The 40,921-nt window shown below is 64.1% G+C and carries 43 protein-coding genes, 3 tRNA genes and 1 pseudogene; 36 read left to right on the plus strand and 11 right to left on the minus strand.

Annotation, left to right across the window (positions count from 1 at the left end):
• The 8 genes and pseudogenes from FJZ36_03920 to FJZ36_03955 all read left to right on the plus strand — a co-directional run.
• Window positions 1–308: SDR family oxidoreductase (locus tag FJZ36_03920; GenBank protein ID MBM3214045.1), on the plus strand; the 308-nt coding region annotated here is incomplete at its 5' end.
• 29 nt (window positions 309–337) lie between these two features.
• On the plus strand, window positions 338–1,072 hold the full coding sequence (locus tag FJZ36_03925; GenBank protein MBM3214046.1) for a ribonuclease PH: 735 nt from the start codon (window positions 338–340) through the stop codon (window positions 1,070–1,072).
• Window positions 1,069–1,686: an RdgB/HAM1 family non-canonical purine NTP pyrophosphatase gene (gene rdgB / locus FJZ36_03930; protein MBM3214047.1), complete on the plus strand. Its 618-nt coding sequence runs from the start codon at window positions 1,069–1,071 to the stop codon at window positions 1,684–1,686. Before FJZ36_03925 ends, rdgB begins: the two co-directional genes overlap by 4 nt.
• Before the next feature lie 34 nt (window positions 1,687–1,720).
• Window positions 1,721–1,797 (plus strand) — tRNA-Pro (locus FJZ36_03935).
• A gap of 77 nt (window positions 1,798–1,874) precedes the next feature.
• A pseudogene (locus FJZ36_03940) lies at window positions 1,875–2,072 on the plus strand (hypothetical protein).
• A gap of 952 nt (window positions 2,073–3,024) precedes the next feature.
• A tRNA-Pro gene (locus FJZ36_03945) sits at window positions 3,025–3,098 on the plus strand.
• 78 nt (window positions 3,099–3,176) lie between these two features.
• Window positions 3,177–3,380, plus strand: coding sequence for a nucleotidyltransferase domain-containing protein (locus tag FJZ36_03950; GenBank protein ID MBM3214048.1), 204 nt, complete (start codon window positions 3,177–3,179; stop codon window positions 3,378–3,380).
• 132 nt (window positions 3,381–3,512) lie between these two features.
• The gene (locus tag FJZ36_03955) at window positions 3,513–3,851 is read left to right on the plus strand and encodes a hypothetical protein (protein ID MBM3214049.1); all 339 of its coding nucleotides are present in this window, start codon (window positions 3,513–3,515) and stop codon (window positions 3,849–3,851) included.
• A 71-nt stretch (window positions 3,852–3,922) separates the two neighbouring features.
• On the opposite strand, the gene FJZ36_03960 is transcribed toward FJZ36_03955, so the two are convergent.
• Window positions 3,923–4,234, minus strand: a complete 312-nt coding sequence (locus FJZ36_03960; GenBank protein MBM3214050.1) for a hypothetical protein — start codon at window positions 4,232–4,234, stop codon at window positions 3,923–3,925.
• A 98-nt stretch (window positions 4,235–4,332) separates the two neighbouring features.
• Here FJZ36_03960 and FJZ36_03965 point away from each other — a divergent pair, with 98 nt between their 5' ends.
• From FJZ36_03965 to FJZ36_03990, 6 genes are all read left to right on the plus strand, one after another.
• The gene (locus FJZ36_03965) at window positions 4,333–4,554 is read left to right on the plus strand and encodes a hypothetical protein (protein ID MBM3214051.1); all 222 of its coding nucleotides are present in this window, start codon (window positions 4,333–4,335) and stop codon (window positions 4,552–4,554) included.
• A gap of 23 nt (window positions 4,555–4,577) precedes the next feature.
• On the plus strand, window positions 4,578–5,087 hold the full coding sequence (locus FJZ36_03970; GenBank protein MBM3214052.1) for a DNA repair protein RadC: 510 nt from the start codon (window positions 4,578–4,580) through the stop codon (window positions 5,085–5,087).
• Window positions 5,088–5,096: 9 nt separating this feature from the next.
• A complete protein-coding gene (locus FJZ36_03975; protein MBM3214053.1) occupies window positions 5,097–5,657 on the plus strand; it encodes a sigma-70 family RNA polymerase sigma factor in 561 nt (186 codons plus the stop codon).
• Window positions 5,516–6,358: a hypothetical protein gene (locus FJZ36_03980; GenBank protein ID MBM3214054.1), complete on the plus strand. Its 843-nt coding sequence runs from the start codon at window positions 5,516–5,518 to the stop codon at window positions 6,356–6,358. The genes FJZ36_03975 and FJZ36_03980 overlap by 142 nt, the downstream gene beginning before the upstream one ends.
• Window positions 6,359–6,435: 77 nt before the next feature.
• The gene (locus tag FJZ36_03985; GenBank protein MBM3214055.1) at window positions 6,436–7,011 is read left to right on the plus strand and encodes a PD-(D/E)XK nuclease family protein; all 576 of its coding nucleotides are present in this window, start codon (window positions 6,436–6,438) and stop codon (window positions 7,009–7,011) included.
• Complete coding sequence (locus tag FJZ36_03990) at window positions 7,008–7,208, plus strand: hypothetical protein (GenBank protein ID MBM3214056.1); 201 nt, start codon at window positions 7,008–7,010, stop codon at window positions 7,206–7,208. The genes FJZ36_03985 and FJZ36_03990 overlap by 4 nt, the downstream gene beginning before the upstream one ends.
• A gap of 46 nt (window positions 7,209–7,254) precedes the next feature.
• Here the strand turns inward: FJZ36_03990 and FJZ36_03995 are convergent, their stop codons facing one another.
• Both FJZ36_03995 and FJZ36_04000 read right to left on the minus strand, forming a co-directional pair.
• Window positions 7,255–7,638 carry a hypothetical protein gene (locus FJZ36_03995; GenBank protein MBM3214057.1) on the minus strand — a complete coding sequence of 128 codons (384 nt, stop codon included), beginning with the start codon at window positions 7,636–7,638 and terminating at the stop codon, window positions 7,255–7,257.
• On the minus strand, window positions 7,613–7,954 hold the full coding sequence (locus FJZ36_04000; GenBank protein MBM3214058.1) for a DUF433 domain-containing protein: 342 nt from the start codon (window positions 7,952–7,954) through the stop codon (window positions 7,613–7,615). The genes FJZ36_03995 and FJZ36_04000 overlap by 26 nt, the downstream gene beginning before the upstream one ends.
• A gap of 249 nt (window positions 7,955–8,203) precedes the next feature.
• Between FJZ36_04000 and FJZ36_04005 the strand changes: the two genes are divergently transcribed.
• From FJZ36_04005 to rsgA, 21 genes are all read left to right on the plus strand, one after another.
• Window positions 8,204–8,277 (plus strand) — tRNA-Pro (locus FJZ36_04005).
• Between the two features lie 137 nt (window positions 8,278–8,414).
• The gene (locus tag FJZ36_04010) at window positions 8,415–8,711 is read left to right on the plus strand and encodes a nucleotidyltransferase domain-containing protein (GenBank protein ID MBM3214059.1); all 297 of its coding nucleotides are present in this window, start codon (window positions 8,415–8,417) and stop codon (window positions 8,709–8,711) included.
• A complete protein-coding gene (locus FJZ36_04015) occupies window positions 8,692–9,111 on the plus strand; it encodes a HEPN domain-containing protein (GenBank protein MBM3214060.1) in 420 nt (139 codons plus the stop codon). The genes FJZ36_04010 and FJZ36_04015 overlap by 20 nt, the downstream gene beginning before the upstream one ends.
• Window positions 9,112–9,589: 478 nt before the next feature.
• Window positions 9,590–9,994 (plus strand): hypothetical protein, encoded by a 405-nt coding sequence (locus tag FJZ36_04020; protein ID MBM3214061.1) that lies wholly within the window; start codon window positions 9,590–9,592, stop codon window positions 9,992–9,994.
• Window positions 9,995–10,213: 219 nt separating this feature from the next.
• Window positions 10,214–12,853, plus strand: a complete 2,640-nt coding sequence (locus tag FJZ36_04025; protein ID MBM3214062.1) for a hypothetical protein — start codon at window positions 10,214–10,216, stop codon at window positions 12,851–12,853.
• A 239-nt stretch (window positions 12,854–13,092) separates the two neighbouring features.
• Window positions 13,093–13,725, plus strand: a complete 633-nt coding sequence (locus FJZ36_04030) for a cobalamin-binding protein (protein MBM3214063.1) — start codon at window positions 13,093–13,095, stop codon at window positions 13,723–13,725.
• Window positions 13,726–13,779: 54 nt separating this feature from the next.
• A complete protein-coding gene (locus tag FJZ36_04035; GenBank protein ID MBM3214064.1) occupies window positions 13,780–15,612 on the plus strand; it encodes a DUF4445 domain-containing protein in 1,833 nt (610 codons plus the stop codon).
• A 64-nt stretch (window positions 15,613–15,676) separates the two neighbouring features.
• A complete protein-coding gene (locus tag FJZ36_04040) occupies window positions 15,677–16,462 on the plus strand; it encodes a DUF1638 domain-containing protein (protein MBM3214065.1) in 786 nt (261 codons plus the stop codon).
• Window positions 16,459–17,538, plus strand: a complete 1,080-nt coding sequence (locus tag FJZ36_04045; GenBank protein MBM3214066.1) for a hypothetical protein — start codon at window positions 16,459–16,461, stop codon at window positions 17,536–17,538. Before FJZ36_04040 ends, FJZ36_04045 begins: the two co-directional genes overlap by 4 nt.
• A gap of 49 nt (window positions 17,539–17,587) precedes the next feature.
• Window positions 17,588–18,541, plus strand: a complete 954-nt coding sequence (locus FJZ36_04050) for a hypothetical protein (GenBank protein MBM3214067.1) — start codon at window positions 17,588–17,590, stop codon at window positions 18,539–18,541.
• Window positions 18,542–18,594: 53 nt separating this feature from the next.
• The gene (locus tag FJZ36_04055; protein ID MBM3214068.1) at window positions 18,595–19,770 is read left to right on the plus strand and encodes a hypothetical protein; all 1,176 of its coding nucleotides are present in this window, start codon (window positions 18,595–18,597) and stop codon (window positions 19,768–19,770) included.
• 14 nt (window positions 19,771–19,784) lie between these two features.
• Window positions 19,785–22,283: a hypothetical protein gene (locus FJZ36_04060; GenBank protein MBM3214069.1), complete on the plus strand. Its 2,499-nt coding sequence runs from the start codon at window positions 19,785–19,787 to the stop codon at window positions 22,281–22,283.
• Window positions 22,284–22,307: 24 nt separating this feature from the next.
• Entirely contained in the window at window positions 22,308–23,159 is an 852-nt protein-coding gene (locus FJZ36_04065; protein MBM3214070.1) for a hypothetical protein, read from the plus strand.
• Window positions 23,160–23,208: 49 nt separating this feature from the next.
• Window positions 23,209–23,949, plus strand: coding sequence for a redoxin domain-containing protein (locus FJZ36_04070; GenBank protein ID MBM3214071.1), 741 nt, complete (start codon window positions 23,209–23,211; stop codon window positions 23,947–23,949).
• Window positions 23,831–24,484, plus strand: coding sequence for a TlpA family protein disulfide reductase (locus tag FJZ36_04075; protein MBM3214072.1), 654 nt, complete (start codon window positions 23,831–23,833; stop codon window positions 24,482–24,484). Before FJZ36_04070 ends, FJZ36_04075 begins: the two co-directional genes overlap by 119 nt.
• Window positions 24,481–25,440, plus strand: coding sequence for a 4-hydroxy-3-methylbut-2-enyl diphosphate reductase (gene ispH / locus FJZ36_04080; GenBank protein MBM3214073.1), 960 nt, complete (start codon window positions 24,481–24,483; stop codon window positions 25,438–25,440). The genes FJZ36_04075 and ispH overlap by 4 nt, the downstream gene beginning before the upstream one ends.
• Before the next feature lie 93 nt (window positions 25,441–25,533).
• Entirely contained in the window at window positions 25,534–26,886 is a 1,353-nt protein-coding gene (locus FJZ36_04085) for a glutamine synthetase (protein ID MBM3214074.1), read from the plus strand.
• A 17-nt stretch (window positions 26,887–26,903) separates the two neighbouring features.
• Window positions 26,904–27,671, plus strand: a complete 768-nt coding sequence (locus FJZ36_04090; protein ID MBM3214075.1) for an MBL fold metallo-hydrolase — start codon at window positions 26,904–26,906, stop codon at window positions 27,669–27,671.
• Window positions 27,668–28,405, plus strand: coding sequence for a gamma-glutamyl-gamma-aminobutyrate hydrolase family protein (locus FJZ36_04095; GenBank protein ID MBM3214076.1), 738 nt, complete (start codon window positions 27,668–27,670; stop codon window positions 28,403–28,405). The genes FJZ36_04090 and FJZ36_04095 overlap by 4 nt, the downstream gene beginning before the upstream one ends.
• A 54-nt stretch (window positions 28,406–28,459) precedes the next feature.
• Window positions 28,460–29,032, plus strand: a complete 573-nt coding sequence (locus tag FJZ36_04100; protein ID MBM3214077.1) for a methyltransferase — start codon at window positions 28,460–28,462, stop codon at window positions 29,030–29,032.
• Window positions 29,033–29,062: 30 nt separating this feature from the next.
• A complete protein-coding gene (rsgA, locus tag FJZ36_04105) occupies window positions 29,063–30,094 on the plus strand; it encodes a ribosome small subunit-dependent GTPase A (GenBank protein ID MBM3214078.1) in 1,032 nt (343 codons plus the stop codon).
• Between the two features lie 19 nt (window positions 30,095–30,113).
• Here the strand turns inward: rsgA and FJZ36_04110 are convergent, their stop codons facing one another.
• The 5 genes from FJZ36_04110 to FJZ36_04130 form a co-directional block, all read right to left on the minus strand.
• Window positions 30,114–31,079, minus strand: coding sequence for a hypothetical protein (locus FJZ36_04110; protein ID MBM3214079.1), 966 nt, complete (start codon window positions 31,077–31,079; stop codon window positions 30,114–30,116).
• Window positions 31,080–31,091: 12 nt separating this feature from the next.
• Window positions 31,092–32,405, minus strand: coding sequence for a DUF1501 domain-containing protein (locus FJZ36_04115; protein ID MBM3214080.1), 1,314 nt, complete (start codon window positions 32,403–32,405; stop codon window positions 31,092–31,094).
• A 42-nt stretch (window positions 32,406–32,447) separates the two neighbouring features.
• Window positions 32,448–33,653, minus strand: coding sequence for a hypothetical protein (locus FJZ36_04120; GenBank protein ID MBM3214081.1), 1,206 nt, complete (start codon window positions 33,651–33,653; stop codon window positions 32,448–32,450).
• Between the two features lie 897 nt (window positions 33,654–34,550).
• Window positions 34,551–35,534, minus strand: a complete 984-nt coding sequence (locus FJZ36_04125; protein MBM3214082.1) for a Gfo/Idh/MocA family oxidoreductase — start codon at window positions 35,532–35,534, stop codon at window positions 34,551–34,553.
• Window positions 35,535–35,624: 90 nt separating this feature from the next.
• A complete protein-coding gene (locus FJZ36_04130) occupies window positions 35,625–36,983 on the minus strand; it encodes a B12-binding domain-containing radical SAM protein (protein MBM3214083.1) in 1,359 nt (452 codons plus the stop codon).
• 508 nt (window positions 36,984–37,491) lie between these two features.
• On the opposite strand from FJZ36_04130, the gene FJZ36_04135 reads away from it, so the two are divergent.
• Window positions 37,492–38,373, plus strand: a complete 882-nt coding sequence (locus FJZ36_04135) for a DUF5050 domain-containing protein (GenBank protein MBM3214084.1) — start codon at window positions 37,492–37,494, stop codon at window positions 38,371–38,373.
• Between the two features lie 140 nt (window positions 38,374–38,513).
• On the opposite strand, the gene FJZ36_04140 is transcribed toward FJZ36_04135, so the two are convergent.
• From FJZ36_04140 to FJZ36_04150, 3 genes are all read right to left on the minus strand, one after another.
• Complete coding sequence (locus FJZ36_04140; protein ID MBM3214085.1) at window positions 38,514–38,933, minus strand: arsenate reductase ArsC; 420 nt, start codon at window positions 38,931–38,933, stop codon at window positions 38,514–38,516.
• A complete protein-coding gene (locus FJZ36_04145) occupies window positions 38,930–39,559 on the minus strand; it encodes a dephospho-CoA kinase (protein ID MBM3214086.1) in 630 nt (209 codons plus the stop codon). The genes FJZ36_04140 and FJZ36_04145 overlap by 4 nt, the downstream gene beginning before the upstream one ends.
• 103 nt (window positions 39,560–39,662) lie before the next feature.
• Window positions 39,663–40,277 (minus strand): hypothetical protein, encoded by a 615-nt coding sequence (locus FJZ36_04150; GenBank protein ID MBM3214087.1) that lies wholly within the window; start codon window positions 40,275–40,277, stop codon window positions 39,663–39,665.
• Between the last annotated feature and the right edge of the window lie 644 nt (window positions 40,278–40,921).

The following is a 40,921-nucleotide window of genomic DNA, read 5'->3' on the forward strand; positions in this document are numbered from 1 at the left end:
CGGCAACCAAGACCGGCGTCGTCGGCATCACGAAGAGCCTCGCCATCGAATGGGGCGCGCACGGCATCACCGTCAACTGCATCGCGCCGGGATGGTTCGAGACCGACCTGAATCGGGCCCTCTTCCGGCAGCCAGCCTGGCATTCCGAGCTGATCGACCGGCTCCCGCTCGGTCGCTCCGGCGAGGGTGAGGACCTGGCGGAGGTCGCCGCGTTCCTGGCGTCGGATGCCGCCTCCTACATCACTGGGCAGGTTCTCACCGTGGACGGCGGATTCCTCGCCGGCTGGAAAGCCCGATTGGTTCCCTAACGAGCGACCGGAGACGAAAGGAACGTCGCATGGCACGCGTGGACGGTCGGCAACCCAACGAGCTCCGACCCGTCAGCATCGTCCGTCGGTTCACGAAGTTCGCGCCGGGCTCCGTCTTGATCAGCGTCGGCGACACGCAGGTTCTCTGCACGGCGTCCATCGACGACCGCCCGCCGAGGTTCATGGAGGAGCAGAACGTCCGGGGCCGTGGGTGGGTCACCGCCGAGTACTCGATGCTGCCGGGGTCGACGCCGGAGCGTTCGTCGCGCGAGTCGTCGAGGGGACGTGTCGGCGGACGGACGCATGAGATTCAGCGGCTCATCGGACGCGCTTTGCGGAGCGTCACCGACCTGGACGCCCTCGGCGAACGCACGATTTGGCTCGACTGCGACGTGCTCCAGGCGGACGGCGGCACGCGCACGGCGTCGATCACGGGCGCGTTCGTCGCGCTGATGGACGCCTGCGCCTATCTCGTCGATCAGGAGAAGATCGACGCGGTCCCGATCAACGCATTCGTCGCGGCGACGAGTGTCGGGATCGTTAACGGCACGCCCGTCCTCGACCTCTGCTACCGCGAGGACTCCGCCGCCGACGTGGATATGAACGTCGTCATGACGCAGAAGGGCGCGTTCGTCGAGCTCCAGGGTACGGCGGAGCAGGACCCCTTCACGCGCGCCCAGATGGACGAGATGCTCGCTCTCGCCCAGCACGGCATCACACAGTTGATCGACGTGCAGCAGCGCGCCCTCGGACCGTCCAAGTGAGACTCGTTCTCGCCACGGGCAACCCTCACAAGCTCGGTGAAGTGCGAGCGATCCTGGCTCTCCTGGGGCTCAGCCGGATCGACCTGCGCGCGGCGTCGGACTATCAGCAAGTCGTCATGCCCGAAGAGACCGGCGCGACGTTCGCCGAAAACGCGCGCCTCAAGGCGGAAGCCGTCGCCGCCGTCGTCGACGAGTGGGTCATCGCCGACGATTCGGGGCTCGTCGTCGATGCGCTGGGCGGCAAGCCGGGGGTTCGCTCGGCGCGATACGCGGGAGAGGGAGCTCCCGATACCGCGCACGTCAGGAAGCTGCTCGACGCGATGTCGGACGTCCCGAGGGGCGAACGGAGCGCGCGCTTTGTGTGCGTCGTCGCGTTGGCTCGCCAGGGTGAGGAGACACGGATCGTCGAGGGCTACTGCGAGGGAAGGATCGCGCCCTATCCGCGAGGAGCCAGCGGGTTCGGGTACGATCCCGTGTTCGAAATCCCGGGAATCGGTCTGACGATGTCGGAGCTGGGAGCCGTGACCAAGAACCAGATCAGCCACCGCTCGCAGGCGTTGGCTCGCCTCGCGCCGCTGCTGTCCGAGCTTGCGCCGAATGCCGCACCAGCTTGAATGCCGTGGAGCGTGTCGCTACCATGTGTGGTGTCGGGGCGTAGCGCAGCCCGGTAGCGCATCTGCTTTGGGAGCAGAGGGTCGCTGGTTCAAATCCAGTCGCCCCGACCATCCCGGGCCCTGGCGGCCGCACGTTGGGTCTTGTGCCGCGCTGGCCGTCCGCTGTCTGTGACCGTCACTGAACGCTCCACATCGGCGGCTATCAGGTCTGCGCGAAATGGCTCAAAGACCGCAAAGGTCGCTTCCTCTCACCTGAGGATATCGAACACTATCACCGCATCGTCGTCGCTCTCCACGAGACGATTCGCATCATGAGGGAGATTGATGAGGTGATTGAGGAGCATGGCGGCTGGCCCGGAGCTTTTTCGGGCGGTCACTCAGGATGACGTATGCGATGAAATCCCAAGTGATTCATCAACAACTCAATCTTCTTGCATCGCACCTCGATAGCGTTAACGAGATCTTTCGCCTGAAGCTGATCTGGCTATTCGTTATTTCGCCCCAATGCGACAGAACATTCTTCTTTGACCCAAACTTCACTGATCCAAACTACAATCCGCCAAAACGCGTGATCGAGATACGAACGACGAACACAGCGTTACGTCCACTTTATGACCCCTTTTTGACGGAGATACGCCGTTCATATCTAAACGACCTATATCTAGTTACATCGCGTCAGCTGATCATAGTACGGAATATCCTCGACAATAAAATCCCGCCGGAACCGGAATTCAACAATAACACTTACGATGGTGCGATCTGTCTCTTGAATCGATACGTGTCAAAACAAGACGCCGCGTTCTTGAAGTTCTTCCGTCAGATCCGAAATTCGGTAGTCCACTACGACGGCAATCACAACGCAAGGAACAAACTAGATTTTGTCTATCGCGGGAGGTCATTTGAGACGAGCACCAACGACATTGGGTCGCAGATACAGTTCTCGATTTCCGACCTTATCGGGTTCTATGAGGAACTACGCCGAATATTCGATTTCTCGAATCTTTCTCAGAATCCGGCGTTTCTTCGTTAAGTACCGGATGCCATCCGGGCTCCATACCCGATGTGAAACCGCCTGAAACAGACGGAAACGGATAGAAGGCAGAGCGTCCGAAAACCCCGATGGCCGTTGAACGGAATGAGCTATCCTGAACCGTCCTGAATCGGTCACTCCTGCTTCGGAGCAGGGGCGGCGAGAGCTGGTGATTCGAACGAGGACTGTCAAATGTCTGGTGTCCGTCCGGTGTCCAAACCGCGTGTGAAGCGGGCTGAAATCGGCTGCAACGGACTGGAACCGAACCCGCTGAAAACCCGCATTGGCACTGGATTTCGTGAACTATACGGAACTGTTGAGAAGTCGCCACATCTGCTTTGGGAGCAGAGGGTCGCTGGTTCAAATCCAGTCGCCCCGACCATCCGTAGTCTCCTGCGGATCGTGCCTTAGCAGGACTTTCCGTTCCCGCGAGACTCACACCCAGAGATGCCGTGAGACGATGAGCGACCGAGCCGCCCCCACCCACGAACAGCAGGCGCGCGAGAAGATCACCGAGATGGTGCGGCGCATCCGCGACGAAATCCGTCCCGACCGCATCATCCTGTTCGGCTCCTACGCCCGGGGAACCGCCGGACCGGACAGCGACGTCGATCTGCTCGACGATCTCCGGCAGGCGGTCGTCCATGTGCAGGATTCGGCGTAGCGCGTCGAGCATCCGGCTTCGGAACAGCTTGGACGCTAGAAACTGCTTCACGTCGATCAACGACGGCATGCCATTGCCGATCAGCGGCGCGCCGCGAAGGACGGCGTAGAGCACCTGTCGGAGATAGCGGACTTGTCGGGGCGTCTGCTTGGTCGCGCGCTCTTCGGAGGTGTCGTCTACGATCTGCGAGAGGTCGGCGCACAGACGGTACTCGTCGCGGTAGATCGAGCCGCTCGTATCGAGCAGATTCAGAGTTTCGGGGGTATCCTTGACACGGATAACACTCAGGCGATGACGTTCATCGTAGGGAATCCTCCGGATCAGTTCGGCGGATTCGTCGCCTTTCGTGTCGAAGAAAGCGACACCGCCGTATCGTTGGAAGCCGAGAGCGAGGTTCAGAACGCTCGTGCTCTTGCCGCTGCCGCTCGCGCCGCCAACCAAGAGATGCTGGTTCAGGATGGAGAGCGGTAGTCCGACGGGATCGGGAACGGAGCGAGAGAAGGTGTAGCCGATCGGGAAGAAGGGGGTTCCCCTCTCGTTTATCATGGGTGATGCCTCCTCGTGAAGTCGCGTTGGGCGATGAGGTGCGGCAACCGCGCCCGCTCCAAGAGCGAACTGCGAACTACAGGAGACGGGAAGGAAGCCAAAGCCGCCATTTCATCGGCGTTCAAGAGCAGTCCTTCGCCGCGCGAGCGTCGCCCAAGCCACTCGTCGCGCCCGACGGGACGGTGGTTCCACACGAGCCGTTGTTCCCACGTCGGGAACGCTCCGATGAAGGCGTTGTAGAGTCCGCGCACGGTCGCTTCGCCCGAACCGAAGACGCGGGCGGACACGACGAACATCTCCGGCGTCATCTTCGCCTCGATTTCTGCGGGCGTCGGGAGAAGGGGCGCGATGATGTCCGTTCCGGGTTCCCGCCGCCAGAGCGCGAGATGCCGTCGGATATGCCGAAGTGGACGACGAGAAGATCGGCGTCTGCTTCACGGCGAACCTGCTCGCCGAATACCCCGACATTGAAAAGCGGGGAGCGTTCATCCGCCAGGGCTTCGCCCTCCTGAACACACCCGACTCGGAAGGCGAAGGCTACCGGAAACTCCGCGTCGTCGAGAAGGACAAGGTCTGGGTGATCTGGGATGGAGACGGCATCACCTTCCTCCGACCTGATAATTACTGACGACTCCGCGAAAGGAGCCGCCGATGGAGCAGGACGTTCTCGCGGCGCTGCGCGAACTGACTGCCAAAGTGGACCGTCTCCTCGCCGAATCCAGACCCGCCTACACCGCGCAGCCGACTCTCTTGAACCTTCCCTTCCCGAAGAAATCCCGGCAACTGGACTCTCCAAGAGCCATCTATGAATACGTGCGAAAGGCAATGGAGGATCTGCCGCAGGAACACGGCGTCGTGCTCTGCCTCAACGCCAAACTCTACGCGGCGCACGTCGAGGTCGTCTCGAAGGGCACGGCGAACGCCACCTTGCTTTATCCTCGCGACGTGTTCCGCGTGGCGGTGCAACAGAACGCCTCGGCGATCGTGCTCGTCCACTGCCATCCTTCGGGCGACCCGACTCCTTCCGAAGAAGACCTGAAAGCCACCCAGAACCTCTACAAAGCGTCGAGACTCCTCGACATCCCCATCGTCGACCATCTCGTGGTCGGAAGGGAAGGTTACGTCTCGCTCAAAGAGCAGTGCCCCTATCTGTTTCGTTAGGAGACCCCCATGACACAGGCGGAACTGATCGCCAGAGCCAGAGAAAGCGATGAAGCCGCTTTTGTCTGTCTTTTCCGCTCCGTCGAGGGGCTCGCCGCCGCGATGGCATGGCGCTACGGCAACGCGGATGAAGGCGACCTTGAAGACACTCTTCAAGAGATGCGCCTGCGGCTGTGGCAGAAACTCCACCTGTGCGACGCGGAAGGTGACGACTGGCGGTTCGCCGCCTGGGCCGGAACGGTCTTTCACAACGTCGCCGTGGACGTACGGCGCAGAAAAGCCCGCCGAAATCATCCCGTTCCGTTCGCCGACACGATAGATCCGAAGCCGCTTCCCGATGCGGCAGCCATAGCGAACGAGGAGCGCGCGCTTCTTCTCGGACTCATCGGAGCGATTCCTTCGGAGAGGAACCGTCTCGCCGTGCGGCTTTGCCATCTCGGCGACCTGTCCATCCGCGAACTTGCCCACGCGATGGACTGCAACCCCATCACCGCCAAAGTGCGCGCATTCCGGGGCGTCGCCGCCATGAAGCGAATGGCGAAGGCGCTCCGCCCGCCCGACGCCCGTTGAATCCGCCCTTCGCAGAATCGTCCGAAACCCTCAAAGCAAAACCGTTCTCACCGAAAGGAGTCCGTACGGTGAACATCGAGCTCATCGAAAAACCCTTCGACCGGGATGACCTCCAGCAGAAGCCCGGTTCCTACGGCAAGCTGCTCACCTACGTGGCGACGCCCGCCTATGTCCGTCGGATGAACGAAGTCTTCGACTACCGCTGGTCGTGTCAGGTCGTGAAACTCGACTTCCATGACGATGAGGTGATCGCCGTCGTCTCCGTAGCGGCAGATGGCGTCACGAAGACGCAGGCCGGCGGGAAGCGCCTCACCCGCGATAAGGATGGAAACCTCATCCCCCTCGGAGATGACGCGAAGTCCGCCATCTCGACGGCGTTCAAGAAGGCGTGTCAATTGTTCGGCATCGGCCTCTACCTGTCCGAGATGGACGACGAAGAGAAGCCGAGCACCGGTAACGATGCACCTGAGCGCGCGACCTCGAAGACGAGCGGCGGCATCTCCGACGCCCAACTGGGTTTCATCCGCAAGCTGCGGACGGAGCTCGGATGGTCGGCGGATGAGGTGAACGCCCTCTCCCGGAAACTCTTCAAGACGGACGTTCCGAGCCCCAACAAGACGCAGGCGTCCGGGCTCATCGCCGCCCTGAAGAAGAATGCCGCCTCTGCGGATTCCCCTGAGGAGGACGAAGTCCCGTTCTGACGGCTCGCACGCGGTCAACCACAGACACCACAGGGACGGACGCTTGTTCGTCCCTTCTTTCGTAAAGGAGTAGACGGATGGAGATCTCCATCAGCCGCCTGCGGACGTATCTCGCATGTCCGCAGTTGTATCGCTACCGCTACGTGCTTCTGGAGAAGCCGGAGTTCACGTCGGCGGACATGGCGTTCGGGGAGGCGATGCACTTCGCCATCGCCGAATACCACTGCTCAAAGAACAACCTGACCGCAGACCGGATGTTCGCGGAGTGGCAGAGATACTGGGACGCCCTTGTCAAAGACGCCGAGGAGCATCAGCGGGAAGTCCGCTTCAGGTCGCTTGAAGGGGCGAAACTCGTCGAGAAGGCAAAGGCGCTGTGTGAGGAATACGTCTCGCAGTTCGCAGCAGCCAAGGCCGACGACGTGGAACTCCTGTTTCAGGTGCCGCTTCTCGACCCGACGACCGGCGCAGGCTCCCTCGACCACACGCTCACCGGTCGGATAGACCTCGTGTCGAACCGATGTCTCTACGAGTTCAAGACCGCCGGGCGTTCCTACTCGCAAGGCGAAGCCGACATCTCCGTGCAACTCACCGCCTACGCTCTCGCCTACGAGAGTATCTCTACGGCGGGCCTGCGGAGCATCTGTATCTGGTGACCCTCGTGAAGACGAAGGTTCCGAAGATACAGGTGTTGGAGACGACCCGCTCACTCGCGGACTTCCAGTTCCTGATGGAGATGGCGGAGGGCATCGTCCGCTCCATCGAGACGGGACTGTTCTTCCGGAACCTGGAATACGTTTACGGCTGCCACAACTGCGAACACTCCCGGAAGTGTCTGGGAGCGCGGTTCTGACTCACCGCACGAAAATACAACGCCCTATGGATCTTCATAGGGCTTTTCACTTGGGGTGGAAATAAGAAACCCCGTCGTTTCCGACGGGTCCGAGGAACTCCACACAATTGCGCATATCCTCGGCATCGAGGAGCAACGCGTACTCCACGAGACGACGAATGGATTCACCGATGCTGTAGCGACGCGCTGGGGCGAACAGGATCCCCCAGTGCTCTTTGCCCGATTGCTTCCATTCGCTTGCGAGCCGGAGAAAGTCGGTGTCGTGGGTGAACAGCACCGCCTGTCGGTGCGTGGCATATGCCAGTTGATCTTCGTCGAGAAGTCCGAGATTACCGGCATCCCTTGCCGACTCCGCATCGATGCCTCGGCGTCTGAGTTGTTCGGCGATCACGGTTGGAACGTGTTCATCGGTGTAGAGTCGAAGCGGCACGTCGCTTCTCCTCCAGTATCGAGCGCGGATGTTGCTTCTCCATTTCGCGCACGAACACCTCGTCCTCGCGGATTTCGGCGTTTATCTCCTCCGCGTGGTCGTAGTAATAGGAGAGGGCGTCGTGAACCTGCGCGAGCGTCAGGTGCGAATGCGCAGCGACGATCTCGTCCGGCGTCCAGCCCATCAACTCGTATTCGGTAACGATGTGCGACACCTTGATGCGGGTTCCCCGAATGATCGGTTTCCCGCGGCAAACCCCTTTCTTTCGTGTGATATAGGGATATTTCGTCTTGGATTCGGCGACGGATGTGGACATGGCTTGTCCCTTCTACGCAGTGATATCGTGGGCGGTCAATGTTCTGACAGAAGCATACCACGCGAACGGAGGCAGTCAATGTCGCGAATTCGCCCTTGCGTCATCCAAGTCGATTGATCGCATCCGTTTGCCACGCGATTGTCACAACAGCCCGCACGAAACGGGTCGAAATGGCGGGAACGGAATCGAAGTCGCAGTGCCGCGAAACGTAGTCAAGGAGCGGTCTTTGGTCGAATACCCCGAACTACGTCGAACGGAATCGAAACGCCGAAATCTGCTTTGGGAGCAGAGGGTCGCTGGTTCAAATCCAGTCGCCCCGACCATCCGTAGTCTCCTGCGGATCGTGCCTTAGCAGGACTTTCCGTTCCCGCGCGAGGCTCACACCCAGAGACGCCGTGAGACGATGCGCGACCGAGCCGCCCCCACCCACGAACAGCAGGCGCGCGAGAAGATCACCGAGATGGTGCGGCGCATCCGCGACGAAGTCCGTCCCGACCGCATCATCCTGTTCGGCTCCTACGCCCGGGGAACCGCCGGACCCGACAGTGACGTCGATCTGCTCGTCATTCTGAGGGATGCGACGCCCAAGCGCCGCAAGACCGCCGAGATCTACCGCCTGCTCGCAGGCAGCGGACTGCCGAAGGACATCATCGTCGCAACCCACGACGAGACGCTGCGCGAGCAGTACATCCCGGGGAGCGTCATCGGCGAGGCGGTCCGAGAAGGCGTGGTGGTCTATGACGCGGCGGCCTCCTGAGATCCTCGATGCCGTCCACCGATGGGCCCGGAAGGCAGAACACGATCTCATCACGGCGCAGCATACCTTCTCGTTGGACGACGATGTGTGCCCGTTCGACACCATCTGCTTCCACGCCCACCAATGCATCGCGAAATACCTGAAGGCTCTGCTGACGTTTGAGGGCACGCGGTTCTACCGATCCCACGATCTGACGGAGCTTGCGCCGTTGCTCTCGGACCCGTCCTCCGAAGCCCTTCCTGCCGCCGACTGTGCTGAACTCAACAGCTATGCCGTGGAAGTCCGGTATCCCGACGAGCGCCCTGAGCCCACGCGTGACGAGGCGGCGATAGCCCTTGGAGTGGCACAGGAGACACGGGATGCCATCCGGCGATTCCTTCCCGAACGCGTCCTGGTGTGAACCTGGCACTCGTCTGCCAGGCGCCCCATGCAAGCCATGACGGCGACGCGTCCGAAGAATGAGGTCGAACTGCAGGATGCCGTCTGAAAGGACCTTGCCCTCGTAGAGGTTCCGGTACTTCGCGTCGGGCACGCCGTACTGGACGGCGTGAGCCCCGGGATCGAACGGTTCAACGGCGATCAGTCGGATTCGGACGTTCGTGTCTGAGGCAGGCATCGTCTTCCCTTGTCGATCTAGCGAGACTCCGCACATCCACTGTATACGCCAGGTAGCCATTCACGTGACAAGCCCCTGTGCAGGCGGGCCGAGATTGCGGTCGCGGAAGACTTTGCCAACCAGGGGTTGTGCGCTGCGTTGGCGACTGGTACGATCTCACCTGTAACGTTAAATCAGCGAGCCGGTGGCGACTCGTCTGTCGCCAGGTGAACGCGGTGAGGCGGTGATACCCGTCCTCACGCTTGAGGAGGTACTTACCGTGATTGGCAACCAGTCCGCCAAGTTCAGCGCAACCATCACAGGTCGTCGCGTCTTGCCGTCCGATCCCGCTGGACCGAAGATCGAGACGTCCGTGGCTGGGGAGGGCATCGTCGGAGGCGCACCGGCAACCACGATGGGCACTTACTGGAGCATCGTGCGAGCCGACGGAACGATGTACGGCGAGGGCCAAGGCGTCGTCATGACATCGGACGGCAGTATGGCGACATGGCGAGGCAATGGCGTCGGCAAGTTCACCGACACACGCGGCGCGGTGAGCTTCCGGGGAGCCGTCTACTTCGAGTCGTCTCAGGCGCCACTGTCGAACCTGAACGGCGTCGCTTGCGTCTACGAATGGGATGTGGACGCCGCCGGCAACGGCACGTGGAACATCTGGGAGTGGAAGTGACAGAGGCTCTCTGGCGGCGGTCCTTCTGGGACCGCTGCCAGCTCGATCTGGCTCTTCGGAGCTAGTTGCCCTCCCGACGGTCGGCGCACTGGGACGGCGCACCCTCGGCAACGCGTGCGCCCGACGACAGAGCGCTTGATCCCTGTCTCCCTCGCGGCGACAATGGCGCAACGATCCCTCTCAAGCCGCTGCCACGCCACCGCCGGTAGAGGAGAGACGATGCTTGCTCGACGCCTGTTCCCCGTCTTGCTCGCTGCCTGCGCCGTCCTGATCGGCTGCGCGGCAAAGTCGCTTCCGACGCCGTCCGAATCAGCCGCCATCGCCGCGATCCGCTCCCTTCAGCCGTCCGACTTCCTCGAGAGCGCTGTCGTCGGGCCCCAGGGCGACGGGACCTATGTCGTCGCGACGACGCAGATCGTCGCGCCCGCCGGAACGACCGTCGAGTTCCCCGGCAGACCGACCGACCTCGCGCTCCATCCGTCGGAGCCGATCCTCGCCGTCAAGAACCGGTCGGACGTCGTCTTCTTCGACACGATGACCCACGCGATCGTCCAGACGCTCGCCATCCCCGGCGCGGGAGGCAGCTTCACGGGCATCGAGTGGGACCGCGACGGCAAGCGCGTCTGGACGACGGACACGCGCGGCTTCCTCCGCGCCGCCGAGCGGGACGCGTCCGGCGCGTTCGCCTGGACCGTGGATATCCGTCTGCCGGGACCGTCTGAGACGGACAACCCGGCCGCTGGCGGGTTCGCGTTCGATGGCGGCTACGCCTACGTCGCTCTGAGCCGGAACAACGCCGTCGCGGTCGTGAACCTGGCGTCGGGCACCGTCGAGGCGCAGATTCCCGTCGGCATCGCGCCCTACGACGTGCTGCGGCTGGGAGACAAGGCGTACGTCACCAACTGGGGCGGCAGGCGTCCGCAGGAGGGCGACGTCACGGGTCCCACATCCGGGAGCCGCGCCGTCGTCGATCCAGAGACCGGCATCGCCTCGACCGGAACCGTGACCGTGCTCGACCTGACGGCTCGCACGGCAACCTCCGAGATCGCCGTCGGGCTCCATCCATGCGGGATGGCGCTGAGCCCCGACGGATCGCGCCTCTACGTCGCCAACGCGAACAGCCACACGGTCTCCGTCATCGACACCGGCTCCGACGCCGTGCTCGACACGCTGAGCGCCAAGCCGATGGACGTTTTGCCCTTCGGCAGCGCGCCCAACGCACTCGCCATCTCGCCGGACGGTTCCCGACTCTACGTCGCCATCGGCGGGAACAACGCGCTCGCCGTCATCGACTTGGGTTCCCGCAAGGTCGTGGGGCTGATCCCGACCGGCTGGTACCCGGGCTCCGTCCTGCTCACGAACGACGCAACCTCCCTCTGCGTCGCCAACACGAAGGGCGTCGGCGGCAGGAACGCGTCGCGGGAGCACGGGTTGAACTCCCACGACCACATGGGCTCCGTCTCATTCATCCCCGTGCCGACCCGTGAGAAGCTGACCGCGCTGACGATCTCGGCGGCGACGAGCATGCGGCTGCCCACGATACTCGTCAACCTCGGCGGCGACCCCGGACCCCAGACCGTTGTGCCGCTGCCAACGAAGCCCGGCGAGAAGTCCGTCTTCAAGCACGTCCTCTACATCATCAAGGAGAACCGCACCTACGATCAGGTGTTCGGCGACATGCCTCAGGGCAACGGCGATCCGTCGTTGACTCACTTCGGACGCGAGGTGACTCCGAACCATCACGCGCTCGCGGAGCAGTTCGTCCTACTGGACAACTTCTACTGCAACGGCGTCCTCAGCGCAGACGGACACCAATGGACCGACGAGGGCTACGTCACCGACTACATCGAGAAGAGCTTCGGCGGGTTCAACCGGAGCTACCCGTACGACGGCGATGACGCGCTCGCCTACGCCTCATCCGGGTTCCTGTGGGACAATGTCCTCCGAGCCGGACTTACATTCCGCGACTACGGCGAGTTCGTCAAAGCGCGGATCGAACCGTCGTCGGCTACGTGGCAGGATATCTACCGCGACTACCTCGACGGCACGAGCAACATCAGCATCCGCGCAACGACGGAGCTCCATACGTTGGAGCCCTACCTCTGTCCCACCTTCGTCGGGTTCCCCGGCAAGGTCCCCGACGTCTACCGCGCCCGGCAGTTCCTGAACGAGCTTGCGGAGTTCGAGGCAAAGGGCGAGCTCCCCAACTTCATGATTATGCTCCTGCCGAACGACCACACCGTCGGAACGCGCGAAGGCTACCCGACGCCGCGCGCCGCCGTCGCCGACAACGACCTCGCCCTGGGCATGGTCGTCGAGGCGGTCAGCAAGAGCCGGTTCTGGAAGGACACGTGCATCTTCGTCGTCGAGGACGATCCGCAGGCGGGACTCGACCATGTCGACGGTCGGCGGACCGTCGCGCTGTGCGTCAGTCCCTACACAAAGCGCGGCGAGGTCATCAGCACGCATTACAACCAGAACTCAATGGTCCGATCCATCGAGCTCATCTTCGGACTGCCCCCGATGTCCCAACTCGACATGGCGGCGAACCCGATGACGGACTGCTTCCAGGCGGAACCGGACCTGACCCCCTACACGGCAGCGCCGAATATCATCCCTCTCGATGAACTGAACCCACCGGCGGCGTCGCTTCAAGGGCAAGCGCGGCGCGATGCGGAGATGTCGATGGCGCTGCCGCTGGACGACATCGATCAAGCAGATGAGCAGACGTTCAACGCGATTCTGTGGCGGTCGGTCAAGGGCGTCCATGCGCCGTATCCGATTCTGGCACGCCGACGCGAGGTTGGACCCGAGACTTGGGGAACTCCAGCCTCGCGACGACCCATCGACCTGGACTGATCGCAGCGAATAGACTCTTGCGCTGACCGCGACGATGGGTAGAGTACTGTGACCCGTGAGCTTGGAGGCTGCATACCGCTGCGCGGACGCGCACAACAAAATGGCGTGTAGTCCCTAGCCGACGGCTGGAATGACGGCTACGTTTCGTGTGAGTCGATCGCTGGGTTGGATGCTGCGTCGGTAATACCGCCGACCGTTCACGGAACCGCAACCGTACGACGATCCCAGGGAGGAATGTCATGAGCCAGCTTGCGACGCTCGCCGAGCACATCATCAACGGGAAGGCGCCTCTCGCCCTCAAGGCGACCGAGGAGGCTATCGCTGCTGGGACGCCGGCGGCGGACATCCTCCAGAAGGGCCTGATCGCTGGGATGCAGGTCGTCGGCGAACGGTTCCGCAACAACGAGTTCTATGTTCCTGAGGTGCTGATCGCGGCCCGCGCGATGAAGATGTCCCTTGAGAAACTCCGTCCGCACCTGATCGATCAGCACGTCGAGCCGGTTGGCAAGGTCGCCATCGGAACCTGTCGCGGCGACCTCCACGACATCGGCAAGAACCTCGTCGCCATGATGCTCGAAGGCGCCGGCTTCGAGGTCATGGACCTCGGCATCGACGTCGGGCCCGAGAAGTTCGTGGACGCCGTCAAGGACGGCGCGCAGATCGTCGCCCTGTCGGCGCTGCTCACGACGACGATGCCCGCGATGCGCGATACCATTCAGGCGCTCAAGGACGCCGGACTCCGCGACAAAGTCAAGGTCATCATCGGTGGCGCGCCCGTGACGCAGGACTTCGCCGACGACATCGGCGCCGACGCCTACGGGCGTGATGCGGCGACCGGCGCAGACAAGGCGCGCGAGCTCCTCTCCGCGTAGGCAGAGGGCTCAGTACCGGCTCGGTGGCGGACCGGAGGTGAAGAAGGGACGTCGATGTATCGTGTGCGCGTGGCGTCGGACGACAAGGAAATCCCGGCGCCCGACGACGTGAGCCTGCTCGATACGCTCGCCAAGCACGGAGTCGCCCTCACCTCGCCCTGTGGAGGTGAGGGCACCTGTGGGAAGTGCCGCATTCAAGCGACGGGAGACCTGAACCCACCCACGATTGCGGAGAGGACGCTCCTCGGCGACCTGGTGAGACACGGGTTCCGCCTCTCCTGTCAGTGCATCCCCCAAGGCGATATCGCCGTCACGATCCCGGACAGTTCGCGCGTGCCGAGCATCCGTATCCTTGCGGGCGGCGCGCGCCGCGATGTCCCCTTCTTCCCCAACGTCCGCCGACGATCCTTCACCTGGAAGAAGCTGGAGCTCGACGACACGGGCTCTCAGTTCGACGTTGTCGCGCGCCTGCTGAATGCCCGAGCCGATCTGGTCATCGACCTGCCCGAAGTGCGTGAGCTTTCGCGGACACTCAAAGAAGGGCAGACCTACGACGGCACGATCATCGGGAACCGCCTCGTCGAGGTGGAACCGACCGATCCCGACGCTTCCGTCTTCGGTGTCGCCCTCGACATCGGTACGACGACCGTCGTCGCCCACGTCATCGACTTGAGAACCGGCGAGAGCGTCGGAACCGCCAGCGCGCTGAACGACCAGACGCACTACGGCGGCGACGTCATCTCCCGCATCAACCACGCGACGTCGATGGACAACGGGCTCCAAGAACTCCAGGACGCTGTGCTGACCACCGTCAATCGATGCTTCGATATGGCGCTGGAGCGCAGCGACAAGTCGCTTTCGGACATCTACGAGATCTCGGTCGTCGGCAACACGACGATGCTCCACCTGTTCGCGGGGGTCTACCCTCGGTCGCTGGGGCAACTGCCGTACTCGCCGGTCTTCAGCCACGGGCTCGACGTGCCGCCGAATCTGCTCGGATTGGACACGAACCCGCGAGGCAACGTGCATCTGCTGCCCAGCATCGCCGGCTACGTGGGAGCCGATACCGTCGGGGCGATGATTGCCGCCAGCTTCGATGAGGACACGGGCAAGACGCGACTGCTCGCCGACATCGGAACCAACTGCGAGCTCGTCCTGCAGCGCGGCGGCGAGCTGATCGCCTGCTCCACGCCCGCCGGGCCCGCGTTCGAGGGCGCGCGGATGGACTATGGCATGATGGCGGGTCCTGGAGCCATCGAACGCGTCGAGTTCGGCGAGGACGTTGTCCTCCGCGTCATCGGCGACGCCACGCCCATTGGCATCTGCGGCTCGGGCGTCGTCGATATCGCGGCGGAGCTGTACCGCGCCGGCATCCTCGACGAGACCGGGCGCATCCAGTCTGCCGACGATCTGGTCGGGATCGTCTCGCCGCTGCTCTGCGGCAGGCTCCATGAGCAGGAGAAGGGAACCGCGTTCGAGCTGGCGACCAACGACGACGGCGAGCCCATCCTCTTCACACAGAAGGACGTGCGCGAGATTCAGCTCGCGAAGGCGGCGATCCGCAGCGGCATCGAGACGCTCCTTGACGTCGCAGGCGTCAAGGCGGACGACCTCAACGAGGTCCTCATCGCGGGCGGCTTCGGTAACTACCTGAACAAGGAGAACGCCAGGTTGCTCGGCATGATTCCCGACATCCCGCTCGAACGCGTCCGGTTCGTCGGGAACGCCGCGCTCGTCGGGGCCCGTCTGGCGCTGGTCTCGTACGACATGCGGACGCGCGCTGCCAAGCTGGCGCACACGATCCGCCACATTCAGATCGCCGGAACCCCGAACTTCAGGATGCGGTTCACGGAAGCCATGCTGTTCGGCGACGGCTTCCTCATGTAGTGTGCGGACGGGCCCGATCGTGAGGTGACTGAGACGCCCCGCGATCCGGGGCGCGGAGAGGTGTATGCCGACGCTCAACCTGACCGTCGTCGCGTGCGAGGTGTTCCGCCGCGAGTTCGAGGGAATCGCCGCACAACTTCCGCACCACTACACGTTCGACTTCCAGCCGTTCGGGTTGCACGACACGCCGGAGAAGCTCGCCGCCCATCTCCAGACCGTCGTTGACGAATGCACGGACACCGAGGCGATCCTGATCGGCTATGGATTGTGCAGTCGCGGCATCGTCGGTCTTCGCGCCGTCCACGCGCCGCTGGTCGTGCCCAAGGCGCACGACTGCATGACGTTCTTCCTCGGCTCGCGCGAACGCTACATGACCGAGTTCGCCGCCAATCCGGGGACCTACTACTACTCGGCGGGATGGATCGAGCGGTACAACCCCGACACGACGCAGAGCCAGTACGTCCCGAATACGGCGCTTCAGGAGTCGGCGCGAGCCCGGAAGTACGCGCAATACGTCGAGCAGTACGGCGAAGACAACGCCCAGTACCTCATGGAGCTCGAAACGCAGTGGCAGGGGCACTACTCTCGCACGGCGTTCATCGACACCGGCTTCGGAAACAAGAGCTACTACCAGTCCTTCGTGCAGAACCTCGCCCGGTCGAACGGCTGGACCTACGCGGAACTCGAGGGCGACCATGCTCTGATGCGTCGCCTACTCAACGGTGAGTGGAATGAGGACTTCCTGATCGTACCGCCCGGAGACGCGATCCGGGATACTGCCGATGACGAGATCATCGCCCTCTCGTCCCTCGGCGACATGACGCGACAGAATGGAGACCACGACCGATGAGTGCCAAGCGAGAGTGGACCACACGCGAACGCATCACCGCTGCGCTGAACCACCAGGAGTCTGACCGCATCGCCCTGACCGACGGGCCCTGGGGTACCACCATCGCCCGGTGGCGCAAGGAAGGCTTGCCGGAAGGCGAGTCCGCACACTCCTACTTCAAGTTCGACCCGATGCCCGGCTACGGCGCGGATTCCAGCTTCCAGTTCAAGCACGAGGTCGTCGAGGAGACCGACACCTACCGCATCGACCGGAACGCTAACGGCACGCTCCATCGCAACTGGAAGAACCAGACGTCCACGCCGGAGATGATCGACCATCTCATCAAGACGCCGAACGACTGGGAGCAGCACAAACATCGGCTCGAGTGGAACCGCAATCGCGTCAACTGGGACGCCGCCAAGAACTCCAGAGCCGCGCAGGAAGCGGGTCAGTGGACCTGCTACTCCGGCGTCTGCGGCTACGACAAGACCCAGGGCGTCATCGGTTCCGAGAACCTATTGATCGCCATGCTCGAAGAGCCCGACTGGATCGCCGAAGTGTTCATGAAGTGGGCGGACATGGTCGTCGAGTCCGCCAGCGCGATGATCGCAGAGGGCTTCGTCTTCGACGGCGCGTTCCTCTACGACGATATGGGCTACCGGAACGCATCGCTCTTCTCGCCAGCGCTCTACCGCAAGCTCGCCAAGCCAGCGCATGCGAAGGCGTTCGGGTTCTTCCGGGAGCGCGGGCTGCCCGTCATCCTCCATTCCTGCGGCTGCGTCAAGGAGCTGATCCCCGACCTGCTCGACGCAGGTTTGTCCTGCCTTCAGCCGCTTGAAGTGAAAGCCGGCATGGACCTCATCGAGCTCAAGGGGCTGTACGGCGACCGCCTGTCATTCATGGGCGGCATCGACGTCCGCAAGATGGCAGACCCCAACCCCGCCGCGATCGAGGAAGAAGTTCGGACGAAGGTCACCTGCGCCAAGAAGGGCGGCGGGTATATCTACCACTCCGACCACTCGGTGCCCGACAACGTGAGTTGGCAGCAATACTGCCGCACCATTGAGCTCGTCAAGCAGTACGGCAGCTACGAATAGTCCGTGTGTTCCGTGGGATGACCCGGCGGGATGACCCGAAGGACGCACCATCATGGCTGAGATGACCCCCAAGCAGAAGGCGATCGATGCCCTCGAACTGCGCCAGCCGCCCGGGCTGGTCCCGACGTTCGAGCTCGAGTTCCAACTGACCGAGGAGGCGTTCGGCAGGAGCTTCCACTCGCACAAGTCGTTTCAGGAAGCGACCGAGAAGGAACGCGACCGCCTCTTCCACGACACCGCCGACCTCTTCATCACCATCGCCGAGACCTACCGCTGGAACATCGTCATGGACACCCGGTCACCCGGCGATGACGGGTACATCCGCACGGTGAAGACGATGCGCGAGATGGTCGGCGACCAGTACCTCTACATCGTCCACGGCGACGGAACCTACGGCATCCCCAACGGCACGAACATGGTTCAGCACGCGCTGGACTTCTTCGAGCGCCCCGACGATATGAAGCGCAACGCCGACCGGATGGTCGATGGCGCACTAGCTCGCGGGAAGCGGCTCGTCGACAACGGCGTCGACGGCTTCGCGCTCTGCGCCGACTACTGCTTCAACGACGGGCCCTTCCTATCGCCGTCGATGTTCCGCGAGTTCGTGACGCCGTACCTGACCCGCCTCTGCCACGGGTACAGGGAGATGGGTGCGTACGTCATCAAGCACTCTGACGGTGACATCATGCCCATCCTCGACCAGCTCGCTGAAAGTGGGGCGCACGGGCTCCACTCGCTCGACCCGCAGGGCGGCGTCGATATGGCAGAGGTGAAGCGTCTCGTCGGTGACCAGATCGCTCTCTGCGGCAACGTCAACTGCGGCTTGATGCAGACAGGCACCGACGAGGAAGTCATCGAGAGCGCGCGCTACGCCCTGGAAGAAGGGATGCCGGGTGGCGGGTTCGTCTTCGCCATGAGCAATGTCGCCTTCAAGGGCATGCCGCTGGAGCGCTACGAGTTGATCCAGAAGGTGCGCGAGCAGTACGGATACTACCCGGAGTAGACCGCCAACAGCGTTCGATCACTCGACCGTCGCCCGGTAGTGAGGAAACCGTCATGACCCATCGCGAGCGGTTCGTACGATGCATGCACTTCCAGCCTGTTGACCACATTCCCGACGAGGAGTTCGGGTTCTGGGACAACACCTTCAGGGTGTGGCACCCGCAAGGGCTCCCGAAGGAGATCAACAGCAACGGTAACTGCGACGCCTTCTTCGGATTCGCTCCGCGTAGTGGCGTGCCGGCGCATGTCGGGCTGAGCCACGGCTTCGAGCCGCAGCTTATCGAGGAGACGGAGAATTACCGGATCGAGCGCGGCGGCGACGGCGTCACCCGCAAGGTTCACAAGAGCGGGCAGGACTCCATCCCGCAGTACCTCGACTTTCCGCTCAAGGGACGCAAGGAGTGGGAGGAGCTCTTCAAACCGCGACTCGACATGGATCAGGCGTCGCGCTATCCGGAGAATCGTGAGGACTGGGAGAAGATCAAGGAGCGGTTCAACTCGCCGGAGTGGGACAAGCCCGTCGGCATCGGCATCGGTTCTATATACGGCTGGATCCGCGACTGGATGGGGTTCGAGCACATCACCGTCATGATGTACGACGACCCCGAGCTGATACACGAGATCGTCCATCACCTGGCGACGCTGACGACGAAGGTCATCACGAAGGCTTGCCAGGAGATCAAGATCGACTACGCGGCTGGCTGGGAGGACATGGCGTTCCGCAGCGGACCTATGATCTCGCCGAAGATGTTCCGCGAGTTCCTGGTTCCCAACTACAAGATGATCTGCGATGTCTGCCACGAGAACGGCATCGACATCATCTACACGGACTGCGACGGACGCGTCATCGAAGCCATCGACCCGTGGCTCGAAGCCGGTCTCACGGGCATCTTCCCGTGCGAAGTCGGCGCCGAACGCGACATGACCGACCCCGTCGAAGTGCGCAAGAAGTGGGGCGACCGCGTTAAGATTCTCGGCGGCGTCAACAAGCACGCGATGGGCGCCGGGAAGGAAGCGATCAAGGCGGAGATCAAGCGGATCGAGCCGTACGTCAAAGAAGGCGGCTGGATCCCTCACTGCGACCACCGTTGCCCGCCGACGGTTGCATTCGAGGACTATCTGTACTACCTGGACCTCAAACGCGACACGTTCGGCATGCCGCGGCCCGAGCACCTCGAAGAGCGACCGGAAATCAAGGCGATCAAGTCGCGGCCCGGCTACTGGGTGTAGGCAGGAGATACGGCATGCGCGCCAGCTTGTTCCAGCGGGCTCTGGAGTCCGACGATTTCCTCGTGACCGTCGAGCTCCTTACCAGCCCGTCGGACGGGGTAGACAGCTATTTCTCGTTCTTCGACTCGTTTCGCACGCGGTACGAGCATCGCGAGGGATTTCCTCGCATCGTCGGCGTGACATCCCCGCACTCGCCTGGCGGCGTGCCGACGATCGACCCCTTCTCCGTGTGGAGCCAGGTCAAGGGAACCATCCCCGACGGTATCGACGCCATCGCGCATGTCACCTGCAAGGACATGAGCCGCAACGGGCTCGAGACACATTTGCGGAACCTCCGAAGCGTTGGCGTGCAGAGCATCCTCGCGCTGACCGGTGACTTCCCGCAGGGCTCCGCGCCCGTATTCGAGCTCGACTCGCTAGGACTGCTGCGGCTCATCGTGGAATTGAACGGGCAGATCGTCGACAAGACGAACCCCGAAGAGCTGGACGACGTGTTCCAGTTCACGGTCGGGGCTGGGATGAACCCGTACAAGTACACGCTGCCTTCGGCATGGCAGCAGTACGCGAAGCTGGCGAAGAAGGTGCTCTCCGGGGCGTCGTTCGTCATCACGCAGGTCGGGTACGACGTCGACAAGAGCGCGGACCTGATCCACTACGCCAACGTCCATGAGCTCGACGCGCCGATCTTCGGCAACGTCTACCTGCTGACCAAGCGGGCAGCGGAGCGCATGAACGCCGGCGAGCTCCCCGGATGCTACGCCTCCGATGGGTTAGTGGAAGCCGTCTCGAAAGAGTGGCGGACGACCGCCAAGGGGCAGGCAGCAGCGATCGAGCGGATGGCGTACCAAACCGCGCTGTTCCGCCAGCAGGGCTACAGGGGCGTCCATATCGGCGGATGGGGACTCACCTACAACGACGTGATTGCGATCATCGACCGCTCGCAGGAGCTCACGCAGGAGGGCTTCGACCCCGACCAGGCGAGGGAGCTCCTCCACTTCCCGGCTCCCAGCGCGGAGCGGTACATCGGCGACGACGGCGAGTTCATCCTGCCGTCAACACCCCCGAAGCCGACGCTCACGCAGCGGCGGCTCGAGTTCGTCCACGACCACGTCACGTCGCCGGACTCCTTCCTCGGCAAGCGGCTCGCCAAGCGGGACGAGGGCGATCCCGACCGCAAGTCGCTCGGATCGCGGATGCTCTACGGCGCGGAACGGCTCTCCAAGTCGTTCCTGGTTCACTGTCAGGACTGCGGCGACTGCCGACTGCCTGACAACTACTACGCCCTCTGCAACGAAGCCGCGTGCGCGAAGGGGCTCCCAAACCTCCCGTGCGGCGACAGCGACGCGGTCACTGGCAAGTGCGGCAACGATGACGATCTGATCTGCGCGGGCGAACTCGTCTTCTACGCCGCGTTCGCCCGAGGAAAGCTGGGTGAGCTCAGCCAGACGGTTCAGCCTAGCAAGATCCCCGATCTGCGCGGTTCGTCCGCTGTGCTCAACTACCTGGCGGGCTTGGACCACCAGGGCAGAATCGCCGGGCAGATGCGCAAGGAGAAGACGCTCCCGCTCGTGATCGTCGGCGAGTACGTCCACGCGCAGATCCCACGCGTCTACTGGGCGATCAACGAAGGGCTCAAATCGGGCAAGCAGAAGGCAGACGGTCCCTTCGCGTACCTGGCGTACGTCATCACGTCGCAGGTGATCGCTGGCGCGGACTTCATCGCCGTGAATGTCGATAACTTCCCGCGCGAAGTCCGACCCGAGCTGATGCGGAAGTACGTCGACATGGTGAACTCCCTGGGACAGGGAATCCCCGTCTGTATCGACAGCTCGGACAACGTCACGAAGGCGGCTGGCATCGAGCAATACTACAAGTCGGCGCGGAACCCCAACGCCATGCCGATGCTCAACTCGATCAACCCGATCTCGCCGGAGCCCATCCTTGAGCTGCGGCAGAGGCATCCGTTCAAGGTCGTGGCGATGCTCCACGAGCGGCGCGGCGCGGACGGAAAGCCGGAGACCATCGAGTCCGTCGAAGAGGTCCGCGAACTGGCGCACCATATGCTCGACATGCTCACGAAGGTTGGGTGCAAACGCGAGGACGTGTTCTTCGACACCGCCGTGGCTCCCATTGCCGCCGACTTCGAGGCGAAGCACACGCACCAAACGATGGCAGGCATCCGCGCGATCATGGACGATCCCGGGCTCAAGGGCGCGCACACGCTCATCGGGCTGACCAACTGCTCGCACATGATGCCCAACCGCATGGCGATCAATCGCGCCTACCTGCACTGCGCCATGGAACACGGGCTGAGCGCCGCCGTTCTCGATCCGCGTGTCAACTACGGCGAGAAGGAGCCGGGCAAGCAGATACTGTCGATCATCCGCGACCTGGCGGCGAACGACGGCTCCGATCTCATGGCGAGCATGGAGATCTTCGAGCGCGTCGCGGAGTACAGTCGGCGGTACGGCAACAGGAAGAAGGCTGCGGCGGCTTCGACCGACGACGAGTAGTCAGCTCTGGAGAGGACACCAGCCATGTCACGCTTCATAGACCGGCTGAAGTCCGGCGTGGTGATTGCCGACGGCGCGATGGGAACCATGCTCCAGGCTGCCGGACTGCCCGTCGGCGACGCGCCGGAAGTGTGGAACCTGACGAACCGCGATGCGGTTTCCAACGTCCATCGGGGCTACGTCGATGCTGGCGCGGAGATGGTTCTCTGCAACACGCTCGGCGCGATGCGACTGACCCTCGAACGGCATGGCTTGGCGGATCGCGTCGCCGAGGTGAACCGGAACGCCATCGAGACGGCTCGCGGCTCCGGCGCGGCGTTCGTCGGCGTCAGCATCGGGCCCACCGGTGAGATGCTCCCGCCGCTGGGCGAGATGGACCCCGACGACCTGCGTGCCGCCTTCGCCGAACAGATAGCGGCATGCGACGCCGCCGACTGCATCTGGATCGAGACGATCAGCGACGCCGAGGAGGCGCGCGTCGCCGTCGATGCGGCGCGCGAGGCGAGTTCCCTGCCCGTCGTCCTGACCTTCACCTTCGACGCCGGAGCGCGCGGTCTGCGGTCGATGATGGGCGTGTCGCCGGACGATGTCGCCGAGCTCTTCGGCGATGTGGACGCTCTCGGCGTCAACTGCACGACGCCCGACGTGTGCCTCGAAGCCCTCCGCACCTACCGCGAGGCGCTTCCCGACATGCCGCTGGTCGCCCGACCCAACGCCGGCAGACCGCATGTCTCCGCAGGACGGACCGTGTTCCCCTCCACGCCGACCATGTTCGTCGAGGAAGTGAAGCCGCTCCTGGACTACGTCGCCGTCCTCGGCGGCTGTTGCGGCACGACGCCAGAGCACATCGCTCTGATCCGCGAGACGCACGGCTAGGCCATCGCTACTCCTGCGTTCGGTGGCTGCCACCCGGAGCCGTCTTTGCATGTCGCCTCTCCATCGGTACACTAAACCTGGTGAGAGTCGGTGCGGTCGAACCAGTATGGTTCGGTCCCCCCAACATGAGGAGTCCTGCATGTTGCGACGTACGCTTTCCTCTGTCCTTGTCGGTTGCCTGCTTGCCGTGACGGCGATGGCTGCCGAAGGGCCCAAGATCGGCGATGCCATCGACGACTTCACGTTGCCCGATGCCCGGACGGGCGACCCGACGGCCCTATCGACGTTCGCGGTCGAGGGGAAGGAGCCGGCCAAGGGCGTTCTCCTTCTGTTCATCGCCACACAGTGCCCCGTCTCCAACGACTACAACGAGCGAATGGCTGCCCTCCATACGGCCTATGAGAAGAAGGGCATCCGCGTTCTCGGCATCAACTCGAACAAGCAGGAGTCGGTGCCCGAGGTCGTCGAGCACGCCAAGAAGAACAAGTTGGCGTTCACCATCGTCAAGGACCCCGACAACAAGATCGCCGACGTCCTCAACGCGCGCGTGACGCCCGAAGCCTATCTCCTCGAAGTGAAGGGCGGCGACTCGCCGAAGCTCGTCCTTCGCTACCACGGAGCCATCGACGACAGCCAGAACACCTCGAAGATCCAGAGCAAGTACCTCGACACTGCGTTGGACGCCTTCCTCGCAGCGAAGCCCATCGCCAAGACCGAGACCAAAGCGTTCGGCTGTACGATCAAGCGCGTCGACAAGCCGTCGAAGGATCGCCCCAGTGCGACCCCGTGACGCTGTCGGTATATGCCTTCTAGCCGCCGCGACGCTTCTGAGCGTCGCGTGCGGCCGAAGCCAGCCGAAGGAAGCCGCCCCAGCCGCCAGCGTCGCACCCTCGGATACCGTCCCCGTCGTCGGACAGGAAGAAGTCGCCGCAGCCGTCGCTGCTGCGCGTGGCAGCGTTGTCGTGCTCAACTTCTGGGCGACGTGGTGCGGGCCCTGCGTCGAGGAGATGCCGGAGTTCGCCAAGCTCGCAGACGAGTACGGCTCCAAGGGGATCAAGTTCATCGCCGTCTCGTTCGACGACGTCGATACGCTGGAGAGCGCCGTCAAGCCGTTCGTGAAGAAGCACGCGTACCCGTTCCAGTTCGCGATCAAGGAGCAGACGAACGGCAACGCGTTCGAGGCGTTCGTCAACGCGGTGGACCCGGAGTGGGGCGGCGGCGTGCCCGCAACGTTCGTCTACGACCGCGAAGGCACGCTGCGCCATTCGTTCTATGAGCAGCAGTCGTACGACGACATGCTCGCCGCTGTGACCCCCTACCTCTGATCGGGACCCCATTGGCTCAGCAGCATGCCGCGTCTGCGCCGCTGGAAGTCATCGTCGCACGAAGCGCGGGAACCTGCTTCGGCGTCGAAGCTGCCATCAGACTCGCCGAGCACGAGAAGAAGCCCATTCTGGGGCCCCTCGTGCACAATCCGAAGATCGTCGGCGACCTCGCCTCCCACGGTATCCCCATCCTGGAGCGGTACGCCGACCTCGAAACGCTCGACGGTGTCTCCGAGGTGATCATCACCGCGCACGGCTACCCGCGCACCCTCAAGGAGGCGCTCCGCGAGCGCGGCATTGTCTACCACGACGCGACATGCCCCGTGCTCCTCAAATGGGTCTACCGCAAGATTCAGAGCTTCGAGCGCGACGGCTACTACGTCTTGCTCGTTGGGAACCCCCACCACGCGGAGATCATCGCCAGCCGCAGCTACGGGTCGCGCATCAGCGTCGTCTACAGCACGGAAGCCGTCGACGCGCTGCCGAACGACCTCGGCAAGACAGTCGCCATCTGCCAGACGACGATCACGCGCGAGAAGTTCCACGACCTCGTCGAGTACATCCGACGGACGAAGTACCCCGAATGCCGCGCCGTCGATACGCGCTGCAAGCCCGTTAAGAACCAGCAGGAAGCGGTTCAGGCGCTTGCCGAATGGGTCGATGCGATGATCATCGTCGGCGGGTACGACTCCAGTAATACGACGAACCTCGCCCGCATCGCCGCCAAACGCCTCCCCGACACGACCTACCACATTGATGCCAAGGAGCTCGTTCGGAAGGAATGGCTCCGGGGCATCCGCCACCTCGGGATTGGAGCCGGCACGAGCACACCCAAAGAGCAGATCGACGAGGTTCAGCAGCGCATCGCCGACCTCTATGACGGGCCCGTGCTCTTCCGCCGTGACGGCGACGAGTCCGCTGAAGAACTCATCGACATCGACGGTTCCGAGCTCTGACGCCGTGCGTGGCTTGCCCGCGGTTCCTCCCCATCGCTATAATCGCGCCCGTCCCATCCGCAACGTGACGTCTGATCAAACGACGGAGAACCCATGAGCGTGCGCGGGACGCTGACGCTGGACGAACTGCGCGAGCGTGTCGGCGCGGGAACCATCACGCAGGTCCTGTCTGTCTTCCCCGACTGCTATGGCAGGCTCGTCGGCAAGCGCATCGACGCCGAGTTCTTCGTCGAGCACGTCGCCGAGCACGGCATGCACGCCTGCGACTACCTGCTCGCCGTGGACATGGAGATGGACCCGGTTCCCGGCTACGAGCTGACGAGTTGGGAGACGGGCTACGGGGACTTCCTCGCGGCTCCCGACTGGCGGACGCTTCGCGTCGCGTCGTGGCTCGAACGGACGGCGATCGTCCTCTGCGACCTCGTGGACGAGAAGCGCGACCAACCGGTGTCGGTGGCTCCCAGGAGCATCCTTCGAGCGCAGCTCGAACGCGCCGCGCAGATCGGAATCGAAGCCGTCGGTGGCTCGGAGCTCGAGTTCTACCTGTTCGACGAGACCTACCGCGACGCCCGCGCGAAGCGGTACGAGGGCATCGAGCGCGCCGGGTGGTACATCGAGGACTACCACATCTTCCAGGGAACCAAGGAAGACGATGTCATCGGCGCGATCCGCGAGCATCTGAGCCGATCCGGCATCCCCGTCGAGTTCAGCAAGGGCGAGTGGGGTCCCGGTCAGCAGGAGATCAACGTCCGCTACGCCGAGATGCTCGAGATGGCAGACCGCCACTCCCTCTACAAGCACATCGCGCGGGAAGTCGCGTGGCAACGCGGCAAGTCAGTCACCTTCATGGCGAAGTGGAGCGCCCAAGAGGCGGGCAGCAGTTGCCACATGCACCTGAGCCTGTGGCGCGACGGCGTGAACCTGTTCGCGGACGGCTCCGACGCGTTCCGCGCGTTCGTCGGGGGCCTGCTGGAACACGCCGCCGAGATGACGCTCTTCCTGGCGCCGACCGTCAACTCCTACAAGCGCTACCAGCCGGGAACGTTCGCTCCGACGGCGATCACCTGGGCGAGCGACAACCGGACGGCGGCGTTTCGCGTCGTGGGCTATGGGGCGAGCCAGCGAATCGAGTGCCGCCTACCAGGCGCGGATGTGAACCCCTATCTTGCCTACGCCGCTCTTCTCGCGGCTGGGCTCGATGGCATGGCTCGCGGGCTCGATCCGGGCGAGCTCTTCGTCGGCGATGCCTACCGCGCCGAGAGCCTTCCGCGCGTCCCGACCTCCTTGCGCGACGCGATCGCTCTCGCGGAACGGAGCGGCTTCTTCCGACAAGCCCTTGGCGACGACGTGATGAACCACTACCTCCACTTCGCCCGGGTCGAGCAGCAGGCTTACGACAGAGCCGTCACGGATTGGGAACGCATCCGCTACTTCGAGCGGATCTAGCACCGAAGAGGTCGCGCATGGACATCACCTTCCTCGGCACGGCATCCGTCGTCCCGGGTGCGGGTCACGACACGGCGAGCGCCGTCATCAACGGCAAGTACTTGATCGACACCGGCTGGTACGCCGCCATCAAGATGCGGAACTACGGGTTCAGCCCGATGGACTTGTCGGCGGTGTTCCTGACACACTGCCACCACGACCACTACATCGGGCTTCCCCAGGTGCTGTTCTACCTGTCGATGCGCCGCCGGGAGCGACCCGACCGTCCGCCTCTCAAGATCGTCGGGCCCGCCGACGACCTGGCGACGGTCGTCGAGCTCGCCCGCGCGCTCCTTCAGCCGGGCAGGTTCCCCGACGTCGATCCGCCGGTCGAGCTCTTCCCGCTGGAGCCCGGCGACGCGTTCGAGGACGACACGCTGAGTGTTGCGACGACGACATCGAAGCACCCGGTCGCTGGGCTCTGCTACCGGTTCACCGAGAGGGAATCGGGCGCGACATGCGCGTTCACGGGCGACACGGCATTCCTGCCCTCCATCGCGGAACATGTGCGGGGCGTCGATCTGCTCGTCCACGAGGCGTCCTTCGGCGGCAAGCCGGCTCCCGCCGACAACGGGTCGTTGCACGCCGGAGCGCCTGAAGCCGCCGAGATCGCGCGATTGGGCGGCGTGAAGCGGCTCGTCCTGACCCACTCGACCGAGGATCAGCAGGAACCGTCACTCGAGGCGGCGCGCGCCATCTTCCCTAACACCTTCTGGCCCCGCGACGGCGAGACCGTCTCCCTATGAGGAGAGCCGCCAAGCCGGAGCCGCTCATCGGCATCACGACCTACGCGCGGGAACCCCACGACAACCGCGCGAAGGTCCTCGAAGTCTTCCGAAGCCCTTCTGCCTACTCGGACGCTGTGACCCGTGGCGGGGGCGTGCCGCTGCTCATCTCGCCGGCGATCCGAAACGTCCAGCGGCTCGCCCAGGCGCTCGACGGCATCCTGCTCGTCGGCGGCGGAGACATCAACCCGTCGCGCTACGGCGCTCAGCGGCATCCGTCCGTCTACTCGACCGACGACGAGCGCGATGAGCTCGAAGTCTCGCTGACGCGCGCCTTCATCGACGCCGGCAAGCCGATCCTCGGCATCTGCCGGGGCATCCAGATGCTCAACGTCGCGCTGCATGGCGACCTGATCCAGCACCTGCCCGATGTCCGCGTGCAGGACATCGATCACGCGGGGTTCCCATCGCCTCCCGGTTGGCACGCGGTCACGCTGGAGCCCGACTCGCTGGCGGCGAAGGTGTTCCAGCAGGCCGCGTTCGACGTGACGACGTGGCACCACCAGGCGGTCGGCAAGCTGGGCGACGGCTTGCGCGTCGTCGGCGCGGCTCCTGACGGCATCGTCGAAGCGGTCGAGCTGCCGGATCATCCGTGGTGCCTCGGCGTCCAATGGCATCCCGAGATCGACGCCGGGGTCGATCCGACGCAGCAGCGTCTCTTCACGCGCTTCGTGGCCGCCGCGCGCCCGTCTTAGCTAATCCCGACCGAAAGTGCATCCGCACCCAGGCAGTACCGAGGGCTCCGCCGTATGGAGACGCGCCCTTTGCGCCGCGAGATCGAGTTCCAAGCGACGGTTCGGGGCATAGCGCTCAGGTTCCAGTCGACTTGGGGCTTGTTCTCACCGAGGGAGATCGACGCGGGATCGCGGTTGCTGATCGAGAACGTGGACGTTCGCCCGGATGACGTCTGCCTCGACCTCGGTTGCGGCTACGGAGCCATCGGCGTTCCGCTGGCGAAAACCGCGAGCGGCGGCTCCGTGACGATGGTCGACAAAGACTTCGTCGCTGTCGATTACGCGAGGCGGAACGCGCGCCTGAACGGATGCGCCAACGCCGCGTCGGTGCTCAGCAACGGCTTCTCGGCGCTGGCGGATCGGCGATTCAGCCTCGTCGTCTCAAATCTGCCGGCGAACGTCGGCAAGGAGATGCTCACGATCCTGTTGGAGGACGCCCGGACGCACCTGGAGCCGGGCGGTCGGCTCGTCGTCGTGACCATTGCGGGGCTGCGCGAGTTCGTCCGGCGGAGCTTCCTGGAGTCGTTCGGGAACTACGAGAAGGTCAAACAGGGAAGAGCCCACACCGTCGCGCTCGCCGTGCGGTAGAGCGCCGACACGAGAAGGAGAACCCCATGCATGTGGCACGCATCACCGCAGCGACCGACCTATCGCCACCGTGGATCGACGGAGACCCTACCCTTGACCGATACCCCGAGTCCGCGCACTGGAACCGTCTACGCGAAGTCACTCGGCAGCTACACCGTTCGCGACGGCAACGCGACTGTCATCTGCTCGATCACATCTCTCCTGCGACGGCAGCTCGTCTACCCGATCGCGTCTCCCCAGTCCGTTCGTCGCCGTGTCGTGGACACCCTCGACATCCGCGAAGTGGACCCCATCGCCGTCGGCGACGAGGTCGAGTACGACCTAGCTCCGGACGGCTTCGGTGTCATCCGCCACGTCTTGCCGCGTCGGACGCGGTTCTCTCGGCTCACCTCTGGAACCAAGCCGCTCGAACAGGTGATCGTCGCCAACGCCGATCTGATCGTTCCCGTCGTCTCAGGAGCCCAACCCCCGCCGAACTGGGCGCTGCTCGACCGCCATCTCGTCGCGGCGGAATCGTTCGGTATCGCGCCCCTCATCGGCGTGACGAAGCTCGACCTCGCCGACGAGCCCACGCTCCGACGAGACCTCGAAGTCTACTCGCGGATCGGCTACCCACACGTCCTCACCAGCGCCATGGACGGTCGAGGGATCGACCAGCTGCGCCAGCTTCTGCGCAGCAAGACGGCGGTGTTCGTCGGGAAGTCTGGCGTGGGCAAGTCGTCGCTCCTGAACGCACTCGTGCCGGGGCTGGACATCCGCACGAACGACATGAGCGGCAGCACGGGCAAGGGCAAGCACACGACGACGACGCTGGAGATGCACGACCTCCCCGACGGCGGACGCGTCGTCGATACGCCAGGGATGCGGGAGTTTGGGATGTGGGCGCTGAATGGGACGGACGTCGCCGCTCTGTTCCCGGAGATGCGACGCTATCTGGGAACGTGCCGCTTCGGCGCGGGATGCCGACATCGGCAGGAACCGGGCTGTGCAATCCTCGAAGCCGTGCGCTCTGGCGCTATCGAGCGGAGCCGTCACGCGAGCTATCTGAAGCTGAGCGTGTAGCGACAGGTGGGCGAGTCGATCAGGGCAACGGATCGTACGCGAGGCGCAACGTCGCTTCGAGCGCGGCACACGCCGATCGGAACTGGCGTTCCATGGGCGTGGGCTCGCCGGTCGGATCGTAGCGGTTGTTGCGGACCTCGGAGCCGAGAACCTGCATCTCTGGGCACCGCCCCGCCCAGAACTCGAGGAACAGCGCCTGCCGGGGTCCGCCGCGATACGGGACGCTCGCCTTGGGTCTCGGCTTCACTCCCATCGCCCGCCAGGCAGCGATCAGCCTGCTCGACCAGGCTTCGAGCTCGTCCTGCGTCCGCGAGTCGAGCGAATCGAACGCGGCGGGCAGCAGCGCGCACTCGTCCCATTCGTGCTGGTGCATGTCGAGCATGTGCGTGTAGCGGTATCGCTCGAACAAGGCGTCCATCGCGTGCGCATGCGTCGAACGCCGGCACGTGTTCGGCTCCACCCAGAGGTCGTCGGCGATCTGCTCGTAGACGACGCCGATCTGGCGCGGCTCATGTTCCGATTGCCGCCACTCCGGGTATCTGCCAAACCGCTTGCCGTCGGCGGCGATGCCGAAGGCGTGCTTCCAGAACGTCTCGTTGTCGCAGGCGGTTCCATCCCAGCAGCGATACGGACTGCGCGCTCTGCCCTGGGGGTTGGAGTCCGGCACGAACGTGAGCAGGCTTTGTTCGAGGATTGCGTTAACGGGAAGGCTGGTCGGTGTCTCGTCGAGGAAGGAGCCTCGCAGGAGCTGCGACGCCGCGTTGACGATGGCGGCAGTCGGCGCCGGTTCGTGCCCGTGGGGAACCATCACGAGGAGCCTGAACGCCGGTTCCTGAGCCGGAAGGAGGGTCAGCGCTAGGAGTTGCCCGCCGCCGAACTGCTCGAACGCGTCGAGCGCCGTCCGGCTGCGGAACGCCGCGTGCAGCTCGCGGAACAGCGGCTGCCACTCGTCGGGATGGCTGACCCAGCAGCGTTCGATGTCCATCGCCCGCTCCTGCTAGGCGGAGCCCCAGCGCCGCGCGAACTTCTCGACCCCCTGCTCCGCGACGGGATCGCCCGTGCGGTTCAGACGGCTTACTTCGCTCGCGATCCAGTCTTCGAGCTCCGCTTCGAGCTCGGCGGCGATCTCCGGTTTGTCCTCGGCGATGTTCCGAAGCTCCAGGGGATCGGAGCGGCGGTCGTAGAGCTCGCGCGGCGGCGAGCCGTAGTAGTCGACGGATCGCGCGAGGATGAACTTCCAGTCCTCCGTGCGGAGCGCCCACTTCGCCTGCCAGGTGCATTCGGGCGTGATGACCCGCTTCAGCGGCTCTATCGGCTCTCCGTTCGCCATCGGCGCGAGGCTTCGTCCCTCCATCGTCTCGGGCGTCTGGACGCCAGCGAGATCGAGGATCGTCGGCGCGATGTCCATCGTCTGAACTGTTTGCGGGATCCGCACGCCAGCGGGCAGATTCCCAGGGAACCTGAGAATGAACGGCACGTGGACGTTCTCCTCGTAGAGCCCGTGATGGTCGTACCAGACGCCGTGCTCGCCGAGGCACTCCCCGTGGTCGCCCATCAGGACGACCAGCGTGTCGTTCGCGCGCCCCGTCTCGTCGAGGGCAGTCAGCAACGCACCGATGCCGTCGTCCACATACCGGATGCTGCCGTCGTAGAGCCCCCGCACGTACTCGGCGTCCGTGATGTTCCCGCCCAGCGCCCGGAACCAGGTGTCGCGCCATGCCTTGCCCAGCGGATGGCGCCACAGGGCGTCGAGCGACCGATTCGCCGGGTCAGACGCGGTCCTCGCGTCGCCGTCGTAGAACATCGTCCGATAGCGCTCGGGCGGCAGATAGGGCGTGTGCGGGTCCCAATAGTGGATGAACAGGAAAAACTGCTCGCCGCCGTACTTCCGCAGGAACTCGACCGCGCGGATGTTCTGCTGCTCGCACGTCACCATGAGTCCCAGCGACCTTCGCTGTGACGGGTCGATGTAGAACTCGTAGCCGCGCAGGAACCAGTCGCGGGCAGTCGCCAGATTGTCCACGGCGCAGGTCGTCCAACCGTTCCTCAGAAGCGTCGAAGCGAGGAGTGGCGTCTTGCGCGCCAGGTCGATGTCACCCTCATGGGCGACGACGCCATGCGTCATCGGGTGCTGGCCCGTGTAGAGCGTCGTGAACGACGGATGTGTAGGGATCGCCGAGGCGATCATCTCCTCGAAGAGCACGCCTTCGCGCGCGAGCGCGTCGATGGCGGGGCTGGTGGGTCGTCCGTACCCGTAGCAGGACAACTGCTGGGCACGGAGCGTGTCCACGGCGATCAGAAGGATGTTCATCGGGTCGGGGTTCCGGCTTGGATGGGCGTCACGCGAGCGGATTCACTTCCCGTAATGCTTCACCAGAGCGATCACGCGGCAGTAGTCGGAGAAGCTTACGTCATCCGGCACTGAATGGTCCGAGTGGTAGACGTAGCCGCCCGACTCCTTGGCAGCGGTGACCTTCGTACGGATCTCCTCCTCTATTTTATCCGCCTGGGACATCGCCCGGACGTCGATTCCGCCCTGGAGCACGAGCCGGTCGCCGAACTCCCGCTTGATAGCGAGCACGTCCATTCCCGCCTTCTGTTCGAGGGGGTTGAGCCCGTCGATCCCCGCGTCGATCAGGTCGGGGAGCAGTGCTGTGACGTTCCCGCACGAGTGGAGCATGACCTTCGCGCCTCGGTCGTGCGCCCAGTCGCAGATGCGACGATGGATCGGCTTGACGACGCTCCGATATGTGCCCGGCGAAAAGAAGAGCCCGTTCCGATGCCCCAGGTCGTCGGCGAAGCTCAGGCAGTCGAAGTGGTAGCCGCGATCCCACGCCATCGAGAGGAGCTTCAGGTTCACGTCCGTGGCGTGCTCGAACATGTCACGGCACCAGTCGGGGTCTTCGACCATGGCGATGAGCATGCGCTCCGTCCCGACGATCCAGCTCGCGAAGGCGTCGTAGCTGAACCAGCCGCCGGCTTCGATCCAGCACCCCGACGCGCGCCATCCGACGTGGTGGCGTTCCAGCGATGCCCAATCGACGCGATCCTCCGAAGCGGTCATCCGCTCCCGCGCGTCCGCCCACGACTCCCGATCGACGATCTTGAAGTCGATGAACTCGGGCGTGGACGTCGTGTGCTTCCAGTTGCGGAGCGTTGTTCCCCAGGGAGTCGTCGAGGTCGTGTAGCTGGGAGTGTCGTCCACGACGCGCGTCGGATAGCGGGGGCTGTTGTCCACGCCGAAGCCGGCGACCTTCTCAAAGCCGAAGAGCTCGCCGACGCCTACGTGCGCCGGGAGCCCTTCGCGGCGCCAACGGGCGATTGTCGTGCCCCATGGCGCATCGCGCAGCGGAACGCGATCCGGCGGCTCGTGCGCGTAGACTCGGAGCATCCGCTCGTGGGATGTCAGTGCATCCGGCATCGTCAGTTGCGCTCCCAGTGGTAGAGGAACATCTCCGCCGCGTGCCACGAATGGGGCTCGCACCGACGCCGATCCACGTACTCCGGCGCCACGATCCCCATCTTCGAGTAGTTCGCCTGACTTGCATGCGCCTCCCATGTCAGCGGGTAGCCTGAGTCCTCGACCACCACCGGGATGTGATGGAAATGCGCCTCCGCCCAGGCGAGGTAGGGGTAGTTCCGCCGCGTCGCCGGTCCGAACCCCGGCGACTCGACGTGAGCGTCGCGGTAGTCCATCCAGAAGATCGCCGAGTACGAATCCTCGACGGCGGGTATCTCGAACGGATCGTCCAGGCGCATGCGCCGCAAGCCGTACTTCAGCCACTTCGTCTGGTAGACGGGATGCTCGCCGAAGTCGGTCAGCCCGGTGATGTGGTTCCCCCGCCGGAAGTCGGGAACCATTCGCAGGATCGTCGCGACGAGGGGATGGAACTGGTCGCTGACGCACGAGATCATCGTCAGGAGCTGACCCAGGTTGTCGGGCTCCGGGGTGCCCGCGTTGTTGCGGTCGAACGGGTCGCGGAGCATGGCGATCCAGTCGGCGACCAAGCCAATATCGCCCGTTCGCTCCAAGCAGAGGACAACCATGGCGGCGTCGCGATACCAAGGCCTCGGATAGACGAACAGGTTGGGAACCGGCTTGCCGTCCACGATGTTGATGAGGAGCTCATGGTAGAGCCGCCGCATCAGCGCGGGGTTCCGCCGATCCTCGAAGCGATGCAGTCGCATCGGGATCGTGTCGAGGCACTCGCGGTCTGTGCCATCATCGAGCCACACGCCGTCGCCGTCCTCGGACAGGACGACGCGCAAGCCGTCAGCGATCTCCAGCGAAACGCGGTACTCCGCCGGGTCGATGTGTTCTTCGACGACCTCCCACGAGCGGAGCATCGCGCCGGTGAGAGCGTCCAGGAGCTCGCCGCCGCGATAGAGCAACTTCGTGCGGCGTCCCATCCCCAGCAGATAGAACGGGCGCAGCGGCATGCGTTTCGGCTCCCTGCTAGCCCTTGAAGGACGTCTCCAAGATCGTGCGCTTCTGCGCTGCTTCGTAGGCGAGAACCGAGGCTTCGAGCGTCTTGACTGCAGCCGCGTACGGCGCGCGGATCTTCGATGTGTTCTTTGACTTCACGGCGTCGATGAAGACGCGATCCTCGGCTTCGACCATGTTCACCTCGGTCTTGAACTCCTCGGTCGCGTCGGGCGTGCGCACCTTCAGCTTCCCGTAGTCGAACTCGAGGATGAAGTCCTTAGCGAACAGGTCGATGCCCGGCGTCTTGAACCCCTGTGACAGCATGCACGCCGATGTGATGGTCCCGACACAGCCATTCTCGTAGTAGAGGAACACGATGCTGGCGTTGTCTACGTCCGCCGTCTCGTCGACGGGCGTCCGGGTCACGAATCCGCCGCCGACGGCCGCGACGTCGCCCACGACGTAGAGCGCCAGGTCGAGGATGTGCGTCGTCTGCTCAATGAGCTGCCCGCCGGACTTGTTCCGCTGACGCCACCAGTGCCCGGGTCCGCCCGGCATCCCGCCCATATAGTGACCGTTGGCGACTTCCAGCTTCCTGTCCTTCACTCGGTCGAGCATGGTATCGACCGTGTTCAGGTAGCGGACGCAGTACCCGACGGCGTTGACGACGCCCGCCTTCCTGATCGCCTCATACTTCCGCAGCGCGTCCTCCATCCGCAGGCAGACGGGCTTCTCGGAGAAGACCGCGCAGCCCTTCGCGGCGACGTGCTCTTCGATGTCGGCGTGCGCGAACGGCGGCACGCAGACGTACACGACGTCCAGGTCCTCCGAGTCCAGCATCCGTCGGTAGTCAGCATAGGTCTTGGATACCGAGTTCTCCTGAGCGCGCCGAGCGAGGATGTCCGGGTTGATGTCGCACAGGGCGACCAGCTCGACGTCTTCGAACTTCCGCAGCGTGCCCAGATGCGCGCCCGCCATGCCGCCCACGCCCACGAATCCGACTCGAACGCTCATCGCCGTCTCCTTCGGGTGCTCGCTGCCCTTCCGCCGTCGGAACGCGCCCACTATACGGAGCGCGCCGCGAGGTGTCAACCGAACGCGCGGCTATGCGGCGCTCGTGGGCGGCGTGAAGGTTCTGCCGCGCTCGAACGTGCCGAACGCTCGATGGCGCAGTCGATACCCCAGGTTCAGGGGCGCGATCGCCCGCAGGACCACCGATGGCGGCAGGTAGCCGAACGCCCGCACCAGGCGGCGAGCCACCCGCCGACGGGAATAGAACTGGCTCGAAACCCAATCCATGCCCGTCTTGAGCGTCTCCGGACTCATATGAACCGGGTCGAACACGACGTGTCCGAAATCATAATGACCCCAATCCTTGTCAACGATCCGACCGGCGCGATCCATCTCGTCGAACAACGGCGTTCCAGGGAAGGGCGTCAAGATGGTCGCCTGAAGCGCGTCGACGCGCGCCGTGTCGAGGAACTCCAGCGTCTGGCGGAACACGTCTGGCGTGTCCCAGTCCATTCCGAACACGACGCCCGTGTAGACGCCGATGCCCGCCTGATGGATCTGCTCGATGGCGCGGACGTAGTCCTTCGCCCGATTCACGTGCTTGTTCCAGGCGGTCAGGTTGTCCTGCGACAGCGACTCGATTCCGATGAAGATGCCGCAGCATCCGCTCGCGGACGCCAGCCGCAGTAGTTCCGCGTCGGACGCCAGTCGGATGCTGCACTGGCTGAGCCACCGCTTCTTCAGCGGGATCATCGCCGCGAAGAGCTCCTTCGCGTAGTCCGGCTCACCGATGATGTTGTCGTCCATGAAGAGGACGTTCCCGCCCAACCCCCGCAGTTCGTCGACCACCTCGTCGACGGGACGCTTGCGGAACGTGTACCGGCTGAACGCCGCGACGGAGCAGAAGGTGCATCGGTACGGGCAGCCGCGCGTCGCCTGCATCACGTCCGGAGTGATGTAGCTCGATCGGCGGATCAGGTTCCGGTCGGGAACGGGCAAGCCGGAAAGGTCGGCGGGACCTCCGTCGTAGAACGGCTGGAGCCGTCCCGCCGCGAAGTCCTCCATCATCTTGGGGACGTTGCTCTCAGCCTCGCCGATGCACACCGAGTCTGCGTGCTGGATCGCCTCTTCGGGCAGGAACGAGGGATGGAACCCGCCGAAGATGACCGGGATGCCCTTCGCTCGGAACCGATCCCCGATCTCGTAGGCGCGCGGCGCGTTGAACGTCATGAACGATACGCCGACGAGGTCCGCCTCGATGTCGTAGTCGATGGGCTCGACGTCCTCGTCGATGATGCGCGTCTGGACGTACGGCGGCATCGACGCAGCGACGTAGAGGCTCGGCAGCATCGAGAAGCGGAAGGCTCGCGCCCCGCGATGCTTGCCGGCTTTGGTCGTGCGCCAGTAGGGAGAGGTTGGACAGATGAGCACAAACCGAACCTCGCGTGCCATGGTGGGCTCCCTCGGAACGGCGTTCAACGGACACGAAGGGCTTCGACGCAGGTGCTCAGTACCGTAGCGCGAATCGGCACGTGTCGTAAGATATCCGCGATGCCGGCAGGCGCGCCGAGCGCGTCAGCAAGCTCCAATGCGCCATGGTTGGTGCATGCGTGTCCCGTCGGCTCCGCCTCGTGGGCAGACGAGCAGAACGAGATTGGCCTGCTGTCAACTGCGCCGGCACCCGCAACGTAGAATGCTACGGCTGACAGCGGCGGCGCCCCCGAGCCATGGACGTGCGAGCACCCGAAGCGTCCAGCATCGACCGTGTTCTCCCGGTTGACGATGTGTCAGAGCGGTGCTCCGGACTCCCCCACGAGGCATGGCACTTCCCGCGGCCGGGAGCACGGAGCTAGGGCGCGGACCCAAATAGCAGCACTGACGGCAATGCTCACGCAGTATCTAAGGAGAGCGAGACGTGGGCCATACCGCAAAACGCCTTGTGGTCTTGGGTTTGCTGGCGATGGCTGGCCTTGCCGCCGGCCAGCAGATCGCGTTCTCCTCCGACCGCGGCGGCAACGCGGACATCTTTGTCATGGCATCGGATGGAGCAGACCAGAAGCCTCTAACAAACCACGTTGCGGGTGACTGGCGCCCGTCTTGGTCGCCGGACGGACGGAGGATCGCCTTCGACTCTATGCGCGACGGGAACTACGAGATCTATCTCATGGACGCGGACGGCACCAACCTGAAGCGCCTGACGACCGACCCCGCCCGGGACTATGCACCATCCTGGTCGCCGAACGGCGGCAAGATTGCCTTCACGTCCGACCGTGACGGGAACGAGGAAGTCTACGTCATGAACGCGGACGGCACAGCCCAAACCAATCTGACGAACAACCCGGCGCCGGATTTCGGTCCGGCTTGGTCGCCTGATGCACGGCACATCGCTTTCACTTCGCGACGCCATGGGAATCTGGACATCTATACCATGAACGCGGAGGGAGCGCGTCTGACACGCCTGACGGACGAACCCGCATGGGACTATTCGCCATCCTGGTCACCAGATGGACGGCAAATCGCGTTTACCTCGGAACGCGACACGAACGGCGAGATCTATGTCATGGACTCGGACGGAGCAGGACAGACGCGTCTGACGAACGATCCGGCCTGGGATAGAACCCCGTCTTGGTCACCGAATGGGCGACAGATCGCCTTCTCCTCCGCCCGCGACGGGAACTGGAACTACGAGATCTACGTCATGGACGCGGACGGGGCGGGACAGGTACGTCTGACCCACAACCCCGCCAACGATTCATCGCCTGACTGGGGCCCGCCGGGCCTTGCTGTACCTCGCCGCGAAACGGCAACGTCGTTGTGGGCTCGCATCAAGACCTCCACCTGACTGGCGTGACGACCGATGCGCTCCCATCAGCGACAACGCACGCGAGAAGTCTGGTAGACTGTCACGCCCACGCGCGGGCGATCCGAGTCGCTGGATGCCTTCGCGCCGCCCGGCGAGCACGATGGGCATTCCGCCTCCCTTCAGGCAGGACGGAACTGGCTAGCAAGGAGCTCCGGCAGTCGGCTTTCGAGTTCGTCCCGGACCGCGCGGAAGGCGTCGCGCGACGCCTGTGGCGATTCCGTCACCCGGGCGGGATCGGACAGCGGCATGTGAACGTGTCGGATACCGGGTGGCAACGGGGGACACACTTCCTCGGCGCACAGCGTCACGACGAGGCAAACTCGATCCAGTGGAACCGCATCGAGCCCTTTCGCATGCTGCCACGAGGCGTCCAGCCCGATCTCAGCGAGGACTTCGATGGCGACCGGGTTGATGCGAGACGGATCGCTCCCAGCGCTGTAGACGGTTGTTCCGGGCGGTAGCAGGCTGCGGGCGATCGCCTCCGCCATCTGGCTGCGGGCCGAGTTCGCGACGCAGAGGAACAGCACGCCGCGCCTCATCGAGTCATCTCCCACCACAGCGCGCGGGCTCGCGCGTTGAGCTCGTCCAGCGTGCCGTCGTTCTCGATGACGTAGGTGGCTCGTTGGCGCTTCTCGTCGAGCGGCATCTGGAGCGCGATGCGGCGCTCCGCCTCGTCGCGCGTCAGCGGTTTCCCTTCGCGTCGGGCCCTCGCCATCGCCCGTTCGATTTGCGCATCGTGAGGAGCCGCGACGACGACCGCCGCGTCCATGTGGCGATCGAGCCCCGACTCGAACAGCAACGGCGAATCGACAACCACGACGCCGTCGGGATGCTCCGACAGGTACGCGTCTGCCAAGGCGGTATGCCGCGCAATCGTCCGGGGATGGAGGATCGCCATCAGTCGCTGTCGGGCTGGTTCGTCGTGAAAGACGACGCGCCCCAGGGCAGCGCGGTCGATGGCTCCTGCGGCGTCGAACACGCCCTGACCGAACGCTTCGCGCACCTCGCGCTGGACGCTGGCGTCCATGGCGAGCAGCTCGTGGACGGTGGCATCTGACGACAACACGTGCGCTCCGAGCTCCCGCCACACGGCTGCGACGGTGCTCTTGCCGCACGCCATGCCGCCCGTCAACCCGATGCGTCGAATGGGGGCTGCGTTTGGCATTTCGGAGTGCCGGTTTCCTTAGCCTCTTGCCGAGTAGAGACACGACGACCCTCCCCTTGTCGCCAAGGAGGAGGGTCCGGGTGGGAGTTCCTTGCACGAGCGCTTAGGACTCGCGTCGTTTGTAGCTGTGGACGGGTCTGGGTCCGGACGGCCGGCGGCCGCGATCCTGCGGACCCCGTCGGTGATCGTCGCGCCGCGTCAGTTCGCTCAGGGGCGGAGCGCCGATCACTTCGTAGCTGTGCGCCGCGTGGCGGAACACGACGACGGAGCCCTCGTCCGTCCCCAGGCTCATCTTGATCTCGAAGTGGCTGTACCAGTCGATGTTGCCCGTGAAGGACTCGCCTCCGCGCAGCACGATCTTGAGGGGCAGCTTCTTCTGTCGGGCGACGGCGAGATGGCGCGTGTCGATCTGGAACCGCTCTTTGCGCGGCTTGATCGCCGTCAGCCCCTGGCTCCTGACTCCCTCGTCGTAGGTGAGGTGCTTCTGAACAACCTCAACGTCAGGGGCTTTGTAGCAGTACTTGATCTGGAGCTTGTTGATCCGCGTCTTCTCGCCGTTGGTGTTGACGTCGAGATCGTAGACCAGTCGCTTATGGAGAGTTCCTTCGACCGCCCCGTCGTACGTGACGAAGACCATCGGCGTCTTCTCGCGAAGCTGCTTCTCCATGTACAGACGACCGAAGCCTTCGCGTTTCTCGCGGCGCTCCTGCGGCGACATCCGTGTGCGGCTGCCGCCTCCGCGAGGTCCGCGTCGGGGTCCTCCGCGTTGCGCGTCCCCTCGACCGGGGCCACCAGGTCGAGCCCCGGGAGCGCGATGAGCGCCATCGCGAGAGCCCGGCGCGTGGTCGCCCTCTGGCGGTCTGGGACGACTCGCGCCGCCGCTGGGAACCGGGCGCACTCCCCCGCTGGGAGTCCACACGCGGGTGTGGGGAGTGGAACCTTTGGGTTTGTCCTTCATGGTGTCATTGACAGCGCGCGGCTGTTCTCCCCCTCTCTCAGTATGGAGCATCGGCAGCGCGCTAAGCGGGCAGCCGACTCTTGTCGCTTACTATAAACCAATCTTAGCCGCATGGCAAAGGCTCTGGTCAGGCTTCAAGCAGATGCTCGGATGCGCCGCGTTCCCGGTCGGCGTATGATCCAAGCGAGAACGCCGTCGCGGGCGTGCCCGACCGCACAGCGAAAAGGAGAGCGCGACCATGAACTCCCGCGAGCGCTTCCACGCGACCTTCACCTACGGACAACCCGACCGCGTGTTCCTCTTTCCTCAATGGACATTCCACGACACCCGTCAGCGATGGCTCCGCGAGGGGATGCCCTGGGACGACCACTTCAACACCTACTTCGGCTTCGACCGGCTCGAAA

The organism is Candidatus Poribacteria bacterium, from assembly GCA_016866785.1.
In the GTDB taxonomy this organism is placed as follows: Bacteria; Poribacteria; WGA-4E.

What these genes read in the sequence shown, in the direction of transcription:
- FJZ36_03925 (MBM3214046.1), top strand. Translation starts at nt 338, where the DNA reads ATGGCACGCGTGGACGGTCGGCAACCCAACGAGCTCCGACCCGTCAGC.
- FJZ36_03950 (MBM3214048.1), top strand. Translation starts at nt 3,177, where the DNA reads ATGAGCGACCGAGCCGCCCCCACCCACGAACAGCAGGCGCGCGAGAAG.
- FJZ36_03960 (MBM3214050.1), bottom strand. Translation starts at nt 4,234, where the DNA reads ATGACGCCGGAGATGTTCGTCGTGTCCGCCCGCGTCTTCGGTTCGGGC.
- FJZ36_03970 (MBM3214052.1), top strand. Translation starts at nt 4,578, where the DNA reads ATGGAGCAGGACGTTCTCGCGGCGCTGCGCGAACTGACTGCCAAAGTG.
- FJZ36_03975 (MBM3214053.1), top strand. Translation starts at nt 5,097, where the DNA reads ATGACACAGGCGGAACTGATCGCCAGAGCCAGAGAAAGCGATGAAGCC.
- FJZ36_03985 (MBM3214055.1), top strand. Translation starts at nt 6,436, where the DNA reads ATGGAGATCTCCATCAGCCGCCTGCGGACGTATCTCGCATGTCCGCAG.
- FJZ36_04000 (MBM3214058.1), bottom strand. Translation starts at nt 7,954, where the DNA reads ATGTCCACATCCGTCGCCGAATCCAAGACGAAATATCCCTATATCACA.
- FJZ36_04010 (MBM3214059.1), top strand. Translation starts at nt 8,415, where the DNA reads ATGGTGCGGCGCATCCGCGACGAAGTCCGTCCCGACCGCATCATCCTG.
- FJZ36_04015 (MBM3214060.1), top strand. Translation starts at nt 8,692, where the DNA reads ATGACGCGGCGGCCTCCTGAGATCCTCGATGCCGTCCACCGATGGGCC.
- FJZ36_04025 (MBM3214062.1), top strand. Translation starts at nt 10,214, where the DNA reads ATGCTTGCTCGACGCCTGTTCCCCGTCTTGCTCGCTGCCTGCGCCGTC.
- FJZ36_04030 (MBM3214063.1), top strand. Translation starts at nt 13,093, where the DNA reads ATGAGCCAGCTTGCGACGCTCGCCGAGCACATCATCAACGGGAAGGCG.
- FJZ36_04035 (MBM3214064.1), top strand. Translation starts at nt 13,780, where the DNA reads ATGTATCGTGTGCGCGTGGCGTCGGACGACAAGGAAATCCCGGCGCCC.
- FJZ36_04040 (MBM3214065.1), top strand. Translation starts at nt 15,677, where the DNA reads ATGCCGACGCTCAACCTGACCGTCGTCGCGTGCGAGGTGTTCCGCCGC.
- FJZ36_04045 (MBM3214066.1), top strand. Translation starts at nt 16,459, where the DNA reads ATGAGTGCCAAGCGAGAGTGGACCACACGCGAACGCATCACCGCTGCG.
- FJZ36_04055 (MBM3214068.1), top strand. Translation starts at nt 18,595, where the DNA reads ATGACCCATCGCGAGCGGTTCGTACGATGCATGCACTTCCAGCCTGTT.
- FJZ36_04060 (MBM3214069.1), top strand. Translation starts at nt 19,785, where the DNA reads ATGCGCGCCAGCTTGTTCCAGCGGGCTCTGGAGTCCGACGATTTCCTC.
- FJZ36_04065 (MBM3214070.1), top strand. Translation starts at nt 22,308, where the DNA reads ATGTCACGCTTCATAGACCGGCTGAAGTCCGGCGTGGTGATTGCCGAC.
- FJZ36_04070 (MBM3214071.1), top strand. Translation starts at nt 23,209, where the DNA reads ATGTCGCCTCTCCATCGGTACACTAAACCTGGTGAGAGTCGGTGCGGT.
- FJZ36_04085 (MBM3214074.1), top strand. Translation starts at nt 25,534, where the DNA reads ATGAGCGTGCGCGGGACGCTGACGCTGGACGAACTGCGCGAGCGTGTC.
- FJZ36_04090 (MBM3214075.1), top strand. Translation starts at nt 26,904, where the DNA reads ATGGACATCACCTTCCTCGGCACGGCATCCGTCGTCCCGGGTGCGGGT.
- FJZ36_04095 (MBM3214076.1), top strand. Translation starts at nt 27,668, where the DNA reads ATGAGGAGAGCCGCCAAGCCGGAGCCGCTCATCGGCATCACGACCTAC.
- FJZ36_04100 (MBM3214077.1), top strand. Translation starts at nt 28,460, where the DNA reads ATGGAGACGCGCCCTTTGCGCCGCGAGATCGAGTTCCAAGCGACGGTT.
- rsgA (MBM3214078.1), top strand. Translation starts at nt 29,063, where the DNA reads ATGTGGCACGCATCACCGCAGCGACCGACCTATCGCCACCGTGGATCG.
- FJZ36_04110 (MBM3214079.1), bottom strand. Translation starts at nt 31,079, where the DNA reads ATGGACATCGAACGCTGCTGGGTCAGCCATCCCGACGAGTGGCAGCCG.
- FJZ36_04115 (MBM3214080.1), bottom strand. Translation starts at nt 32,405, where the DNA reads ATGAACATCCTTCTGATCGCCGTGGACACGCTCCGTGCCCAGCAGTTG.
- FJZ36_04120 (MBM3214081.1), bottom strand. Translation starts at nt 33,653, where the DNA reads ATGGGAGGCGCATGCAAGTCAGGCGAACTACTCGAAGATGGGGATCGT.
- FJZ36_04125 (MBM3214082.1), bottom strand. Translation starts at nt 35,534, where the DNA reads ATGAGCGTTCGAGTCGGATTCGTGGGCGTGGGCGGCATGGCGGGCGCG.
- FJZ36_04130 (MBM3214083.1), bottom strand. Translation starts at nt 36,983, where the DNA reads ATGGCACGCGAGGTTCGGTTTGTGCTCATCTGTCCAACCTCTCCCTAC.
- FJZ36_04135 (MBM3214084.1), top strand. Translation starts at nt 37,492, where the DNA reads ATGGCTGGCCTTGCCGCCGGCCAGCAGATCGCGTTCTCCTCCGACCGC.
- FJZ36_04140 (MBM3214085.1), bottom strand. Translation starts at nt 38,933, where the DNA reads ATGAGGCGCGGCGTGCTGTTCCTCTGCGTCGCGAACTCGGCCCGCAGC.
- FJZ36_04145 (MBM3214086.1), bottom strand. Translation starts at nt 39,559, where the DNA reads ATGCCAAACGCAGCCCCCATTCGACGCATCGGGTTGACGGGCGGCATG.
- FJZ36_04150 (MBM3214087.1), bottom strand. Translation starts at nt 40,277, where the DNA reads ATGTCGCCGCAGGAGCGCCGCGAGAAACGCGAAGGCTTCGGTCGTCTG.